Below are 57,671 nucleotides of genomic sequence, written 5' to 3'. Positions count from 1 at the left end.
CGAGCGCTACGTGATTCGCGACACGGCCGCCGCGCGCAACGTGATGGCCGAGTTGCAGCGGCGTGGCATCGAAACGGCGCTTGACGACTTCGGGGCCGAAAACAACTCCATCGGGTATCTGAAGCGCTACGACTTCAACTATCTGAAGATCGACAAGGAATTCCTGCCCGTCACCGAAGACGATGTGGTCACGCGCAACATCTGCGACTCCATCATTCATCTGGCCGAGCGGCTGGATATGACGATCGTGGCGGAGGGTGTGGAGAACGAAATGCAGGCGAATTACCTGCGCGGGCGCAACGTCACTTATGCGCAGGGCTATTTGTTCGCGCGGCCGATTGCGTTCGATGAGCTGGTGCAATACGCGATTGCGCATGCGGGCACGGGACTGACGGCCGTGAAGACCAGCGCGCCGACACGCGCTCCCATGACGTCGCTGACGCCCCGCAAGGCAGGTTGATCTGTCATGCAGTACAAAAACGCCGGACCCGTGAAGATGACGGCTGACGCCGGTCGTCACCGGTCAGGCGTTTCTGCCAGACGGCACCGCAACCGGTCAGAAGACCAACTGCGGCATGTTGCTGCGTGGCGCCGGTGCGGCCGCCGCGCGTGTGCTGTCCCGCATTTCGGCGCGCAACAACCACAATCGCTGCGCGACGAAACGTCTGAAGCGCATTTCACCCGCGGAGAAAGAGATTTGCATCTGATGTCGCTTGCCGTTGGGCAGCGTGCGAACCAGACGATAGTATCGAGCCCCGTCAACCGTTTCCTTGATATTCCTGACGCGCATCATTTCACCCCGTTTCTGTTGTGTCAGGTGAGTGGGCACTTCACTTCGGTAAACGTCGCATTCCCGGTCATACCACTTAAGACTTGTTGAAGACTTGAGTATTTCAGGTCTGAAGCAATACGAACCGGCCTGGGGGGGCATGCGGCAAAAATCAATGTAGTGGAGAAACGTCCCCCATTCGTCCCCCAACGTGGCGTCCGAAGCGAGCTTCGTTGGTGCGCCGCAACAGTTCCTCGTCCAGCCCTCGTACCCGCTGGTTCGCCCACCCTCTACAATGCGGCCACCTGCTGTGTTTGATCAAAAAAATCATTATGGTTTCCGAACCTTCTTCAACGCCGGATAATGTTTTGCGCAACGGAACGGGTGATGCCCTCCAGGTGAGCGGCTCGCTATGGCTGCATCGCGGCAATTCGTCGCTGGGCGGCCAGGCGCGCATTGCGCTGCTCGAACACATTGCGTCGCAAGGCTCGATCACGGCGGCCGCCAAGGCGGCGGGCATGAGCTACAAAGCCGCGTGGGACGCCGTCGACGCCATGAACCAGCTCGCCGGTGAGCCGCTCGTCGAGCGCAGCACCGGCGGACGCGGCGGTGGCGGCACGCGCCTCACCGCCCGTGGCGCAAAGCTGGTCGCGGCATTTCGCGCTGTGGAAGCGGCGCAGCAGCAGTTTCTCGCGCGTGTAGCGAACGATCTCGAACATTTCGACGAGCAATGGCCGGTCATCGCACGGCTCGGACTTCAGACCAGCGCGCGCAATCAGTTGCACGGAACGATCACGGCCATTCGGCACTGCGGTGTGAACGACGAAGTGACGCTAACGCTGCCCGGCGGCGAAGCGATCACGGCGTCGCTCACCCATCACAGTACCCAAACGCTCGGGCTCGCGGTCGGCGGACAAGCGTTCGCGCTGATCAAAGCGCCATGGATCGAGATTGCGCGCGGCGCGGATCTCGCGGGGTTGCCCACGGCGAACCGCTTATCCGGCACCGTGGATACCGTCACCGACGATTCGGGTCAGGCGGAAGTGATCCTGGCGCTACCCGGCGGCAGCCGTCTCGCGGCCGTCATGCCGCAGGAAACGTTCACCGCGCGCGGCCTCACGACAGGTGTCGGTGCGACGGCCGCATTCGCTGCCGTCAGTGTGATCGTTGGCGTGATGGCCTGACGCCGATGGCAAAGGCCCGCCATGCCGGGCCTTCTTCATCATTGCGCGTCCCCCTTACATCGCAGGGGTTTCGCAAACCGGCGTGGGTTGGCGACCCGCATCCCGGCGATCCAGACGCAGGCTCAGCAGCGCGACGCCCACCCCCACCAGCGGCACCAGCGCCGCCACCCAGGGCACGGCCGTCAGTCCGGGGCCATGCTCGATGACGAAGCCGCCGAGCCACGCGCCGATGGCGTTGCCGAGATTGAACGCGGCGATGTTGAAGCTCGATGCGAGGCTCTCGCCAGCCCCCGACGCCTTTTCCATCACCCACAGTTGCAGCGGCGCGACCGTTGCGAACGCCGTTGCCCCGAGCAAGGCCACGAACACGATGGCGAACCACGGCGAGTGCAGTGCGAACGTCATCAGTCCGAGCACGACGGAGAGCGACAGCAGGCTGCCCAGCACCGTGCGCACGACATGACGATCCGCAAGCTTGCCGCCCAGCAGATTGCCGACGACCAGACCACCGCCGAAGATCAGCAGAATCGGCGAGACCGCGCCTTCGGAGAAGCCCGTCACCGTCGTGAGCAACGGCGCGATGTACGTGAACACACCGAACACCCCCACCCATCCCAGCACAGTCGTCAACAACCCGAGCAGCACCGGGCGACGTGCCAGCGCACGCAAGTCCGCACGCCAGTCGCCAGCGTCTGCCGGGGCCGCGATCTTCGGCACGAACCGGGCGATCACGAGCAATGCGAGGGCACCGATGACCGTCACGGCCCAGAAGCTGGCGCGCCAGCCGAAGTGCTGACCCAGCCAGGTGCCGAAGGGCACGCCGAGAATGTTGGCGACGGTCAGGCCCATGAACATCACGGCAATCGCCGACGCACGGCGTTCGCGCGGCACGAGGCCCGTCGCTACGACCGACCCGACGCCGAAGAACGTGCCGTGCGCGAACGACGTCAGCACACGCGCTGCCATCAGCGCACCATAACTCGGCGCGAGCGCACAGGCGGCGTTGCCGATGGTGAAGATGGCCATGAGCACCAGCAGCACGGTCTTGCGAGGCCACCGGGCGGTGGCGGTCGTCATGATGGGCGCGCCGACGACGACACCCAGCGCGTAGCCGGAAATCAAGAGGCCGGCGGCCGCAATCGACACGCCAAAATCGGCGCCGACGTTGAGCAGCAGGCCCATGATCACGAATTCCGTCACGCCAATGCCAAAGGCACCGGCAGTCAGGGCATAGAGGGCGATAGGCACGGAAAACTCCTGTCTGAAAGACTGAATATCGGGGCGGGCTCCGCCGTCGAATCGATGAACCGAATGCCCTGGCTGTCCGACGCGCGTGAACCGATGTGCGGAATATAGACGCCCCCTCATTGATGAAATAGACTGCGCCAAGGAAAATCATTTGTGACTTCAGGTCACAAAACCACGCGAACGCCATAACCTCAAAAATCGAGGACACCTCCGATGGGCCGACAGGACGTCAACCGCTCAGGCGACATGGAAGTTTTTGCGCGAGTGGTGGAGTTGGGCGGTTTCTCGGCAGCGGCGCGTGCGTTGCACATGACACCGTCGGCCGTCAGCAAGCTCGTCGCGCGGCTCGAAGGGCGGCTGGGCGCGCGACTATTCAATCGCTCGACGCGTCGCTTGCAACTCACCCCCGAGGGCACCGCATTTCACGAGCGCGCGTTGCGCGTGCTGGCCGATATCGACGCCGCGGAGCGCGAAGCGGCGGCGGGCGCGGTGCCGCGCGGTTTGTTGCGGGTGAATTCGAGTGTGCCCATCGGCACGCTGTATCTGCTGCCGGTCATCCCCGCGTTCCTTGCGAAGTACCCCGAAATCCGGCTCGACCTGACGCTCACCGACACGGTCGTCGACCTGTTGTCGCAGCGCGCCGATGTGGCCGTGCGTGCTGGCGCATTGCGCGATTCACGGCTGGTGGCGCGCAAGCTCGGCGAGAGCCGCGTGCACGTGGTGGCGTCGCCTGACTATCTGGCGCGCAGCGCGGCGCTGCAAACGCCAGCCGACCTAATCCGTCACAACGTCATGGCGTTCAATTTCGAGCGTCAGATTCAGGGGTTGCCGTTCCTCGACGGCGCGGGCGGCGTCACCTTGTATCCGCCTGCAGGGAACGTGCTGGTGAGTGACGGCGAGACGATGCGCAAACTCGCACTCGAAGGGCTGGGACTCGCGCGTCACTCCCGATATCACGTCGACGCCGATCTGCGCGACGGCCGCCTCGTGACCGTGCTCGAAGACTACAACCCCGGCGATCTGGAGCCGGTGCATGCCGTTTATGTGGGACAGGGCGGCCACTTGCCCGCCCGCGTCCGCGCGTTTCTCGACTTCCTTGTGGAGCACGTGCACCTGCCGTGTTGACCTCTGTGTGGTCGCGCTCGCTCACGTTCTCTTCACGTCACCGTCATGCCGCCTTCACTTCGCGATGCGACCAGACGAACAACGGCCATGCGAGTGCCGCGCAGATCATGCCCCCGGCCCAGACCAGCCCCCATCCGCCCAGCGAGAGCAGCAGCGGAATCGCCAGCGGCGTGAGGAACATCGTCAGGAACACACCGGTGTTGCCGATGCCCAGCGCCGTGCCCGCGCGGGACGCCCCCGCGAGCGTGGCCAGTTCCGTGAAAGCCACGCCATGCCATGCCGAGGCGACCACACCGCCCACAATCAGCAGCGCGATCATCACCGGCGTGCCGTGCGCGAGCCACTCGGGACGCATCGAAAGTAATCCCACCAGCGCGCCCAACATCGCGAACACCACGCCGACCACCAACGTGCAGACGCGCAGATAGGCGGGACGGTTGCGGCGCTTGTCGGTGAAGCGTCCGCTCCACACGCGTGTGATCGCGGCTCCCGCCTGCACAGCCCCCAACGTGAGCGAAATCGTCAGCACGCTCACATGGGCGAAGTCGTGCAGAAAGACCGTGCCGAAGGTGAGCACGGCGATTTGCGGCATGGCGAGCACGGCCATGCCGAGCGCGGTGCTGAGCAGGCGGGCATCACGCAACGGCGAGTAGGCGGCAGCGGGGCGGCCACCGGCGCTGGCCGATACCGGGCGCGGCGCTTCGTGCGGCTCGTCCGGCGGTTCGAGCAACCACAGCCATGCCATGCCCGCTGCGGCCACGCACGCCAATGCCAGGCCGATGAAGACCCCGTTGAAGCCGAAGTGAACCGCCGTCCCCGGCAACAGCAGCGCACCGATCCCACCGCCCATCGGCACCGCGCATTGCCGCACGCTCATCGCGAGACCGCGCTCACTGTCGTGAAACCATCGCATCACGGCGCGCCCGCTCGAACCGTTCACGCTACCGCCCAGCACGCCGATGGCCAGCATCCCGGCCGCGAGCATCGGCATCGACGGAACGAAGTGCGTGGTCGGCACCCCCCACAGGCCGAGGCCGAGCAGCGCCGCCGCCGTCACCAGCAACCCAACGAGCAATACCCGCCGGTCGCCCCATCGATCCGTGAGCATGCCCCATGGCAATTCCGAGATGGCAATGCCCAGACCGATCATGCCGAGCACGAGGCCGAGGTCGCCATTGGCCAAGGCGTAGGCGCTGCGCATCTGCACGGCCGTGGCAGGAATACCGCCCATCGCCGCCGCGAAGCTGGCATTGGCCGCCACGCCGACGCCCAGCACCTTCCAACGATGATTGCGATTGAGTTGTGGGGCGGCGGCATCCGGGGCACGCGGCACAGCGGTGGCCGGAAGACGATTCGCCGCAGCAGAGGCAGAGCAAAGACGTTCGTTCATGAGTGACACGGTGCGCGGGTGGTCAACACGCGGCTCTGAAAGGGGGAAAGGGGGGTAAAGGCGGTATCGCGGGGTCGCGCTTGCGCGTAAATCCGGATGCCATGCTCCGCATCCTACGGAGGTACAATCCATCGGAAAAGCGGGAAAACTCGATGACATATATCGTGTTTTCCGGATTAACTCCGGTGGCCTGCCGACGTGTGGTCCACCTCGGGTCCGTACCTTGTATGTCCCGTGCTACTCCCGGGTCCGTCCCCCGAATTACCGTTTTACCGAGTGCCACTATGAATGCCCGCGCCTTCGATCTGACCCAGCTACGTACGTTTATCGCCATTCACGACGCCGGCAGCATTTCGGCCGCCGCCGAACAGATCTTCCTGTCGCAATCGACGGTCAGCGAGCAACTAAAGAAGCTCGAAGAGCGGGCCGGACAGTCGCTGCTCGTCCGCTCGCGAAAGGGCATGCGCGCCACGCCCGCTGGCACGCGACTGCTCGCTTACGCACGTCAGATCGCGGCGCTGTCGGAAGCCGCGTTCGAGGATCTCCAGGGGGTGTTGCTCGACGGCGAGTTGCGCATCGCGATCACGGACTATTACCGTCCGCACGACGTCGCCCGCGTTCTCAAGCGATTCACGAGCCTCTATCCGCGTCTGCGCCTGCACGTGAGTGCCATGCAGAGTTCGCAGATTGAGCGCTCAGCCATGACGGGCGAGCATTTCGACGTAGGGCTGGCGTTACGGCTGATGAGCGAGGATGTCGCCGATAGCACCGCGACTGATGACGATTTCGGGGGGGCTTCGGCCACGCTGGTACGACGCGAGCGTCTGGTGTGGGCGATGGCGGCGACGCAGACGGCTACCGTCGACATGCCGCTGCCCCTCGTGACTCTCCCCCGCACGTGCGCGTTGCAAACGCTTGTCGCGAGCGTGCTGGAGCGGCACAAGGTGGCGTACCGGGTATCGCATTCGGCGGCTGGGGTCGCGGGCATGCAACTCGCGCTGGCTGCCGGGCTCGGGGTGTCCTGCCTGAATGAGTCAGCGCTCACGCCCGAGCTAATCGTCTGCCCGCCGTCGCTTGGGCTGCCGCCGCTGCCGCGCGCCGAATTCCATCTGCTGCCGGGACGCGCCGATGAAACCGACCTGATCCGCCATGCGCGCAATGCGCTGCTGCGGCTGTTCGCGTGATACCTTTGCCGCTGATCTCGTTCTTGTCCGCAATTTGCGGTTGCCGTCATGCCGGAAGCCACACCCAATCAACCGATTCGTCTGAATTTCAACACCCGCCGAGCGTTGCTGTTCGCGCTGACGGCAGAGCGTCTGTCGGCGTTTTACGAGCATGGGCAATGGATGACGGACAAGCAGGGCGCGACGCTCGCCCAGATGTGGCTATCGCGCTCTAAGTTGCAATTGCCGCTGGATGAGCGCCGTTTGTTGTCGTCGTTGAGCGACGATTTCGCCCGCGAACTGGCGGGCACGCTCTCACGCGAAGCCGGGCTGTACACGGCGCATGAAATGACGGAATCGCTCGACGCGGACTATGCGTACGCGTCGGTGGTGGCGCAGGATCTGCTGGAAGATTGCACGCGACGCCTCGTTGAAGCGGGCATCACGGAATAAGTCCGATCGCCTACGAAAGCGTTGCCATTTGCGCGCAGAATGGCCTGGTGCGTTTGTCAGGTCTTGATGCCGCGCTCTTGCACGAGTACCCACGGCGCGACGACGACGGCCCACAGTTCGGGCGTGCGTGCGGCGAAATCGGCGGCGGTGTCGGCCTGCATGCGTTGCACCATGCCGGACGTCAGCCATTGCGTGACGGTAGGTTTGTCGTCGTTGGCGACGGCTTCGGCGACGGAGACGAGGTCGACGCCTGGCGTGACGAACAGCAGAACGCCGCGCGCGAAGAACGACTCCAGATCTTTCCAGTCGATCTTGGCGGTTTCGCCGAGCAGGCGCAGATAGACCTCGCTGGGCTGCGTGGACGCATCGGAGGACGTGGCGTGGGTCGAATCGGTGGGCTTGGCGGAATCCATTACAGCGGCCGGTGAAGAAAACCCGCATTGTAATGCGCCCCGGCGAGCGCGACGGTGGTAGCATCGGAACCCCGCGTGCGGGCCGGTGTCGCAGTCACATGGCACGGCTGCCGCGAGGTGGCTAACGTTTTACCGAGGACCCCGCATGCCCAAACAAAAAACCGACCCCAAGCTTGAACAGGCCCTGACGCGCGGCGACCTCGCCATGCGCCAGATCAACTCCGCCCGTGCAACCGCGCTGCTGCGCTCGCTTGGCGAGATGATCGTGGCGGCGTCGGCGACGATCGGCGTCGAGGCAACGGTGGATGTGCCGAACGGCGACAAGGTCTACGATCCGGAAGACGGCGTCTGGCCGCAGGCACTCGTGGTGTCGTTCGACGGCCCCATCGAAGAGATGGACGAAGAAGAACTGCGTACGGTGCAATTGATCGCCGACAAGCATCCCGAGACGTTCGTGGCGGTGTGGCACCGTGCGGACGGCAAGATCGGCCGTCAGGAAGCGCGTCCGCTCGCGATGGTCGCATTCCTGACCGACGTCGAAGTGCCCTGGCTCGACGACGACGCTTAAAAGCTGCATCGATGCAACGGAAACCGCCGCCCCTGGCTCACGCCGGGGCGGCGGTTTTGTTTGGGCATTACTGACGCTGTACGGCGTCGCGCGGCCCCGTGCGTGGGTGTCGTTGCCAGACCGCAATCACAAGGCCTGCCGCGATGGCAGCAGCACCGAGTACGCCGGTCTGGCTGAGGCCATCGCCAAAAACGGCGAAACCAAACGCCGTGGCAAACAGCGGATCGCTCGTCTCGATAATCTGTACCTTGCTCGCTTGTCCGCGCGCCACGGCACGCGTCGTGAAATAGAAGCCGCCAATCGTGGGCAGCAGAATCAGTGCACCCAGCGTTAGCCACTGCCCGCCGACGGGCAGCGCGAACCCCTCCTGCATCAGCGGTATCGACAGAAAAACGCTTCCGAACCCGAACAGCCAGACCAGTTGCGGCAGCCCGGCGCCGATGTCGAACCATTTCGAGAAAAAGATGAAGAGGGCGTAGCCGCATCCGCCGGCCAACGCCAGAACGATACCGTCGACGGTCCCTGAAATGCCTCCCTCGGCAAAGCACATCACACCGACGCCCGCCACAATGACCAGAAACGCCGCCCGTTTCTGCCGGGTGATGCGTTCCCCGAGGCAAAGCCCGGAAAGGACGATGGTGGCCCCGCCTGCGGCGTAAGTAAGAAAGGAGACGAGCGGAATCGACGCCTGCGCGAACGCCTTCGTCTCGAAGAAATAAAGACAGAAGATGCCGAGGAACGAGAGACAGGCGAAGCGCGGCCATCGGGAAGCAAGCGCCACCGTCTGCCTGCGCAGCGCGTGCGTACGGCCACACAGGGCGAACGCCAGCACGAACGCCCCGAAGCACTTCCAGAACGCCAGCGACGCCGACGTCGCCCCTTGCTCAAACCCGATGCGCGTCAACACGCCGATCGTCCCATTCAGGCCGGCCGCCGCCAGCGCGCATGCTTCCGAGCCACGACCTTGAATGGCCTGCGACACCCAACGTAAAAACACGTTGAAGACCCTCACGGGACTTTCACGAAGTCGATAAAGGTTACTCGGCTAGACCGATCAGAGGAGAAAATTCCGCCCCACCGCCCATCCCATTCTGCGAACGTAGAGTCTTCTCGGAGAACGTCAGTCGCCGCGGCGAGATTCCAATATGGGACTCCGGGAAGCAAATGATGCGTCAAATGAAATGAGTCACCGTGCATCCCAATGAAAAAACGCTCCAACCGGCCGGCGTATCGATTGCGCGCGCCGAAACGCCACGTGTCCGACTCCCCCATAAAGGGGTAATGCTCGGAAAGCTCGCTGAGCCAGCCGATGACGGGAAATACGACAAGCAGAGGAACCCACCAAAACAATACGAGATTTGCGAGCCAACCTTGCGACGCGGCAATGGTCGCCACAAGGACATGAAAACTCAGGATCGAGCTGGATTCGAGTCTGGCTCTAAAAGAATGTGATGAAAGCGATAGCCGACTGAAAATCAAAGCGTGCAGATAACGAATCGTTAGCCGCCCCCAGAGCGCACTCAAGATGTAGCGTCGGAAAAACGCCGGTCCACGTCGCGTCTCATATATCCCAGCTGCCAGCAGCGTCTTGAAATCAGGATCATGGTTCGGGTTACCCAATCGCGAGTGGTGCGCAATCACATGGGAACCGCGGTAGGCAGACATGGACTGCATGATCGGCCATCCACAGAGCACCCGAGTCGCTCGCCTGTTCAGCACTTTCGATGCGAATAGCGTGCCGTGCGATGCATCGTGGAACAGACTGGCTAACGCGCGTTGCCTCGCGCCAATGATCAGGATCGACAACGGGTATATGGCCGGATGGATACAAAGTGTCATCAAACAAGCCACACCAATCCAAGCGTAGTCAACGCCAATCCCGACAAATCCACGGAAGTCGTTGCGCTTGCAGAGTGACTTGATTTTGCCCCGCTGTTCTGCGGTGAGAGTGAAATTTGAGTACTTGCGTGACATACCTGTCCCCACGAAGCGCATTGATGACGAGGCAGGAAGAAATCCATCGCCATCAATGCTCCACGCGCTCCGGGGGGAAAGCGCATCCGAAATTTGACTCGGCATTCTGCCTGTACAAATTCGTGTGTGCGCCTCGATTAAGGACCAAAAGTCATGTTTAGGAATTTACGTATGACTCAGTCATGCGTGAGTCATACGTCAATATGAGCGACGCAACGTCGCCCCTAAAAACTCAAATCGACGCCAACGCAAACGTACTGCCAGTAGCGATATTCTCGACGGCACCGCCCTGGCGGAAATGCAGCGCGTCGAATTCGCCGAGGACCGTCGCATTGTCGCCGTGCACGTGCAACGCCACGCCTTCCGGAATCGCGACCACGCTTTCGTCCGGATTGATCGCCAGATACTCCGCCAGGCGCTCCTCGCGCGACTCGCCGTTATGTCCCGACGGCTTGCCACTGATGAAGTGCGGGTTCACCTGAAACGGCACCACGCCCAGCGCCTTGAGCGTCGGCGGCTCCACGATCGGCATGTCGTTTGTCGTGCGGATGGTCGGGCACACCACGTTCGCCCCCGCGCTCCATCCCACATACGGCATACCTGCGTTCAGCCGCTCACGCAGCAATCCCACGATGCCCGCGTTGTACATCCGGTCGAGCAACACGAACGTATTGCCACCGCCGACGACGACCGCTTCAGCCTGCTCCACCGCCGCCCGTGCATCCTTGTGATGATGGATCGACGTCAGCTCGTAACCGAATCGCTCGAACGACGGCTTCACGCGCGATTCGTACTCGTCGAAACTGAACGTGATGCCACCCGCGTACGGCACGAACAGCACCCGCTTCGCGCGACCTTTGAGCACCGCGTGCACCTGATCCTCTGCATGTTCCAGATAGCCCGACACGCCCTTGCGCGAGCTGCTCATCATCAAGATCTGTTTCACGACTTCATGCCTCCTGGGCAGATGGTCTTTTTGGGGGAAACATCGAGTGTACCCGTCGCACCAACGATCAAATTCATATCGAAAGGAAACGCTACGCCGCATTCTCGACGTCACCCCTTGATTTCTCATAAAGTGAAACGCCATACCGAATGCTGCAACTGCACACGAAAAATCGGGCATCGTCGGCAAAGCCTTATGGCGTCGATGTCATACGCAAACCCTTATCCCACCTATAAGCCGGGCGGGTGCAAGGACGCGAAATACCGGGTTTCCGAGTGACCAGAGAAGGATTACACTCAGACTCTTATATAAGACTGACCCCGATTGCCCCATAACGTCCGTTCTCCTGACGATGTGACCGTCGCAAAAAGCGGCGGCGCACCGGCAAGCGGCCGGACGGAGTCGCGTCAACCTGGTTTTCAAACTCGAGTACAGCATCATGACTTCCACTTCCAAGCGTGGCGGCCTGACGGTCGCAGACAATCTGATCGCGTTCATCGAAAAGGAAGCCCTGCCGGGCACCGGTGTCGATGTCGACGCGTTCTGGAAAGGCTTCGACGCCATCGTCCATGACCTCGCCCCGAAGAACCGCGCGCTGCTCGCCGAGCGCGACCGCCTGCAAGGCGAACTCGACGGCTGGCACCGCGCCAACCCGGGTCCGATTGCCGACGCTGCCGCCTACCGCGCCTTCCTCGAAAAGATCGGCTATCTGCTGCCCGCCCCGGCAAGCGTGAAGGCCACGACGGCCGAAGTCGACTACGAAATCGCCGAACAAGCTGGCCCGCAGCTCGTGGTGCCTCTCTCCAACGCCCGCTACGCCCTGAATGCCGCCAACGCGCGCTGGGGCAGCCTGTACGACGCGCTGTACGGCACCGACGCCATCCCCGAGACGGGCGGCGCAGAGAAGGGCACCGGCTACAACCCGAAGCGCGGCGAACTCGTGATCGCCTTCGCGCGCGGCTTCCTCGATCAGGCCGCTCCGCTGGCCGAAGGCTCGCATAAGGACGCCACCGGCTACGCTGTCGAGAACGGCAAGCTCGTCGTGACGACCAAGAGCGGCAAGACGACGCTCGCAACGCCGGCGCTGTTTGCCGGTCATCAAGGTGACGCTGCGAAGCCGACCGCCGTGCTGATCAAGCACAACGGCCTGCACTTCGAAATCCAGTTCGACGCGAATCACCCGATCGGCAAGACCGATGCCGCCCATATCAAGGACGTGCTGGTCGAAGCCGCCGTGACGACCATCATCGACTGCGAAGACTCGGTGGCCGCCGTAGACGCCGACGACAAGGTCGACCTCTATCGCAACTGGCTCGGCCTGATGCAAGGCACGCTGACGGAAGAAGTCGCCAAAGGCGGCAAAACCTTCACGCGTCGCCTGAACGCCGACCGCGAGTACACCGGCGCCGACGGCAAGCCGCTCAAGCTGCATGGCCGCTCGCTGCTGTTCATCCGCAACGTCGGCCATCTGATGACGAACCCCGCCATCACCGACCGCGAAGGCCACGAGATTCCGGAAGGCATTCTCGACGGCGTGGTGACCGTGCTCGCCTCGCTGCACGACCGCAAGCATCGCCTGAACTCGCGCACCGGCTCGATCTACATCGTCAAGCCGAAGATGCACGGTCCGGCCGAAGTCGCGTTCGCCGACGAGCTGTTCGGTCGCGTCGAAGACCTGTACAGCCTGCCGCGCAACACGCTCAAGATGGGCATCATGGACGAAGAGCGCCGCACCAGCGTGAACCTCTCGGCCTGTATCGCAGCGGCTGCCGCACGTGTGGCGTTCATCAACACGGGCTTCCTCGATCGCACGGGCGACGAAATGCACACCGCGATGGAAGCCGGTCCGATGATGCGCAAGGGCGACATGAAGTCGTCGGCCTGGATCACTGCGTACGAGAAGAGCAACGTGCTCGTGGGTCTGGCTGCGGGCCTGCGTGGTCGCGCACAGATCGGCAAGGGCATGTGGGCCATGCCGGACCTGATGCACGCCATGCTCGAACAGAAGATCGCGCATCCGAAAGCCGGGGCGAACACCGCCTGGGTACCGTCGCCGACCGCCGCGACGCTGCACGCACTGCATTACCACGTGGTCGACGTGCAAGCTGTTCAGCAAGAACTCGAAAAGATCGATTACGCGAAGGAGCGCGACGCGCTGCTCACCGGTCTGCTGACGGTGCCGGTCGTGGCCAAGGCGGAGTGGAGCGCAGAGGAAATCCGCAAGGAGATCGAGAACAACGCTCAGGGCATTCTCGGTTACGTCGTTCGCTGGATCGATCAGGGCGTGGGTTGCTCGAAGGTGCCGGACATCAACGACGTCGGCCTGATGGAAGACCGCGCAACGCTGCGAATTTCGAGCCAGCATCTGGCGAACTGGCTGCGTCACGGCGTGATCACGCGCGAACAGGTCGAAGAGACGATGAAGCGCATGGCCGCCGTCGTCGACAAACAGAACGCCGGTGATAAGCAGTACGTGCCGATGGCGGGCAACTTCGACAACTCGCTGGCATTCAAGGCCGCAAGCGCGCTGGTGTTCGAAGGTCTGACGCAACCGAACGGCTACACCGAGCCGCTGCTGCACAAGTACCGTCTTGAACTGAAGGCAAAGCAGCGCGGGTAAGCACATAGCGCGGCTCAGGCGCGGGTCCGGGTTTCACCCCATAGGGCGATACCCAGCGAAACGGCACATGACGAATGTGCCGTTTCGCGTTTACGTCGTGATGTCGTGATGTCGTGAGTTACGTCGACGAGGTGTCGGTCGCTGCAAGAACGCGCTCCTGCAGCGGGCGAGAACAAAGGAGGTCTTCTTTCCGAAGGGAGTGGTAGATGAACGCAGAATGACCTGTTCACTCGTGGTAGCGAGAAGTCGGCGGGTCGCCCGGGGCGAACCGATGCAGTGCCCATCGAACGGAAAACCGATATCGCACGGCAGTCATCGTGCACGCAGTGTCGACGCACAGACTTCCACTTTTCGCATCGTATCGAAGTCGATCGCGGAATGAGGTAGTCTTGCCAGGTGTTTGTCAGACATCCCCGTCCACTCGAAAGCTCGCTACGCATGGACCCCGCCATCGCCCTGCAACGCGCCGAACGGCGCGCGCTGTCGTTCCTTCTCGTCGCACTGGCGATTTTCATCGCCACGCTTTTCATGCCGGTGCATTTCCTCACAGGTTGGATTCGCGCGGCGGCCGAAGCGGCGATGGTCGGCGGACTGGCAGACTGGTTCGCGGTCGAAGCGCTGTTCCGGCGCATTCCGATTCCGGGCCTCGCGCGACATACGAACATCCTCATCCGCAAGAAAGACGCCCTCGGCGACGGGCTCGCCCGCTTCGTACGCGAGAAGTTTCTCGACACGCCGTCCGTCGTGCGCCTCATCGAGCAACAGAATCCCGCCGATGCGCTCACGCGCTGGCTCGGTTCCTACGAGAACACGCGTCAATTGAGCGCCGTGCTGGTGAAGGTGACGAGCGGTGTGCTCGACGTGATGGACGAGCGCAACGTGCAGGCCTTCATCCGCCGCGCGCTCGACACAATGATCGATCGCCTCGATCTCTCGCAATCGGCCGCGGCGATTCTCGACACCCTCACGCGCGACGGCCGTCATCAGGCATTGCTCGACGAGACACTCGACTATCTCGTCGAATTGCTCAACGAGCCGCAAACGCGCGAATTCATTTCGGCGCGTATCGTCGACTGGCTCAAATCCGATCATCCGAAAAAGGAAAAGGTGTTGCCTTCGGAGTGGATCGGCAACAAGGGATCCGACATGATCTCGGCGGCCGTGACACGGCTGCTTGCGCAGATGGAAGCTGACGAGTCGCATCAGTTGCGTCAGGCGTTCGACCGCGCAGTGACCGGGCTGATCGAGCGGCTGAAACACGACGCCGAATTTCAGGCGAAGCTCGACGGCTTCAAGACGCAGTTGAAGGGCGATACCGCACTGAATGCCTACGTGGGTGGTCTGTGGAGCGAATGGCGCAGTTGGGTGAAGCAGGATCTCGCGAAAGAAGATTCGGTGATCGGCGCGAAAATCACGGGGGCAGCAGCGTGGATCGGTCAGGAACTCGCGCGCAGTGAGTCATTGCGAAAGGCGCTCGACGCGCAACTCAGAGATGCTGCCGAGCGCATGGCCCCGGGCTTTGCCGACTTTGTAACGGACCACATCCGGGCGACCGTGCATGGCTGGAACGCAGAACACCTGTCACAGCAGATCCGGCTGAGTGTGGGGCAAGACCTTCAGTACATCCGCATCAACGGCACCCTTGTCGGCGGGTTGATCGGCGCCGTGCTGTATCTGATAGCACAGGCGCCTGTGTTGCTAAACCGGTGATGCCGGGATCGTCCGACGCAAGCGATCCGCCTTTGTCTTTGCCCCCTCCGATGAAGACAATCTATCGATTGCCAAAGATGTGCTTCGCAGACAAAACCGCCTGCATTCCTTTAAGCAAATCGCTTTCAGCAACTCTCACTCCGCCATCCCCAAGCACCATGACGACGTCTTTTCCGTGGACGTGACCAGACAGTGCGGATTCCAACGGCTCAAAGCCTGTTTCGGTCTGCGCCGCCGCATAAGAATCAGAATCGATTCCATGTTGATGCGCCTAACGAGATTGGGTTTCGGAGAGCGACCGCGAAGCATCACGAAATCTGTCGAAGTCGCGACGTGGTCGCCGTTCCTTTGAACGCCAACGCACGGGCCTGTCGTGGTCCCCTCGCGCTTGAGAAACTTGCAGGATCCGCTCTTGCCCCGCTGCGTTTTCGCCCTCCTCTTGTACAAACGCCACCGTTAGTTGGTACGGCCCCAGGGCAATTCGTACGAGTGTCTGCCGCACGCAACGCCCGGCGGACGGCCCCGTTTTGGGGCATCCTCCCTGCCCGCCAAGCCCTGGCGCGGCCGCGGCACTAATATCGATTAAATTTATCGATATATAAAAAATCAAAATTATATTTATACAAGACCCTTCCCTATAGTTCGGTCCGAATCGCGCCAACTCTCGCAAGCGCGCGGACTTAGACCTTAGAGAAGCACACCTCATGAAGACCACGATTCTGGCCCGTCTGGGCTTTGCCGCCGCCATCGGCGTCGCCGCCACCGCCGCACACGCACAAAGCAACGTCACGATTTACGGCCTGATCTCGGGCGGCGTGGGGTATGTGAGTAATCAAGGCGGCAGCAAGAACTGGCAGGCACTCTCGGGCACCAACCAGAATCCGCGCTGGGGCTTCCGTGGGTCGGAAGACCTCGGTAACGGCACCAAGGCCATCTTCACGCTCGAAGCCGGTTTCAGCATCGTGAACGGCACGGGTGCGCAGAACGGCCGTGCGTTCGGTCGCCAATCGTTCGTCGGTCTTTCGGACAAGACGTGGGGCACGTTCACGCTGGGCCGCCAGTACGACACCATTCACGACTATGTCGGCCCGATCATCATTTCGAGCAACGGCGTGAACATCGGCGATAACGACAACGGCTACAACGACCTGCGTATGCAGAACTCGGTGAAGTGGGTCAGCCCGACGGTCGGTGGCTTCCACGGCACGGCGCAATACGGCTTCTCGAACTCGGCCACGGGCTTCCGCAACAACAACGCCTACAGCTTCGGTCTCGGCTACAAGTACGGCGACTTCGACTGGAACGCTGCCTACGCGCAGTACAACAATCCGTACAGTGGCACCAACAACGATGGCGCCATTGCCAACGACTACGCCAGCCCGCTGCTGATTTTCTCGAAGAGCGCTACGCCTGCGAACGTCTTCGCGAACCAGCAACGCATCTTCGCCACGGGCGGTTTCTACCGCTGGGGCCCGGCACTCATCGGCGCCATGTTCTCGGACGTGCGCTACACGTACATCGACAACTCGCACCTGCATCTCCAGAACTACAACCTGACGCTGAACTACAACGTCACCCCGGCGCTGGTGCTGGGCGCGGCGTACGGCTTTACGTCCGGCAAGTACGATGTGATCAATACGCGTCCGCAATGGCATCAGGTCAACCTGCAAGCCGACTACTGGCTGTCCAAGCGCACGGACGTCGCACTTACGCTCAACGCACAGCAAGCCGCTGGCGACGCCAAGTACGCGCAGCTCTTCGGCTACGCCGCGTCGAGCACCAAGCGTCAGATGGCCGTGACGCTGGGCATGCGTCACACGTTCTGATTCGCCTGACAAGCGCTACGATCCAATCTCTCTGATTCAAGCGGGTTCGACAACATGACGACAATGACCGAACTGAACGGTGCGGGTAGCACGGGTAACGAGACCATCGAAAGCCACCAGCGCAGCCGCCGCAGCTTCCTGCGCACGTCGCTGGTCGCATCGATGGCGACGGTCGGTGCGACGATGACCGGCAGCGCCTTCGCGCAAATGACGAAGACCGAAGGCGCGTCGCCGCTCACGGCGGAAGGCTCGCCGCGTCGTACGGTGATCATCGACTGCGATCCGGGTCAGGACGACGCCGTCGCGATCCTGATGGCATTGGGCGCAAGTGACCAGATCGATCTCAAGGCGCTGACCGTCGTCGGCGGCAACGTGCCTTTGAGCCTGACCGAGCGCAACGCGCGTATCGTGCGCGACTGGGCTGGCAAGACCAAAACGCTGCCGGTGTACGCCGGTTGTCCGAAGCCGCTCATGCGTGAGCTGGTGACGGTGGCGAACGTGATGGGTCGCTCGGGTCTCGAAGGTGCGCCGTTGCATGACCCGCGTGCGCCGCTCGCACCGCAGCATGCCGTCACTTATCTGATCGACACGCTGCGCGCGGCGGCACCCGGCAGCATCACGCTCGTCGCCATCGGCCCGCTCACCAACATCGCCACGGCACTGACGGCCGCGCCCGAAGGCGCGAAGGCCATCCGTGAAATCGTGTTGATGGGCGGTGCGTGGTTCGAACGCGGCAACTACACGCCGGCAGCAGAGTTCAACATCTTTGTCGACCCGGAAGCCGCGAGCATCGTGCTCGGCGCAGGCGTGCCCGTGACCATCGTGCCGCGCGACGTCAGCCTGAAGACGCTGATTACGCCGGAGCGCGTTGCCCCGTTCCATGCGCTGAAAAATCGCTGCGGCCCGATCGTTGGCGACATTTTCAACGCCGCGCTGGCGTATCAGAAGCGCCGCCGTGGCGTGGACGAAGCTCCGATGTACGACCCGTGCACCATCGGCTATCTGATCGACCCAACGATGTATGGCGGCCGTCGCGTGAACGTGGCCGTGGAGACGACGGGCCAACTCACGCTGGGTGAGACGGTAGTGGACTGGAACGGTCGCACGAAGCGTCCGGTGAATGCGCTGTGGCTCACCGATATCGACGCCGACCGCTTCTACGCTACGCTGCTTGAGCGCATTTCGCGTCTGCCTTGATCGGGCGGCATCGCAAGACGGCGGTAGAAGCAAGCAAACGCGGCGGCCCATCGAACAGATCGGCCGCCGTGTTTGTACGTGTGGCCCGAGGATGGACGCACGTGCAGCGCCGTCGATTCACGTCGCCAGATGTCGCGCAATCCAGTCGCGGCACGCACTCACCTGCGGGCCGCGCTCCTTGCCGACGAGCGACATCAGCGCGACGGTACGCGTCACACGCGGCGCAATGACGTCGAGCGCCACGAGCGCGGGGTCATGCAGATGCAGGGTGTAGAGCTTGGGCAGAATCGCCAGCGCGAGGCCGCTTCGCACCAGCGCATAAAGCGGCTCGGTGTATTCCATGCGGTACTTCGGTTCGAGCCGCAGGTTTTGCGACCCGCCCGTGCGTTGCAGCGAATCGCTGACGTTGCCGCGCACGAACACAGCCAGATCGCGCTCGGTGAGTTGCGACCAGCTGACGGACTCGGCGGACGCGAGCGCATCGTCGCGACGCGCCACGAGCACGATCTCGTCGTCGAACAGATCGTCGCAGCGAAAGCCCTCGGTGTTGGCCGCATGACCGGCCTCGTCGGCTTCGTCGCGAATGCCGACACCGAGGTCGATCTCGCCTCGGGCGAGGGCCGCGACCAGTTCGCTGTTCGGCAGATCGGACAGGGCGAAGCGCACGTTCGGATGGGCGTCCCGCAAGCTGCCAAGCACCGGCAACAGGCGGGCGGCGACCGACGGAATGAAACCGATGCGCACCGTCTGCGCCTGCAGCGTGAAGGTGCTCGTCATGTCGTCGAACGTACCGCGTGCGGCGTTGAGCAGACGCTCCGCGAGCGGCAGGATCGTGGTGCCGGCCTCGGTCAGCGTCAGACGATGTGCCGAGCGCTCGAAGAGACGTCCGCCGAGCAGGAACTCGATCTGCCGGATGGCGGCCGTGAGCGCCGGTTGCGTGACGGAGAGCGCCTGCGCTGCCTGCGTGAAGCTGCGTGAGTGGGCGAGGGCGACGAAGTACTGCACCTGCCGCAGCGTCAGCGCGGGCAATGGCGGCACCTGCGGCGTAGCGGTGGACGACGCCGTGGAGGCGACCGGCGCTTTGGACGTGGGCGTCTCGCCCGCACGGCTTGCAGTGTTTTCGTTACGACGGGACGAAGTCGCCATGGCGCGCTCCAGAGGTGCCAGCAGTGTGTCGGACACAACAGTTTTGCGACGTCAGCCGGCCGGGGTGGGCCCTGGGAAGCCCCGGCATCCGCCAGCGTCGCGAAGAATAGATTCGAATTATCGAATCATAAGTAATTTCATTTTTTATTTATAGTCGCACGCACGTAAAGTGCCACGCAAAGACCTTCTATTCTTGGCTTATGCAGACCTCTTCTCCTGAGCACAACGAGCGCGTAGCGCCAGCCGGGCACGGCCAATCCCATGCGGTCACCGCCCCCGGCGGCTGGCTTGAGCGCCGTTTCGCCATCGGCAAACGTGGCTCCAGCGTGCGCACCGAAGTACTTGCCGGTATCACGACATTTTTGGCGGCCGCCTATCTGCTCGTGGTGATTCCGTCGCTGCTCGCCACGGGGGGCATGGATCGCGGCGCGGCCACCACGTCGGTCATGCTGGTGTTCGTGCTGTTCTCGTTGCTGATGGGTTTCTACGCGAACCTGCCGTTCGTCGTCGGCCCCGGCATCGGCGGCTCGGTCATCGTGGGCGTCACGCTCGCGGCCACCGAACACGTCGCCTGGCAGACGGGCATCGCCATCGCGTTCCTCTCCGGCCTGCTGTTCCTGTTGCTGACGGTGATCGGCGCACGCAGCGTCGTGGCGCGTTTGATTCCGACGGCCATCAAGCTGGGCCTCGGCGCATCCATCGGATTGTTCATCGCGGTGCTGGGCGTGCGCAACGCGGGCATGGTCATCGCCAACGCCAAGACGAATGCGTTCGCGCTGGGCGACTTCAGCAAGCCGGGCACCATCGTTGCGCTGATCGGCCTGGGCGTCGCCGTGCTGCTGCAAGGCCGCAAGGTGCCGGGCGCGATCCTCTGGTCGATTCTGATCGCCGCACTCGCCGGCGTACCGCTCGGCGTGACGAAGGTCCCCGAGTCGTTCATCTCGCTGCCGCACAGCATTGCGCCGGTGGCGTTCCAGCTCGACCTGAAGAGCGCGCTGACGATTTCTGCACTGCCGTATCTGTTCGCCTTCTTCGCGGCGGAATTCTTCTCGACGCTGGGCACCACGCTCGCCGTCGGCGGCAAGGCCGGTTTGCTCGACGAGCACGGCAACATGGAGAACATCAACCGCCCGTTCCTCGTCGATTCGATTGCCGCGACGGGCGGTGCGCTGCTGGGCATTCCCGCGCTGACCGCGCTGGTCGAGTCGGCCGCTGGTGTGGAAGCGGGCGGGCGCACAGGTCTGACGTCGGTTGCCGCCGCTGTGATGTTCGCGCTGGTGTGCTTCTTCGTGCCGGTGGCGCTGGCCATTCCGAAGGAAGCTACGGCCCCCGCACTGATCCTGATCGGTCTGTCGATGTTCAGCACCATCCGTCATGTGCCGTTCGACGATTTCAGCGACGCGTTCCCCGTGCTTGCCATGGTGCTGCTCACGCTGCTCTCGAACAGCTTCGGTACCGGTATCGCCGGTGGCTTGCTGTGCTACGTGCTGGTCAAGGCGCTGATGGGCCGCTTCAAGGAATTGCCGTGGGGCCTCTACGTGCTGGCGCTGCCGCTGGCGTATTACTTCTGGACGGTTGTGGGGCGTCACTGATCGACCTGGCGGCGAACGACATACGTCGCGCCGCCCCCATGCCGATGACTTCACCAAGACAAGACGTTATGACAGAGACACCGGGTCACGTGCCCGCCGCACGCACCGGCGTGCAGATTCAGCAAGCGCATCGCACATTCTTCCATGCGATGCCGAAGGTGGAATTGCATTGCCATTTGCTCGGCGCAGTGCGTCACGACACGTTCGTGGCGCTCGCCGAAAAGTCGAACGCGCCGCTCGATCGCGCCGAGATCGACGGCTTCTACACGCGCGGTGAAAAGCCCGTGGGCGTGCTGCGTGTGTTGCGCGCGCTCGACGAACATCTGCTGACCTCGCCGGACGATCTTCACCGCATCGCTTACGAATATCTGGCGGACGCCGCCGCGTACAACGTGCGCTACAGCGAGTTCTTCTGGAACCCGACCGGCACCGTGCGTACGTCCGGCATTCCCTACGCGAAGGCGCAGGACGCCATCGTCGCCGCCATTCGTGACGCCCAGCGCGATCACGGCATCGTCGGTCGTCTCGTGCCAAGCATCGACCGCGAGGCCGATCCGCGCGAAGCCGTCGAGATGGTCGAGTGGATGCGCGCGCATCGCGCCGACGAAGTCGTCGGCATCGGCATCGACTATCGCGAGAACGACCGTCCGCCCGAACTGTTCTGGAAGGCGTATCGCAACGCGCGGCTCGCAGGCTTCAAGACGACGGCTCACGCTGGCGAATTCGGCATGCCGTGGACCAACGTCGAAACCGCTGTCGAGCTGCTCAAGTGCGACCGCATCGATCACGGCTACACCATCGTCGACGCACCGGACTTCGCACGCGAATGCGCCGAGCGCGGCATCGTCTTCACGGTCGTGCCGACGAATTCGTACTACCTGCGCACGCTCACGCCGGAGCGCTGGGCGAAGGATCACCCGATTCGTCGTATGCCCGGCCTCGGCCTGAAGATCCATCCGAATACGGACGATCCGACCCTGCACAAGGTCAACCCCGCGCAAGCCTGGGAGCTGATGTTCAGCCACTTCGGCTTCTCGCTCGGCGACCTGCGCGAATTCATGCACAACGGCCTCGACGGCGCGTGGATCGACGACGCCACGCGACGCGAGTGGCATCGCAGGTTTGCCGCAGACTTCGATGTCGCGCGAAATGCACTGACTCGGTCGTTGGCGGGCTGATACCGCCGCGACCACGCTTTTCCTTGGTCTCACCCGACCTTCAGCCGCCTTCGGGCGGCTTTTTTTGCGCCGCGATTCGTCCGACGACCGATAGAACGTCGAAAGATTTCAAATCGGATTATGAAAATCCGACAGTCGGGAAATATCAGAATCATTTCGCATGATTCACCCCAAATGCGCGCACTCGTCTATTCGACGTGACAGCAAGAAATTAAAATGCATTCCGGCTACAACATTTACCGGATGACAGCATCATGCAACCCCTTTTCCGCGCGCCGCCACACGGCACGGAGCGCGCTGACGGCTCCCAGTCGTCTTCGGCAATTCTGCGAATGCCTCAACGAAGGCTGAATGGAATCCTCGACACCATTTCCCATCGCTTCAACCTGCATGGCCTTCAGGCACAAGCGCTTCCGGGCGCTGGCGTCACGCTCGAGAACGGCGATGCGCTCTACTTCCGTGCCAACGAAACCGTCGATACGTTCGACGTCTATTTCCGTGTCGATGTGCCACCGGCGATGCTCGGTCGGCAAAACCTGATTCAACTCATAAGAGAAAACTGCTTTTCGGATAACACCCCATCACCGGTGCTTTTCATAGAGGCGGAGGAGGAGATTTTATTGTTCGGGTTCACGGGAATCGAATATGACGATATGCATGCAGATGCAGAACGTCATATCAACTATTTTTTCTCTGAATACCGAAATCTGGTTAAGTTTTTAAGGAACGAGGTTTATTAAGTCATTATGTTGACAGTTCAGTCTGACATTGCGCGCGTGCATTCCAGCGGCAACCTTTTGGAGATGGCGCTGGGTGCGCAGTTTTTGCGCCGGGCCCGCATCGCAAGCGAGTCCGATAATCGCGTGCTGGAACGGCAGGTACAACTGGCACCGGAGCAGCCCATGCCCGCGCTGAAGCTCGGTCATGGGCTGCGCGCACGCACCGACTCGGTCGATTCGCTGCCCGACAGCAAGGCGTTCGACGACTTTAGGCGCAGCGACGCGGGGCGCAATCTCTTCGATTGCGCGCCTTACTACACGAAGGCCTCGGCACGCGTGGAGTTCGAGCGCAAGCTTGGGCAGACGCTGTGCGACGCCCCGGAGATTCGCGACATCGCGCGACGCATCCGTGAGTTGACCGGTGCACCGATGCGGTTCGAGGACTTCGACGCAAATGCGCAGGCGAAGATCATCGACGAGCAGGTCGGGATCGGCGGCGCAGACGAATGTCTGAACTCGCGCGACACGCTCGACGCCCATGTGCTCGCCACGCTGATCAAGGCCGAAGCCTCGCATTACGACGACCCCAACGCACCGGACAAGAAGCGCCGCCGCAATATGTTCAACGCCGCGCCGCATCCCGAGAATCCGATGCATCCTTGGAATCTGCGCGAGTTCGATGTACCGATTGCCGAGATCAAATCGCCCGTCCAATTGCCCGACCGAGTCCGCGACGTCATGCAATCACGTTGGGAGACGCTGCGACACAATCCGGAAGGCGAAGGCACGTTCCTCACGATCCTCGAACACGCCGGCGTAGACCGGGTGATACGCGAAGACGGTTTCGCCGCAGGTGAGGACGTTGTGAACTATATGTTCCGGTGCGATCCGGGCGAGCGCCGCCGTCTGCTGCACGACGTGCTCGACATCACATGGAGCACGGCGGAGTACACCAACGACGAAGACAACGGTCGGTGGCTGAACCCGATTGGCGCGCATGTACGTCAGCATCGCACCGGCGATCGCTCTAACATGGTCAGGACATCGGACCGCAACGATCCGGAGATCGGCAATTTCGCGCTCGGGGCCATCTTGCACGACAAGCCCGTCATCTCTGGTCCGAGCGGACACACACTGCGTTATTTGAATCACTATGCGCAGTGTCGTGAGATGGCCGCCTATTCGGATGACGTTTCAGACTGGCCGTCGCTCGCCGAAGCCCGCATGGTGATGATGGCGAATCTCATGCCGCCCAAAAACCACCACTCGTACCACGAGATCATGTCCGCATCGATCGGTGTTTCGGACGGCACGGAGATGCTTCACTATCGCGACCGCGCCACGTACGCGGACCTGAACGATACGGCGCTCGGTGCCGAATTGCTCGCAAAGTTGAAGGACGAAGCGCGTCATATGCCTGCAGGCGCGCAGGTGCGCGCGTAACGGGCGCTCGGGTAAGGAGGGCGGACGCACTTGCGTCCGTCGGCGTCACGACTCGTCGCCCGAGCTTTCGCTTTCTGTATCGAGCGAGTAATCCAGCACAACCGGTTGACCGTAGGCGCGCAGCGATTGCGGCGCGTCGACGAAGCGATCCGCGATGGCTTGTGCACGACGTGCGGCGGCTGCCGGTGTCGGCGCCAATGTGGATTGTGCGATGTGCTGAACTTCGTTGGGGAATGCCATGCCGATGCGCTGGCTGCTCCGATGGAGCACGAACTTGCCGTTCGCCGGATCGAACAGTCCCCCTTGCGTGCGACTCTCCGCTTCGACTTCTGCACACGCAGTGCACGGCACGAAGCGGCCAGCCATCGGCACGGTGATCAGCGCGTCGGCAGGCAAGTCCAGCCGGTCCACGGCCTCGCGGTGCCAAACGTCGACATGTTTCGCGATGGCCGACTCGATGCACTGCTCGGCGTGCATGGTTTGCGTGGCGTCGTCCGGCAGCGACGCGAGCGTCGGCGTGCCGTCCTGCATTGGTGTGTGCACGACAAGATCGCGGAACGTCGGTGTGGCGCTCGCGGCGTCTTTCAACACACGGCGCAGGGTGTCGAAAGCGTCGTCGAGCTGACGCAATGTACTGTCCACCGGCAACGCGCCCCCCGACGGACGGCCAATGCCCGCCGTCACTTCGGCGCGTGCGGCTGCGCGCATGCGCACCAGCCCGTGACCGTCGACGTAGTGGCTTCGCAACTTGGCGATATCGCGTACGCGCCGGGACATCACCATGGCGTCCCAGTTGCGTCTGTCCTCGCTTGCAGGGCGCCGTGGCGCGCCACTCATCAGACTGTTGTCCGTCAACGCGAGATGGAGCGCTTCGCAAATGCGCCCGGCATGAAAATTCGACGCGATGTGCATACGTCCGCCGAACACACTCACCTGAACTTCCAGCGGATCGATATCGAAGCGCGCGCGCATCGTCATGTTCACGGCGATGGCGATATGTCGCAGCGACTGCGTGACGCGATCAAAGCCGAGATAACGCTTGGCCGCTGGCGGATCGATAGGACGACGCTCAATGCGCGAAACGTCGGTCGGGCTGAGGTAGTAGTAGCGGGCGTCCTTGCCCGGAACTTCCGACGCCTGCGGCGTTGAAGGGGGCGTCCGGCGCGCAATGACGGCGTCGAGCACCGCAGCCTCGTAGGCGGGCAGCGGGCGCGCGTTGCCAAGCAAACGGGCGAGATCGGTGGCGGCGGCAAGGGCGACGGTCTTGGTTGCCGGATTGATCGATTCAGGACGATAGGGCACATCCTGCGAGATTCGCAGGCGGTAAGCGTAGGGCATAGGTCCGGGAAATCAGGGAAGGGGTTTTGTGGGACGCCAGCGACGACAGTTGGAAAGCGATGCGTGGCGCGCTGCTAATGTGCGAGTTTTCGATGTCGGTGTGCACGCACCGGAAGCAGTGACGCGGATTCTACGGAGGCCCATTTGCGCCGCTTCTGTATTTGATGCCGAAGTTGTCGCGGGACGTCCGCAACCAGCGGGCGCTCGATGCGTCGCATATCCCTTGCGCCCTTTCCCGGACGCCATGAAAAAAGCCGCCGACCTAATTCTGGTCGGCGGCTTCGCATCGCTTGGGGTCGATGCGTGGGTGCTGCTGTACTCCTGTACTACAGGGACGGTCAGATTACGAACGGCTGTCCTGCGCGAACACGTTGCGGTCGCTCAGTTGCGCACGGACGTCGGCGCGGGTCAGCGCTGCGGCGACCGGGGCGGCGTCTTGCGTTTGGGCCGCGGCCACCAGCGGTGCGCCGGTTTCGCTTTGCAGCAGTTGACCGATTGCGGCGGCCTGGACCAGTTCGGCGCGGACTTCTGCGCGGCTGAGCTGGCTTTGCGTCGCGGCCGCGACGTCAGGCGTATTGTCGTTATAACGAGCGTCTGCGAAGGCCGAGGCGGAAACGAACGAAGCAGCGGCAACAACGGCAGCAAGGATACGGGTGTTCATGGTGAGACTCCTGTCAATTTGGTTGAATACTTCGGGTTCAGCTAGCGTTCGGGGCATCATCAGCGTCGAGGCCGGGGGGCACTTCGTTTTGCTGCGTTGCGGTGTCCGTCGCGTTGGCATGAGTGAATCTTAGGGAAAACCCGTGGTTTTTTCGCAACTGAGCGTCTACGAAATGCAACCGATCGTCCGATTCGAAAAAACTATTGAAAATCAACCGCTTAATGCCGTTGAACAGGATATGTGAGGTGATTTCGGCGCGTTTTTGAGCCGTTTTCGACCGCCATGCCGCCGTGCGCAACAGGGTCTTTAGCGCAATGGGGTTTATCGCGAAGTGCGTCAGCAGTAGAGTGACAACATGATGAAGTCAGCCGACATCGTGGCTCGCAGGGTGCGCCGCACCGCGGACGATGCCGGTCAGTACAGGAGCATTACCATGGCTGCCCTCGGTTCTTTCCTTTTGCTGGCGAGCGCTTCGCTGCTCACCGCGTCGTATCTTCGCAGCCGTGCCAACCGTTCGCGCCGTCAGCAGGAAGTACGCGTGACGCGTCGCTGATTGGCAGTTGACCGGTCCGTCAGGCACCGATTGCATGGCGGCCGGACCGTATCGGCGTAAATGGCGGTTGATTATTTCGTTTTCAGCAATGCGTCCTTATCCAGGACCGCGTTTTTCTCCTTGTGCCGCGAGCGTAGATTGGCGGCAATGACGGCGCCCATGGTGGACGTCTCGCCAGACAGGAGAAATGAAAATGAAACACGCTCTGTTCGCATCGACCCTTGCCGCCGCCCTGCTGAGCGCAGGCGTCATGACCAGCGCGAGCGCTGCCGAAAACACGCAGCCGCCCGCCCAGCCGCAACAAGTTCAACAGCAAGCTCAGGCACAGACGCAAGTGCAGGCTCAACCGGGCGCAGTCGCTGCGCAAGCCGGTTCGGTCGTCTCGCCAGTGTATGAAGTGCCGGGTCGCGTGAACCGCGCCGGGTCGATCTACTTCGGTCAGTAATCCGCGCGTCACAGAAAAACGGCAAGCCGGGGAGCCATCCACCGGCCTGCCGTGTTCCCGCAAGCGCGGGATCCTTCCTCCCCCAAGCTTGACCCTCTCCCCTCAGTAAGTCCGCTTCATCGCCTTCGCACAGGCAGCCGACAGGCATCCCACCGCTAGCACGTACACCGCAATCCACCACGGCTTATGCCCGCCGTATTCGAGCAGCGTCGCGGCGATCAACGGCGTGATCGAACTCGAAACGATGCCCGAGACCTGATAGACGACCGAGATGCCGGTGTAGCGCACGCGCGTGTCGAACAGTTCGCAGAACAGCGACGCCTCCGGGCCGTACACGAACGCGTACACCACGCCCAACGGTACGATCACGGCGAGCGACACCCACCAGACGTTCGACGAGAAGTGCATCACCGCGAGCGCGGGAATCGACGACACGCCACAAGCCAACGCCCCCCACGCAAACACACGACGCCGTCCGACGCGATCCGATAGCTTCGACGCGTAGGGAATCGTCACGACCAGCACGAGCGCCGCGAGCGTGACGGCCAGCAGAATCGGCGTCTTGGGAAAATGCAACGTGCCGACGAGATACGAAATCGCGAACACCGCGTAGACATTGAACACCACGCCGTCGATATACCGCGCGCCCCAGCCGAGCAGCACGTTGCGGCGATAGTCGCGCACGATCTCCGAGAGCGGCACGTGCGCCACGTGCTGACTGTCCTTGATGCGTGCGAATTCGGGCGTCTCCAGCACGCGCAACCGGATGAACATGCCGACGGCGACGAGCACCAGACTCAGCATGAACGCGAGCCGCCATCCCCATGACATGAACTGTGCGTCCGTCAGTGTCGACGAGAGCAGGGCGACGACGCCCGTCGACAGACACAGTCCGACGGCCAGCCCGATCTGCGGATACGCAGCGAACTGACCGCGCTTGTCGCGTGGCGCGTATTCGAACGCCATCAGCACCGCACCGCCCCATTCGCCGCCAAGTCCGATGCCTTGCAGCAATCGCAGGAACAGCAGGATCAACGGCGCGGCGATACCGATGCTGTCGTAGGTCGGCACGAGTCCGATGAGGAACGTCGACACGCCCATGATGGTGAGGGTGACGATCAGCAGCGGTTTGCGTCCGAGCCGATCCCCGAAATGCCCGAAGAGAATGCCCCCGAGCGGTCGCGTCGCGAATCCCACCGCGTACACGGTGTAGGCGAGTGCTGTGGCGACGAAGGCGTCGCCACTGGGAAAGAAGAGTTTGTTGAACACGAGACCGGTGATGGTCCCGTAGAGAAAGAAGTCATACCACTCGACGGTCGTGCCGATCAGACTGGCCAGCGCGACCGTGCGCACCGCTTTTTCGTCGTTGACGGCGTCCCGCGCGCCAACGCCGCTGAGAACCTGTTCCATTGCGCCTCCTGTTGATGCGCCGCGCCCCGGCGGCGCGCTGCGACGCACCGGTCTTCGCCGGGCGTCTGTCTCCTGGATGTCTCGCGACCCATGCCGGCGACCGGTGGGCGGCTATCGTTTTGATGATGGATGTTGCGGGGACTGCGGGTAAGACGCGAAAACACGCATACGGGAACTACAAGAACAACCACAACGACAACGACAACGTCGAAAACACCGGGCGACGAACGCGACGCCGCCCGTTCGAATGAGGTTCAGGCCGCAGCACCGATGAAGTTGCGCCCGCGCGGACCGTCGAGGGCGGCCGCGATCATCGCCGTCGATTCCGGCTCGCTCACGCCGTACGCAGAGAATTCCGTCGCTACGCCCAGCCCGTTGAGGAACGCCGTCAATCTGTCGGGCGCGCCTGCGATGTCGCCATCGAACACTTGCGCCAGCACAGCGTCGCGATCGGCGCGGCGGCCAATGGCCAGACGCATCACCGTCGGCAGCGTGAACGAGCAGGCGATACCGTGCGGCAGGCCGTGACGAATCGTCATGTCGTACGAGATCGAGTGCGCCAGCGCCGTCTTCGTATTGGAGAACGCCATGCCCGCCTGAAGCGCGGCGAGTGCCGCCTGCGAGCGCAGCGTCATGTCGCCCGGCGATGTCATGAGACTCGGCAGCACGCGCATCATGTCACGCGCAGCCGTCACGGCGAAAGTGTCGGAGACGGGGTTGGCGTTCACGTTCCAGATCGCTTCGAGCGCGTGGGAGAGGGCGTCGAGCCCGCTTTGCAGCGTGACGCTACGCGGCAGGGAGCACGTCAGCGCCGGGTCCACGATGGCCGCTTCGGGCCAAGTCTCGGACAAATGCAGCGAGTACTTCTTGCGCTTCACATGGCGGTCCCACAGCGTGGCCCACGGTGTGACTTCGCTACCGGTGCCTGCCGTCGTCGGAATAGTGATGAGCCGTTTGGTACGCGTCGGGTGGAAGGTGCCACCGGCATCGAGCGCGTCCACAAGTGTGGCGAATCGGTCGTCGTCGCCCGCGACCATCAGCAGCTTGGCCGTGTCGAGCGCACTGCCACCGCCCAGCGCCACGATGACTTCGCATTGGCCGTAGCGCCGCCAGAAGTCGCCGTACATCGGCGCGAGTTCGCGCACATCCGGGTTCGGGCTGACCTGATCGATCACCCCGGCGAGCCGTTGCCCCAGCAAAGCTTCGATGCGTCCGGTGATGCCGAGCGCACGTGCCTCGGGCATTGTGACGAGCACCGCGCGACGGCTGCCGACAAGCTCGGGCAGAGCATCCAGCGCGCCCGGACCGAAATGAACGTCGACCGGATTATGAAAACGCGAACGTACAGTCATGATGAGGTTTGGGCCGCCGCGCCGGATGACGTTGCGATCGATTGGCGAAGATTGAGCTGGATTATGGTGAGCGCCGTCCTATACTTCCAATTCACATTTTTTCGTCAATCTATTGATAAAACCTATACCTCGTCACGGGAGCGACATCGATGCGGATTACCCAGTTGCGTTCGTTTCACGCGGTCGCGCACCACGGCAGCGTCACACGTGCTGCGCAGGCGTTGCACGTCAGTCAGCCAACCATGACGACGCAGATCCGGGCGCTGGAGGAAACGTATGGGGTCGAGTTGTTCTATCGCCACGGCCGCGGGCTGACGCTGACACCGACCGGTAAGGCGCTGTACTCGGTGAGCCTGCGCATCTTCTCGGACGAGGCAGAAGCGCTCAGCCTGCTCAAGGAGCATGGCGGACTGCGTACCGGCGAGTTACGGCTGGGCGCGGTGGGACCGCATCACGCGATGGAGATCGTTGCGGCGTTTCAGCCACGCTTTCCGGGGATTCGCATCTCCGTGCGACCGGGCAATTCGGAGGAGATGATCGAGAGCTTGCTGGCGTATCGCACCGACGTTGCCGTGCTGGCGCGCTATCACGACGACGCGCGTCTGCACGCCGTGCCTTATCGCACGCATCCGGTCGTGCTGCTGGTGCCGCGTACGCATCGCTTCGCGCGACGCCGCAGCGTCAAACTGGCCGATCTGGCGGATGAGCCGATGCTGATGCGAGAACCGGGGTCGACGACGCGTCACGCGCTCGAAGCGGCCATGCAGGCGGCGGGCGTGGTGCCGAGCGTGGCGATGGAGATCGGCAGCCGCGAGGCGATTCGCGAAGCGGTGATCCTCGGGCTGGGGATCGCGGCGGTGTCCGCACGTGAACACACGCCGGACGAGCGGCTGGCGACGGTCGCCATCGGCGACGCACGCGTCGAGACGACCACCGTCATCGTTTGTCTGGCCGAGCGGCGCGAATCGCGCGCCATCGCGGCCTTTCTGGACGTTGTCGCGGGGCTGGTGTGATTACAGATACTGGCTGGCGACGAGCACCACAGCCGACGCCACGAGACAGTAAATGCCGAACAGATACCAGCGACCGTGTTCAAGCCAGCGCGACAGCCAGCGCAACGCAATCAACCCCGCAAGGAAGCTGAACACCATGCCGACGAGGCTCGGCGTGAGCACCGACATGAAGTGACCGGAGAGCGTCTGAGCGCCGCCCGACTTATACAGACGGTAAGCCTCTTTGACGATGACCGGCGGCGTGAGCACAACGGCCAGCGCGAAGCTGAATTCCTCCACGCGCACCTTGTCGAGGCCGCGAAGCATGCCCGTCGAGATGGTCGAACCCGAGCGAGAGAAACCACGGAACGGCAGGCAGACACCCTGCACCGCGCCGATCCATGCGGAGTCGCTGCCGCGCATCGGACGGTCGCCCATCGGCGCACGCTTGCGGCCCGAAATCAGAATCAGAATGCCCGCCATCGCGAGGCCCGCGGAGATGATGTACAGATTGCCGAACAGATGCTCGATCTCGGCATGCTCGGAGCCGCGCATCAGCACCTTCTCGATGAAGAACATCAGCGCCAGACCGATCACACCGGTGAAGGCCGTCGCAATGATGACCTGCTTCGCGTTGTGAATGAAATCGTGCTTCGACGAGAAGTAACGTTCGCGCCACGACTTCCAGAAGTAGACGATGACGGCGAGCATGGTGCCGGTGTGCAGCATCACGAGCAGCAGCGTCATGGCAGGCGTCGACGGATCGAGCCCCATCAGCTTCTCGGCCATGATGACGTGTGCCGAACTCGACACCGGGAGCAACTCCGCCACGCCCTGCACGATGGCGAGCACCAGCACTTGCAAATAGTCCATGCGCAATCCTTGAGAAATGGGCAAGGACAGTACGCCGGCAAAATGACGTTTTCGTGACAGTCATATGACGACGGTGCCGGTCACCTGCCCCCAACCGGCTGCCGCGCATCATACTCCGTCAGAATTGGCCGTAAATGAGGTCGAAGCGAGGCCGTGATTCCGGGCGACAACGCACGGCTTCTTGCGGCATTTCGCGGCATTTCGCAGTGACAGGCGCAACGACATTCGTTACGCCTGACGAAACGGCAGCCCGCTTACTTGCGAAGCGCCAGATCCAGATCGGCGAGCAGGTCGTCGATATGCTCGATGCCGATGGACAGACGCACCGTCTCCTCGCTCACCCCGGCCTTGCGCAGTTCGTCCGGCGACAGCTGACGGTGCGTGGTCGATGCCGGGTGCGTGGCGAGCGACTTGGCGTCGCCGATGTTGACCAGACGGGTGAAAAGTTGCAGGGCGTCCTGGAACGCGGCACCGGCGGCGTGGCCGCCTTTCACCCCGAAAGTGAGGATGCCCGGGCCGCGTCCCGACAGATACTTTTTCACCAGCCCGTGGTCCGGATGCTCCGGCAGGCCCGCATAGTTCACCCACTCCACCTTCGGATGCGTCTTCAGATACTGGGCAATCTTCAGCGCGTTATCGGTGATGCGGTCGAGGCGCAGCGCGAGCGTCTCGATGCCCTGAAGAATCTGGAACGCGTTGAACGGCGAGATGGCCGCGCCGGTATTGCGCAGCGGCACCACGCGCGCACGGCCGATGTAAGCGGCCGGACCGAACGCCTCCGTGTACACCACGCCGTGATAGCTCACGTCCGGTTCGTTGAGTCGCTTGAAGCGGGTCTTGTGTTCCGCCCACGGGAATTTGCCGGAGTCGACGATGGCCCCGCCGAGGCTCGTACCGTGCCCGCCGAGATACTTCGTCAGCGAATGCACGACGATGTCCGCGCCATGCTCGAACGGACGCAGCAGGTAAGGCGACGGCACTGTGTTGTCGATGATGAGCGGAATGCCGTGGCGATGCGCAATCTCGGCGAGCTTCGCGATGTCGGTGATGTTGCCCAGCGGGTTGCCGACCGACTCCGCAAAAATGGCTTTCGTCTTCTCGTCGATCAACGGCTCGAAGGATTCCGGCTCGCGCGGATCGGCAAAGCGCGTGGTGATGCCCGAGAGCGGCAGCGTGTGCGCCAGCAGGTTGTAGGTGCCACCATAGAGCGTGCTGGCCGCGACAATGTTGTCGCCCGCCTCGGCAATCGTCTGAATCGCATAGGTCACAGCCGCCTGACCGGACGCGAGCGCCAGTGCCGCCACGCCGCCTTCGAGCGCCGCAACGCGTTGCTCCAGCACGTCCTGCGTCGGGTTCATGATGCGCGTGTAGATGTTCCCGGGCACCTTGAGGTCGAACAGGTCCGCACCGTGCTGTGTATCGTCGAAGGCATACGCCACCGTCTGATAGATCGGGACGGCCACGGCACGCGTGGTCGGGTCGGGACGATAGCCGCCGTGCACGGCCAGTGTTTCGAGTCGCCATTGCGGCGTTTGTGACGTGGTGTCGCGTTTGTCGTTGTTGTCTGCCATGTCGAAAGTCTCCGGGAAGATAGAACGTTCCATTGACGGAACGGATCGATGCATTGCTTAGGTCTCCGATGGCATTCTAATCTGCGGCACCGCAACGTCTTATCTCCGATGCATGGATGCTTAGTGAGGAACGACCAAAGGGATCGCAACCGTTCGTAATATGGCGGGCGACACGGTGGCGACAACACGCGCTAAAGTTCAGCCGATAGCGGCGGCCGCACGTCCTGGCGAAGACTCCCTATGCCCGCTACGTCGCTACCTTTTACCGCTCGCGCGAGTCACGCCGTCGCATCGCTCGCCATCGCCCTCATGGCGATGTCCGCGTTCTCTCTCGTCTGGACCGGCAACGCCGAGGCGCAAGAAAAGCTCAGCATCCCGTCACTCGACAAGGACGCCAATGGCGCTCCCGTGATGATCGACGCCTATCTGTTCCGCGCGGCCAACGCACAGGAGCCGACCCCGGCCGTGGTCTTCATGCATGGCTGCAACGGCATGTTCTCGCGCAAGGGCACCATCGACCGTCGCGAACTGGACTGGGCGCACCGGTTCAACGCCCAAGGGTATGCGGTGCTCATGGTCGACAGCTTCACGTCGCGGGGGCAGGGCAGCGAATGTGCGAAAGGCGGGCCGGTGCGCCCTTGGGAGGAACGGCCACGCGACGCTTATGGCGCGTTGCGTTACCTGCAATCGATACCGGGCATCCGGCCGGACCGGATCGCGTTGATGGGCTGGTCGCACGGTGGCGGGACCACGCTGTTCGCCATCGGCCCGAAAAGTCCCGGCCGCACGCAGGATGCGATGGCCGCGCCGGACTTCGTAGCCGCCGTTGCCTTCTATCCCGGCTGGTGCAACGCCCGCGCGCAGGGCGCGAACTGGTCGACGAAGATTCCCCTGCTGTTGCTCACGGGCGCGGAGGACGTCTGGACCAAAGCAGCGCCGTGCGACGCGTTCGTGAAAGACGTTACCGCGCAAGGTGCGCCGATTACGTTCCGCATCTATCAGGGTGCGTATCACGACTTCGATTATCCGAATCTGCCGGTCCGCTCGCGTCCCGAGTTCACCAATCCCAAAACCCACGTCGTGCCGATTACAGGTACCCAGCCCGAAGCACGCGACGATGCGATAAAACGCGTTACCGAATTTTTGGCGACAGCTTTTGGGAAGTGAGTTTTGCGGTTTTTCCGACCGTGCGACAGCCATATTGCCGTAGCGGCATACCGGACGGGCCTCTGTGAGAGGCTCGCGCAAATCTATTCACAGGCCATCCACAGCTTAATCACAGAAATTTCACAGATCCCCACAGGAAATCCACAGGATTCTCCCGGGGTCATGCACAGGATATTCACCACATATCCACTGGATACTCACGGGTTATCCACGTCCTTTTGCCGACTTTTCCCTCGCTTTTCCACCGCATATCCCACGGGTATCCACAGGCTTACTCACAACCCTGCCACAGCTTGCTAACACGGTTATCTACAGGTTTTTCCACAGGCGCTGCGCTACCTGACGGAGCGAGTCGAAGTGAAAAGCGAGCGCCCAAAACAAAATCGGCCGCAAACAAAGGCGGCCGATTTGGTATCGGAGACTGCTTTCCCGGAGTCTCATTGCGCCGGGTGGCGCCGGCTCACGGGATTACGGCAAGTACAGCGATTCGCAAGTGCGATTAGTTACCGAAGTAGGTCGTACCGGCTTGTTGCAGGCCGCCCACCGAACCCATCGTGACCGGGGCGCTGGCCGTTGCCGGTTGTGCGCTCGGGACTGCCTTCGGATACACGGTGTCGTGTTGCACCACGAGACCGGCCTTTTGTGCCTGCACGAGTTCTTCACTAACTTGAGCGCGGGTCAGCACGCTGGTTTGCGGAACCCACGAGAATTCCGAGGGACCGTCGAAAGCGTCGCTAGCAAAAGCCGAACCGGCCGAAACAGCCAGCATTGCGGAAACGAGGGCCGAGGTAATAAGAGTGCGCTTCATGGTGTTTCTCCTGTCTGTTTGAAAGAGGCGATGTTCAATTCATCGTCGACAGTTGAAGTGTATTAGTCGCACATATTGCAATAAAGTAGATAATTGTCTATTTTTAATTTCTATTTTTGAAATAATTGAAAACATCCCGAGTGTCGCGATGCATATTATTTCGTATACGATTTACTTCTCGTAAGCCACAAATAAAGTCGGGACGCCTGTATCAGGCGTCCCGTCGGGCCACTGCCAATATCCGGCTGGCCGATTATTTCGCGGTCGCTTCCTCCGGCGTCACGGCCGTGGCGCCGGTTCCGGCCGTCTGGGCGAGCACCGGTTTGAGCGCGATGCCGGTGTGGCTGGCCTTCACCTTCGCCAGTTCGTCGGGCGACGTCGCGGCCACCACAGTGCCGCCGTCCTTGCCGCCTTCCGGTCCCATGTCGACGATCCAGTCGGCTTCGGCAATCACATCGAGGTTGTGCTCGATGACCACGACCGTATGCCCGCCGTTCACCAGCCGGTGCAGCACGTTGATCAGACGTGCCACGTCCGCCATGTGCAACCCGACGGTCGGCTCGTCGAGGACGTACAGTGTGTGCGGCGATTTCTGTCCACGACGCGTAATGTCGTCGCGCACCTTGGTCAGTTCCGTCACCAGCTTGATACGCTGCGCTTCGCCGCCCGACAACGTCGGTGACGGCTGCCCCAGCGTGAGGTATCCCAGCCCGACGTCCTTCATCAGTTGCAGCGGATGCGCAATGCTGGGCATCGACGCGAAGAACTCAACGGCTTCGTCGACTTCCATCGTCAGCACGTCGCCGATGCTCTTGCCGCGCCACGTCACCGCCAATGTTTCGGCGTTGAAGCGCTGCCCGTGGCAGACATCGCACAGCACCTTCACGTCCGCAAGGAAGCTCATGCCGATGGTCCGCACGCCCTGACCTTCGCAGGCCGGGCACCGGCCCTCACCCGTGTTGAACGAGAAGCGCGAAGCCGAGTAACCGCGCGCGCGCGCTTCGAGCGTATCGGCGAACAGACGTCGGATGGTGTCCCAGAACCCGATGTAGGTGGCCGGGCACGAACGCGGTGTCTTGCCGATAGGCGTCTGGTCGACTTCGAGCACGCGGTCGATCGTCTCCCAGCCCGTCACCGATTCGCATCCGTGCCACGCATGCACCACCGGACGACGCGGCTCTGCGGGCGCGTCCGACTTCGCGCGCGGCTTGCCGTCCGCCTTCACCGCATGGCGCACCGTGCCCTTGCGCGCACGACGCTCCGCAGGCGACGACAACACCGAACGCCCCACGGCATCGAGCAGGTTCGTCATCAGCACATCGCGCGCAAGCGTCGACTTGCCGGAACCGGACACGCCAGTGATCGCCGTGAGTCGCGACAGCGGCAACGAGGCCGTCACATTCTTCAGGTTATGAAGCGACGCGCCGTGCACCGTCAGCCAGTTCGACGGTACGGCCTCAGCCCCCTTCGCCGGCGCAACGACTTCCCGACGCGGTTGAATCGGATGCTGCAACGGATGGGCGAGGAACTTGCCGGTCAGCGAATCGGGATGCGATGCGAGATCGGCCACATTGCCCTGCGCGACGAGCGTACCGCCGCGCTTGCCCGCCCCCGGACCGATATCGATGATGTGATCCGCGCGACGAATCGTGTCTTCGTCGTGCTCGACCACGACCAGCGTGTTGCCTTGATCGCCAAGCTTGCGCAGCGCCCCGAGCAGAATGCCGTTGTCGCGCGGGTGCAAGCCGATGGTCGGCTCGTCCAGCACGTAGCACACGCCCTGCAAATTACTGCCGAGTTGCGCCGCGAGACGAATACGTTGCGACTCGCCACCCGAGAGCGTCGGTGCGGCACGATCGAGCGTGAGGTAGCCGAGGCCCACCTCTTCCAGAAACTCCAGACGCCCCTGAATTTCGCTGACCAGATCGCGTGCGATGCTCGCGTCGCGACCTTGCAGTTCGAGGCCCTGGATCCACTGACGTACGTCCGTCACGGTCCATTGCGCGACGTCGGAGATGGCGTGTTCGTCGAACGTCACCGCACGCGCCACACCGTTCAGGCGCGCGCCGTGGCAATCCGGACACGGCTGATCGCCCACATCTTCCGGCTCCTGATCCTGCGACGGCAGCGAGTGCTCGCGGCCGCGATTGTCCTGATTGAGTACGGTGTCGTCGAACGCCTCACGCTGTTCGCGCGTGAGTGCGAGGCCCGTACCGACGCACGTCGTACACCAGCCGTGCTTGCTGTTGAACGAGAACATGCGCGGATCGAGATCCGGGTAGCTCGTGCCGCAAACCGGACATGCGCGCTTAACCGAGAACACCTCGATCTCGCCCACGCCCTCGCCCGGTTGCTCGTCGGTCATCGTGTCGCCCAGACCATCGAGCGGGGCGAGCAGATGCATCACGCCCTTGCCCAGTTCCAGCGCTGCCGCCAGCAACGTGCGCAGCAAGCCTTCGTTCTCAGGCGTCACCACGACATCGCCCACCGGCAACTCGATGGTGTGTTCGCGGAAGCGGTCAAGCTTCGGCCACGGATCGACCGGGAGGAAAACGCCGTCGACCCGCAGATGCGAATGACCGCGCGCCTTGGCCCATTTCGCCAGATCGGTGTAAATCCCTTTACGTCCCACAACGAGCGGTGCGAGCAGCCCCACGTGCTGGCCGCGACGGTCGCGCATGAGTTGCGCGACGATGGAGTCGGGGCTTTGCGCCGTCACCGGCGCGCCGTCGTGGATGCAATGCTGAATGCCGAGCTTCACGTACAGCAGACGCAGGAAGTGCCAGACTTCCGTGGTCGTTGCGACGGTACTCTTGCGTCCACCACGCGACAGACGTTGCTCGATGGCGACCGTCGGCGGAATGCCATACACGGCATCGACTTCCGGACGCCCCGCTGGCTGCACGATGGACCGCGCATACGCGTTGAGCGATTCGAGGTAACGACGCTGCCCTTCGTTGAACAGAATGTCGAACGCGAGCGTCGATTTGCCCGAACCCGAAACACCGGTGATGACGCTGAACTTCCCGCGCGGGATCGCGACGTCGAGCGACTTCAAGTTGTGCTCGCGTGCATTGACGATGCGAATGTCGTCGCCCCCCGCTGGCTTACGATGTGCGCGGGCGGCGCGCAAGGCCGTTTGCAACGGCAGCCCGGCATCGCTTGGCGCCGTGCCCGAGGCCACCGCTTGGGCGGGCGCAACCACCGTGCGTTCGTACTCGGCCAGTGCGCGCCCGGTGTGCGACCCTTCGCACGCCACGACATGCGCGAGCGTCCCTGCACACAACACCTCGCCACCGCCTTCGCCGCCTTCCGGCCCGAGGTCGATGATCCAGTCGGCCGCACGCACCACGTCCAGGTTGTGTTCGATGACGAGCAGCGAATTGCCGCCGTCGAGCAGCTTGCCGAACGCGCGCATGAGCTTCGCGATGTCATCGAAGTGCAGCCCGGTCGTCGGTTCGTCGAAGATGAAGAGACGGCCACGATGCGCGACCTTCTGCCCGCTCGCCGTCTTCTTCTGTGCCGCTTCTGCAAGGAAACCGGCGAGCTTCAGACGTTGCGCTTCACCACCGGAGAGCGTCGGCACCGGCTGCCCGAGCTTCACGTATTCGAGACCGACGTCCACGATCGGCTGCAACACACGCAGCACGTCGCGATCCGACGAGAACAGCTTCACAGCCTCGTTGACGGTCAGTTCCAGCACATCCGACACGCTCAGTTCGCGCATCGCTTCGCCGGGGATGGCGCGCTGGATCTTCACGTCCAGCACTTCGGCGCGGTAGCGCTTGCCATCGCAATCCGGGCAACGCAGATACACGTCGCTCAGGAACTGCATTTCCACGTGTTCGAAACCCGAGCCGCCGCACGTCGGGCAACGGCCATTACCGGAGTTGAAGCTGAACGTGCTGGCGTTATAACCGCGTTGCAGCGCGACTGGTTCGGCAGCGAACAGCTTGCGGATTTCGTCGAATGCGCCGACGTAACTTGCCGGATTCGAGCGCGCCGTCTTACCGATCGGCGATTGGTCGACGAACACGACGCCCGACAGTTGCTCCGCGCCGATCAGTTCGTCGTGTGCCCCCGGGGCTTCGGTCGGGTCACCGAAGTGACGCGCCAGCGCCGGGCTGAGGATGTCCTGCACCAGCGTCGACTTGCCGGAGCCGGAGACGCCGGTCACGCAGACGAGGCGTCCCAGCGGAATGTCGACGTCGACGTGCTTGAGGTTGTGCTCACGAGCGCCGGTCAGCGTCAGACGCGGCGTCGCCTCGTCCACCGGACGCGCCCGCCAGTTCGACGCGTTCGCCACATGTTTGCGGCCGCCGAGATAGCTGCCGGTGAGCGTGTCGGCGTGACGCACTTCGTCGGGCGTACCGTCGAACACAATCTGACCGCCACGCTCGCCCGGCCCCGGTCCCATGTCGATGACACGGTCGGCGGCCAGCATCACGGCCGGATCGTGTTCCACGACGACCAGCGTGTTGCCCGCGTCGCGCAACCGATGCATCGCGGCGACGATGCGGTCCATGTCGCGCGGATGCAAACCGATACTCGGCTCGTCGAGCACAAACAGCGTGTTGACGAGCGACGTACCGAGCGCAGTCGTCAGATTGATACGTTGCACTTCGCCGCCGGAGAGCGTGCGGCTCTGGCGGTCGAGCGTGAGGTAGCCGATGCCGACGTCGCACAGATACTTCAGACGCGTGCCGACTTCCTCTTGCAACAACTTCAGCGCGTCATCGAGCAGGCTCGACGGCAACGTCAGCGAATCGAAGAACTGACGCACGCGCGTGATCGGCATGAGCATCAGATCGTGCATCGTCAAACCGGGCAGCGCTTCGAGTTGCTCGCGCGACCACGACACGCCACGCGGCATGAAGCGCTGCGCGGGCGGCAGCACGGCGTCGGCATTCTCCTTCGAGCCGAGTCGCCACAGCAGGCCTTCGGTCTTCAGACGCGCGCCGCCACACGTGTCGCACGTGGTGTAACTGCGGTACTTCGAGAGCAGCACACGGATGTGCATCTTGTACGCCTTCGACTCCAGATAGCCGAAGAAGCGGCGAATACCGTACCACTGCTTGTTCCACTCGCCTTGCCAGTCGGGGTCGCCTTCGATGACCCATTCGCGATGTTCGGGCGCGAGCTTCGACCAGGGCGTGTCGCGCGGGATGCCCGCTTTGCCTGCGTACTCCAGCAGGTCTTCCTGAATCTCCTTCCACGCGGGCGTCTGAATGGTCTTGACTGCACCTCCGCGCAACGTTTTGCGTTCATCGGGAATGACCAGACCGAGGTCGACGCCGATCACGCGACCGAACCCGCGACATGCTTCGCACGCACCGTATGCGGAGTTGAACGAAAAGAGCGCGGGCTGCGGATCGGCGTAATGCAGATCGCTGTCCGGACAATGCAGGTCCTGCGAATAGCGCCAGATGTCCGGCTCGCCTTCTTCGGCCAGAACATAGACGTTCACCCGGGCGCGGCCGCGCTTGAGCGACGACTCGATGGCTTCCATCGCGCGCGCCTTCTCGGTGTTCTGAAGGCGGAAGCGGTCGGCAACGACGTCGAGCACCTTGCGCGAGCCCTCAGTGGTCGTGACTTCGCGCTCGGCCTGCACGCGCGTGTAGCCGGACGCGGAGAGCCACTGCTCCACTTCGTCGGGCGTGACGCTGCCGGGCAACTCGACCGGGAAGGTGACGACCAGACGCGGGTCGCTCTGCGCGGTGCGCGCCATGAGGTCGGCGTAGATCGTCTCGGGCGTGTCGTGACGCACCGGCTGGGCGGTTTCGCGATCGAACAGCGCCGCCGCGCGGGCGAAGAGGAGCTTGAGGTGATCGTTGAGTTCGGTCATCGTGCCGACCGTCGAGCGCGAGCTGCGCACGGGGTTGGTCTGATCGATGGCGATGGCGGGCGGCACGCCGTCCACATGGTCGACCTGCGGGCGGTCCATGCGGTCGAGGAACTGGCGGGCGTAAGCGCTGAACGTCTCGACATAGCGGCGCTGGCCTTCGGCGAACAGCGTGTCGAAGACCAGACTGGACTTGCCGGAACCGGACGGACCGGTCACGACGGTCATCTCACCGGTCTGGAGATCGACGTCGAGATTCTTGAGGTTGTGCTGGCGGGCGCCACGAATACGAATGGCGTGGCTGGCCGACGGGTCGGGTTTCGAGGAGGACTTGTCCACTGGGTATCAGAGCCGTATCAGTGCGAAAACGACAAAACGACAGAGCGCATACGCGCCTCGGGGGAACTACTGTATCAGGCCGATGCGACAGCCGCTGGCAGCATCCAGGTGTCGCCGGCACGTTGCGATTGTACTGTATATTTGTACAGCATCAATCCAATCCCCCATTCGCGGTGGTCTTAATCCTCCCCCTCCATCCGTCACCGCACGATAGGTCATGATATGATGCGAATGATTATCATTAACCTCAAAAGCTGCTAGATCAGCGACGGTTGCCAGTTCGAGCGGCCAAGCCAACATCATGATGCGTGACGACAACGGGGGACGCAAAGATCACGCACGCGCGGATGCGTCCGGCGTGGCCGCGCTCTATCACGATCATCACGGCTGGCTGCGCAGCTGGCTGCATCGCAAACTCGGCAATCACGGCGACGCCGCCGATCTCGCGCACGACACGTTCGTGCGGCTGCTCAGCAAGGACACGCCCGTCTGCCCGCGCGAACCCCGCGCGTTCCTCACCGTCGTCGCGCAAGGGCTGGTCGCCAATCTGCATCGCCATCGCAAGATCGAGGCCGCCTATCTCGATGCGCTTGCCGCACAGCCCGAAGCCGTCGCCCCCGATCCCGAGACTCGCGCCATCCTGCTCCAGACACTCATCGACATTGACCGTCGCCTCGACGGCCTGCCGCCTGTCGTGCGCCGCGTCTTCCTCATGTCGCAACTCGACGGCCTCGCGCAGCGCGACATCGCCGAGACCGTCGGCATCTCCGTCGCCACCGTGCAACGCCATATCGTCAAAGCCCTGCACGCCTGCTGCTTCGGTGACGCCGCATGAGCCACTCGATGCCCTCCGACCAAAGCGCCGCCAGCCGCTCAGCCGCCACGCCGCTGCCGGAAGCCGTCACGCTTGCGGCCACCGAATGGTTCGTCCGCCTGCACGCCGTCGGCACCAATGACGAAGCGCATGCCGATACGACCGACACGCACGCCGCCTGGCAACGCTGGCACGATGCCGACGCACGACACGCACTCGCGTGGCAGCGTCTGGTCGACTTCGGCGCGCAGCTTCGGACAATTCCACCGCTGGTCGCGCACAACACGCTCGTGCGGGCGAATGCCAATCAGGGCCGACGCCGCGTGCTCGGCCTCATCGCCGTCGCGGGTGTGACGGGCGCGGTCTGGTTGGCCAGCGACTCGAACACCGCGCGCGCCTGGCGTGCCGATCTGAGTACCGGGGTGGGCGAGCGCCGCACGGTGCAGCTTGCCGACGGCACCGTCCTCGCACTCAACACCGATTCCGCCGTTGACGTGCACTTCTCGAAGGACGTGCGCCGTCTGCGGCTTGTGCGCGGGGAAATCGCCATCACCACTGGCGCGGACGCCGATCACGGGCATCGCCCGTTCTTCGTCGACACCGCGCAGGGCAGTCTTCAGGCGCTCGGCACGCGATTCGCCGTCCGCCAGCACGACGACAGCGCCGCCGTGGCCGTGCAGGAAGGCGCGGTGCGCGTTGTCCCGGCCAACGCAGCCGACGCCGCCGTCGTTCTCACGGCCGGGCAGGGCGCCACCTTCGACGCCACGGCCCTGCGCTCACGCTTCGACGATGTTGGCGTCGCCAATGCCGCCGCCGCGTGGACGCAAGGGATGCTCGTGGTGCACGCCATGCCGCTCGGCTCGTTCCTCGCGGAACTGGGTCGCTATCGACGCGGGCATCTCGGCTGCGCACCGGAGATTGCTCGCTTGCCGGTATCGGGCATCTATCCGGTCGACGACACCGATCGCGTGCTCGACATGCTGTCGCGCGCCTTGCCCGTCGACGTCCAGCGCTACACCCGGTGGTTCGTGCGCGTTCAGCCGGGCAACAACGCGAGCGCAAACACTGGCCGTTCCTCCACCGAAGTGCCGACGCGTCGCGCCGTCGGCGGCGACCGCACGCACACCTGAAACGGCCATCGCCAACGCGCAGAAAATTTTTTGACGTCGGATTGAGGGGTTTTCGAATCTCGCGGGGCATAGACAGGAAAGCCCATTTCGATGTTTCGATGCTCCCAGGAAAGGAAACCGCCGTCATGTCTTCTCACGTCAGCTACACGCTCTCGCGTGCCGCACGTGCCCGCACGCCCGCTCATCCTGCACGCAGCGCCGTCACCCTCGCCGCCGCCGCGCTCTTCACCCTGACCGCCCTGTCTGCACTCAGCGTCCTCACGTCGCCGGACGCTCATGCACAAACACCGGCACAGGCGCCCACCGCCGCACGCGCCGCGCAGTCGCTGCACATCCCCGCCGGTTCGCTGCAACAAGGGCTGGTTGCCTTCGCGCAGCAGACGGGCCTGATGATCTCGTACGACGCCGCCCAGATCGCCGACAAGCGCACAGCAGGCGTCTCCGGCACGTACACGCCGTCGCTCGCCCTCGCGATCCTGATCGAAGGCACGGGCCTGCAGGCGACCGGTCAGCCCAACGGCGGCTACATCGTCGCGCCCGGCCCGAACGCCACGGCGGGAACAGTCACCGGGGCGGCCGTCGCCCTGCCCCAGACCAACGTAACCGCCCGCGCCGAACGCGACGTCGCACGCGGTCCGGTGGTCGGCTACGTGGCCACGCGCAGCGATACGGCGACCAAGTCGGATACCTCGATCATGCAGACGTCGCAGTCGATCAGCGTGATCCCGCGCGATCAGATGAACGATCAGGCCGTCCAGACGGTGACGGACGCGCTGAAGTACGCCGCTGGCGTGAACGCCGACCCGTACGGCAACGACACCCGCGCCGACTGGTTCTACATTCGCGGCTTCAATGCCGACGTCTACTGGGACGGCCTGCGCGTGCCGCAGATCGCGAACCGCCCCGGCAGCTACGCCGCCGTTCGCGTCGATCCGTACACGCTTGAGCGCGTGGAAGTGCTGCGCGGCCCCAGCTCGATCCTCTATGGCGCAGGCAACCTCGGCGGTCTCGTCAATCTGGTAAGCAAGGCACCGAGCGCGGAAGCCTACCGCGAGATCGGCGTCGACTACGGCACGTTCGACCGTCGTCAACTGCGCGTGGACATGACCGGCCCGGCCAACGAAGACGGCACGCTGCTCTATCGCATCACCGGTCTTGGCCGGATGTCGAACGCGCAGACCGACAACGTGAGCGACGACCGTCTGATGATTCAGCCGTCGATCACGTGGCGTCCGAACGCGCAGACGAGCTTCACCTGGTTCGTCAACTATATGCAGGACAACATGGGCTCGTCGGTCAGCTACGGCCCGGCGCTGGGCATGGTGAAGGACTCCCGCTGGGGACGCATCGACCGCGATCTGCTCACCGGCGATCCGTCGTTCGACCGCTATCGCAAGACGCAGGTCGCCACCGGCTACCGCTTTGAACACCGCGTGAACGACGCGTTGCAGTTCCGCTCGACGGCGCGCTTCACGCACATGGATCTCGACTACAAGTCGATCTACGGCACCGCGCTGCTGGCTGATCAACGCACGCTGCAACGCACGGCCTATCAGGCCGCGCCGATTCTGAACGGCTGGCAGCTCGACAACAACGTGCAGTACGACACGACGACCGGCCCCGTCGCGCACAAAGTGGTCGGCGGTGTGGACTTTCAGACGCAGCGCTTCCTGAACCGTGTGTGGTCGGGTTCCGCGCCGTCGCTCGATCTCTACGCACCGGTTTATGGCGTCAAGGGTGTACTGCCCGCCAATCCGACGACCAGCACCGACCAGACGCAAACACAGCTCGGCCTGTACCTGCAAGACCAGATGCGCTGGGACCGCTGGTATCTGACGCTGGGCGGCCGCGAAGACTTCACGTGGTCGACGACCGACAACAACCTCAACAATTCGTCGGTCAGGCAAACGCCGAACAAGTTCACGTGGCGCGCGGGCCTGCTGTACGAATCGGCCATCGGTCTGTCGCCGTACTTCAGCTATTCGACGTCATTCCTGCCCACGCTCTCGACCAACCTCGCGGGCACGCCGCTTGAGCCGACGACGGGTCAGCAGTACGAAATCGGCGTGAAGTACCAGCCGGTGAACACCGATGCCATCTTCACGGCGTCGCTGTTCAATCTGACGCAACAAAACGTCTCGACCGCCGATCCGGCCAACACGCGCAACACGATTCAGACGGGTGAAGTGCGCTCGCGTGGCGTGGAAATCGAAGCCCGCATGAGCCTCACATCGAAGCTCAACATGGTGGCGAGCTACACGTATCAGGACGTGGAGGTCACGCGTAGCAACAACACCGACCTGGGCAAGCGTCCGTATGGCGTGCCGCGCAACATGGCTTCGCTGTGGGCCGACTACAACTTCGGTAGCGTGGGCGACGCCAAGCTCGGCGCAGGGGCTGGCATCCGTTATCTCGGCCAGACGGCGGGTGACTCGGTGAACTCGTTCTCGGTGCCCAGCGTGACACTCGTCGATGCGTCGCTGCACGCCGACATCGGCTGGCGCTGGCGTCTGCAACTGAACGCGACCAACCTGTTCGACCGCACCTATGTGGCGGGCTGCAACACCACCGTGCAGTGTTACTACGGCACCGGCCGTACGGTGATCGGCAGCGTGACGGCGCGCTGGTAAGAGGTCGATGCGTTGGGGACGAGGCGTCACACAAGCCGCTTCCCCAACGCGCAGTCGTCTCGTGAGTTGCCTCGCGTCGATGGAGTAGCATGGCGGCATCCGGGCTCTCCTTTGCACGACATGGGCGCAATTCTCGCGGCGCGCGGCACCTTGCAGCGCGCTCTCTCGTCCCGCACTGTCTTCTCGCCAGACAGCCAGCACCGTGTCATTCCGACAAGGCATGCGCTGCGTCGCTTCACATGGCTGGCCGCCGTCCTGCCGCTCATCATGCTCGCGGCGTGCGCCAGCGCTCCCGCCCCCGAATCGCCGCCTGCGACCGGGCACACGGCATCAGCACCGCCCCCCGCGCGGTACAACATCAGCCGCTTCCCCATCGAGCATTACGATCAGGACGTCGATCACTGGATCCGGCCTGACGCCCCAGGTTACGATCAACCGCTACTTTCCGCGCAGGAACAGACCCGGCGCTTCGACGCGTTGCGCGCACGCTACTTCGGCACGGCACCGCGCGATCCGTCGCCTTGGAACGGTACGTGGCTCGCTACATCGCTCCTGAACGCGGGCGGTGCAGCCCAGCTCGCCGATTCGCAGGCCCGCCGCGTCAGCCGCTTCGACAACAGCCGCCCCGGCATTCGCAAGACCTACGGCGAGAACTTTCAGCCCCATACGCAGGCGTGGATCCGCGCGATCGAGTCCAACATGGCACTCGCGCAACTCGACGCCGATCACGCCAGTTGGCAATACGACCCGCACCGCCGTGGCATCACTGTCGAAAACGCACTCGTGCGCCTGCTGCCGACGAACGATCCCGCGTTCTACGATTTCCGTGAAGCGGGCGAAGGCTATCCGTTCGACGCCTTGCAGGACTCCGCGCTGCGCCCCGGCACGCCGGTCTACACGCTTGCACGCAGTCAGGACGGTGCGTGGCTGCTCGTGTATTCGCCCGACCTCGTCGGCTGGATCGATGCGCGCACGGTGGCATCCGTCGACGCGCACTTCGTCACCACCTGGCGCGACGCCGCACAACGCAGCCTCGGTGCCATCGTGCGTGGCGATGCGACGTTGAGCGACACGGTGCCGGGCACCACCACCGCCCTCTACCGGACGTTTGCCCCCATCGGCACCGTGCTACCGCTCGTGCAGTCGCGAGACGGTCGTCAGATGGCGATGTTCCCCATCGCCGACGCGCAGCGCCAAGCGCAAGTCCGGACGACGGCACTCGACGCATCGGGCTTCGTGCGGATGCCGTGGACGCTGACGCCACGTCATATGGCACAGGTGATGAAGCAACAGATCGGACGTCCGTACGGCTGGGGCAACACGCTCTTCTACAACGATTGCTCGGCCGAGACGCGCAGTCTGTTCGCGCCGTTCGGCGTGTGGCTACAGCGACATTCGTCCGATCAGTTGCGTGCCGGTCGGCGCACCGATCTGCGCAATGCCGACATCGACACACGCCTGCGCACGCTCGCCGAGCGCGGTCGGCCGCTGATGACGCTGATCCACATCAACGGTCACATCATGTTGTATCTCGGCAATGCCGAGCGAGACGGCGTGAGCGTGCCGATGACGTATCAGAACGTGTGGGGGTTATCGCCTGCGGATAACAGCCGTCGCAATGTGATTGGCGGGTCGGTGATCCTGCCGCTGCTCAAGACCTATCCGGAAGACCCCGCAGTGCGGTCGCTCGCTGGCAAGTCGCTGTTCGAAATCAGCGTGATCGGCGGTGACGAATCGAACGAGTCGACGCCATCGCCCGGCGTCGACTCCACGGAAGAAATGCCGCAGTGATCAGAAGCGTTCGGCCCTGAATGGCGCGGGATCGACTACCGGCGTGCCGCCCGTCATCATCTCGGCGACGAGGCGTCCCGTCACCGGCCCGAGCGTGAGGCCATGATGCGCATGACCGAAGGCGAACCACAGGTCGCGATGCGCCGGCGCGGGGCCGATGATCGGCTTCATGTCCGGTGTGCAGGGGCGGCGTCCGAGCCACGGCACCGGGTCAACGCGCTCGCCGAGCGGGAACGTCTCGCGCGCCAGCGGTTCGACGGCCGCCAGTTGCACCGGCGTGGGCGGCGTGTCGCGCAGGCCGAGTTCGACGCCTGTCGTCAGACGAATACCACCCGTCATCGGCGCGATGAGGAAACCGTACTCCGCATCGAGCACCGGTTGATTCAGCTTCGCGTCCGGCTGCGCACGATAGTGCATGTGGTAGCCGCGTTTGACGGCGAGCGGGAAGCGGTAGCCGAGCGCCCGGGTCACGGTGTCCGCCCACGGCCCCAGCGCAACGACCGCGCGACGGCCTTCGATGCGACCGACTTCGGTCTGCACCGACCAGTGCGGCTGCAATGTGGTCGCGTCACCGGTAAAAATGCGGCCGCCGAGCGATTCGAAGTAACGGGCATAGGCGGCGACAAGCGCGCCGGGATCGCTCACCGAATCGGACGCCGTGTAGCGCAATCCCCCCACCAGCGAGTGCGTGAGCGATGGCTCGTCCATACGCAATTGCTCGGCATCGAGACGCTCGAACGGCACGTCGTATTCGTGGCGCCAGCGCTCGGCGTCACGTTGTGCAGCGTCCATCGCAGACGTTGTGCGAAACACTTTCACCCAACCGCCTTCACGCAACAATGCCCCGGCGCGTGACGCCGCGATCAGGTCGCGATGCTCCGTCACGCAGTGCGCAATCAGCGTGCTGTAGTCGCGCGCGATGGCGGCATGACGCGTGGGTTCCGAGTGATACCAGTAGCGCGCGAGAAAGGGCCCGACAGTCCCCATGGCGGACGGGTGATAGCGCACGTCTGTGGAGCGATTGCGTGCGTAGCGCAGCAGCGTGCCGAGGTCGCGCGGAAACGCGTACGGATAGACGCCTTCGCGTTGAATCAGCCCGGCGTTGCCGAACGAGGTTTCATTGCCTGGCGACTTGCGGTCGATGAGCGCGACCGACATGCCGCGTCGCTGCAAATGCACAGCCACGGAAACACCAACGATACCGGCACCGAGCACTAGGGCGTCGTACGTCATGAGCGGGTGTCCGACGAGCTGTCAGACCATCAGAGAAGGAGGGGGAGCGGGCTCATACGCGTCACAGATCGCACGCGATTAAGCCCGACGTCCATGCGCGGTGGGCGCACGGACAGGTGACGAACGGCGGAATTACGCCAGTGCGGTCACGGCGATTTCGACTTCCAGGCCAGCGCGCATGAGCGGCGACTGCACACAGGCACGCGTCGGGGCGTGACCTTCGGGCACCCAGGCGTCCCACACGGCGTTGAATTCGGCGAAGTGTTTGGCGTCCGAGAGCCAGATGTTCGCGGTCAGCAGACGCGACTTGTTCACGCCCGCTTCGGCGAGCAGGGAATCGATGCGCGAGAGAATCTGGGTGGTTTGCTCTGTGACGGACACGTTGGCGGTGTCGGGGACCTGACCGGCCAGATACACGACGCCGTTGGCGATCACGATCTGGCTCATGCGAGCGTTGGTGTGCAGACGCTTGATTTCGTTCGACATAGGGGGGCACCGTAAAGAAAAAGGCGGGCCGGGAGTCGGCCCGGGTGCCGCTATCTTATACGACGCTTGCGGACTTCCCGCGTTGGGACGCCCATCCTCTCAGCGTTGCCTCACTGCCGAATCAGCGCCATCGCGCAATCGAGCACCGTGCGCTTGAGATCGGCCATGCCTTCCGGGGGCAGGAACGGCCCCATCATGTGGCGGTAGGAAACGGTCTTGCTGATGGCCGACGTGAGCATGAAGAACATCACGTCGGCGTCGGATACCGGACGGTTCTGCGCTTTGAGCCAGTCGGCAACGAGCGGCACCATCGCATCGCGATACGGACGCACGAGCCGCTGCGTGATGATGTCGAGTCGCTCGCCTTCTTCGGTCGCGGCCGTCGAAAAGAACATGCCGACGTCCGGGTTATCGAAAACGGCTTCCACGAATACGCGCACGGCCTTTTCGATGCGCTCGGATGCGTCGCCCGGCGCGTTGCGCAGGGCATGCGTTTCTTCAACCATCGAATGCGTGAGTGCCGCAATCTGATCGACAACCGCGACCCAAAGCGCTTCCTTCGAGCCGAAATGGTGCGAGATCAACGCAGCATCGACCCCGGACGCCTCGGCAATCTGCCGCACGCTACTCGCATAGAACCCCCGTTGCGCGAAGATGCGACGGGCGTTCAGTAGCAACGCGTCGGCACCATGCGTGCAGTCGCACGTAGGACGCCCACGCGTGCGTTTGCGGGGTGGTTCGGCTTGCGAGAGAGCTTTATCAGGAGTCATTGAGCGATGGGTGGGTCGGATTTCGCGACGGCAATACGCCAAGTCTACCCGACCCGAACGTACCTGCCTCCCCAGACACGTCCTATTTGACATGCTGGGTACACGGTCGCTATTATGCGCTTATTCATCACTTGTTGAATTGGACATTTCCCCCCCAAATGTCTCGCGCAAACCGAATCGTGATTGTCGGTGGCGGTATCGCCGGCCTGATGCTGGCAACTCGTCTGGGCAGAACGCTCGGCCGTGCCGGTGCTGCGCGCGTGACACTCGTCGACAGTCATCCCACTCATCTCTGGAAGCCGATGCTGCACACCGTGGCGGCAGGCACTTGCGACGTCGCGCATACTCAAGTGGCGTATCTCTCGCATGCGTGCAGCAACGGTTTCACCTATCAGGCGGGACGCATGAGCGGTCTGGACCGCGAGCGCCGGGAGATTGTGCTGGAGGAAATGGCAGGGCACGACGGCAAGCGCTTGCTCAACGAGCGTCGTGTGCCTTACGACGCGCTGGTGCTCGCGCTGGGCTCGCAAGCCGACGACGCCTCGCTACCCGGTGTGCGTGACGTTTGTCACTTCATCGACAGCCAGCCGCAGGCAGCTGCATTCAACGCGGCATTGCATTGCGAATCGCTGCGCAGCGCCGTGAACGACGACGCGTTGCGCATTGTCATTGCCGGTGGCGGCACCACAGGCGTTGCGCTGGCGGCGGAACTCAGCCGCACATTCGCGATGGCCGCCGGTTACGGCGATCCGCAGATTTGCGAACGACTGAAGCTCACGCTGATCGAGTGCGGACCGCGTCTGCTCGGCGCGTTTCCGCCCGACGTCTCCGCTTCGACACAAGATCAACTCGAACAACTCGGCTTTCGTGTCCTGACGGATACGCGCGTCGTGTGCGCCGACCGTGACGGCTTTTACCGCGACGATGGCCAGCTCATTCCTGGCGATTTGCTGGTATGGGCGGCAGGCGTGAAAGCGCCGGATTGTCTGCGTGGCATCGGCGGACTGACGACCAACGCAGCGAATCAGGTTGTAGTGCGCGCCACGTTGCAGACGGCGCAGGACGAACGCATTTTCGCGCTGGGCGATTGCGCGTCGTTCACGTCGTCGGGCGTGGGGCAGGACGAGTGTGCATTGCCGCCGACGGCACAGGTGGCAACGCAACAGGCGGCGCATCTCGGCCGTCATCTGGGCGCGTGGCTTGAAGGCCGCGCAATTCCGCCGTTCGCTTATCGCGACCCTGGCGCGTCGTTGTCGCTGTCTGGCTACAACGCGTTCGGCGCCCTCGGGCGATTCGGCTTTTTCAAAGGTGGCATCGTGCGCGGACGCTTTGCGCAGTGGAGCCACGCCATGTTGTACCGGCGTCATCAGCACGCGCTGCACGGGTTCGCCCGCGCAACCGTGTTGCTGGGCGCGGAAAAACTCGGCGGCCTTCGCGGGCCGCGCATCCGGCTGGCCTGAACATGCGAAGCGATCGAACCAATTGCCCGAACCGAAGCGGCAGCAGCCGCGCCTCCGGGACCGCAGCGTCCTCTTCTTCGTCGGTGTCCGCACCGACGTCCCGTACGTCCCATACGTCGCGCTCGTCACGTGCATCGCGTGATCAGGGCGTGTGGCAGCACACCGTTGCCATGCTCGACGCCGAGCCGGTCGTCTGCCGACCGGTGATCCCGTACACGCGACGCGCGCCTATCGTGCGCGTGCTGGAGATTTCCAGCGAGTTGACGATCACGGTGTCGTGGAACGACGCCACGGGTGGCAACTACGGCGCGCAGATCTGGCGCATCCGCAAGGCCCACCATCCGGGCGTGTGTGCGTTGACGAACGAGACCATCGACGTAGGCGATTTCGTTTATCGCCCGTTGGTCGGCGACATCCCGCCGCTCAACGCCGATGCGATGATCTCCGCCGAAGCAATCCGCGTCATGCGCGAGGCCGAGAACCGCGAACCCGAACCGGCGCTGTAATCGCACGCCACACGTTCCACCGTTCATACCCGCGCGCTGAAAAGTAGTTCCCCCCTCCCCCTGTTTGATTTCAGCGTGTTGCCGCCCCTTGAGGGCGGTTTTTTTTCGTCTCAAGGCTTCGCGGCACGTTCGGACCGAGTTGCTCTCCATCGCAGCCATCGCCGGCGTCATCCGCATCGTCCCGACACTCAATGTATCTGGACTCCGAAGCATTGAGCCATATCAAGAAGTTGAATTAGCACAAACGCCGTAGATTTTTCGGCTGTTTCCGCGCTTGGCGCGTCGTCGCTCATTCAACTTTTGCAATGCCAACAACGAAAACAAGAACGCTTTTGCTGGCGTGTTCGCTGTACGTCTCGGGGACGCAAGCTCAGCAAGTCCAACACTCCCAACACCTATTAACGCCACCGTCGCACGCCGACAAAGCCGCAGCCCGTCTGCGAGCGGAGCAGGATCAGCAGCGTCAGCAACAACAGGATGCGCGGGAGCGTGAAGCGAACGTCAACGCACCGCACGTACGATCGATGCATGAAGACGCATCAGGATGGCCGACGCTGACGGACGAAACCCCGTGCTTCCGCATCGACACGTTCGAACTCGATACACCGCAGGCGCTCTCCGAACCAGCACAGGGTGAGGGCGCTGCTTCGTCCACGTCGAACAAATTCGCGTTCGCCCGTGAGTGGACGAGTCACTACGCAGGCAAGTGCGTAGGAAAACAAGGATTGGAGACGATCGTCAAGGGGTTGCAACGCGAGATATTGCGGCGCGGCTACATCACGACACGTGTTCTGCTGCCAGAACAAGACCTCTCGACCGGGACGTTACGCATCGCGCTGATTCCCGGCGTCATCGGTCAGATCCGCTTCGACGATCCAACACTGCGCGGCACCTGGAAAAACGCATTTCCCACGCGAAGTGGCGACGTACTGGACCTGCGAGACCTGGAGCAAGGTCTGGAGCAAATGAAGCGCGTGCCGAATCAGGACGTCTCGATGCAAATCATCCCCTCGGCATCCAACGCGCCCGGACAAAGCGACATAGCGCTTGACGTTAACCGCACCCGCCCCTGGACGTTGATCGCCTCCGTCGACAACGCCGGGACGCGGGCGACAGGCAAGTTACAGGGCAGCCTCTCCGCTGGTGTCTTCAATCCGCTCGGCCTGAACGACATGTTCAATGTCGGCGTCACGCATGACTTGCTTCTGAGGGACCGAACCTTTGGATCCCGGGGTTGGAACGGCAGCTATTCGATACCGTGGGGCTACACAACGGCGACGCTTGCTGCGTACGCCAGTACGTACTACCAGCAGATCGCAGGTGTGAATCAGACGTTCGTCGCGAGCGGGAACGCGCAAACCGTCGATTTCAAACTCCATCGTGTGCTGTCCCGCAGTCAGCGCCACGTCACCGGCGCGCAAGTTCGTCTGTCGCGGCGCTTCGGACAGAGCTTCATCGAAGACATCGAAATCACGCACCAGCGACGCAACAACACCCTCCTTGAGCTAGGCCTGACGCAACGGCACTACCTGGGCAGCGCGCAACTCGACGGGTTCATTGCCTACCGGCAGGGTCTCGGCGCATTCGGCGCTCAGGCGGATCGTCTCGGCAGTCGCGGCGGGCCGACGTATCGCTTTCGCATGGCCGTCGTCGACGCCAACGTTAACGTGCCTTTCGCGCTCTCGCAGAAGCGGTTCAGGTTTGTCACCACGTTTCACGGTCAGTACACCGCGAACCACCTCTACTACATAGACAGCCTTTCGATCGGCAGTCGTTACACCGTACGTGGCTTCGACGGCGAAACCATGCTCGCCACCGCTCGCGGCTTCTATTGGCGCAACGAACTTCAGATCCCTATCGGGCAGACGGCCCAGTCCCTTTATGCGGGCGTCGACTTCGGACAGGTCTGGGGGCCACAGCCCGTGGCGCTGAACGGTACGCGGCTCACCGGGGCTGTCATGGGCGTCAAGGGCAGCGTCGTGACGCGCTTCGGGAGCTACGGCTACGACCTCTTCGCGGGCACGCCGCTTCACAAACCCTCCGGATTTCCCACAGCGAAGTGGACGGTCGGATTTCAGCTAACCGCCCACCTTTGATGCCGAAGCACGCGCGCTGCGCATGCGCCTGTCACGTTTCCGGTCCCGCCTTTCCTCGCTCGCCTTCCTTGCGCTAGGGCACTCACCCTCTCTGGTCATCACGTCAATGAACAAGAACCTCTTTCGATTAGTGCACAACCCGGCACGAAGCATGCTGATGGCCGTTGCGGAGACGGTCAGCACGGCGAGCAAAGCAGGGGCGAGTCGCATGCGTGCGGGTTCCGTCGCACGGCACATCGCACGTCTCACGCTGAGACCTATGGCGTTTGCGGCCCTCGTGGCCCTCGCCGCCCTCGGCACAACGCCAGCTCATGCGCAAGTGGCCGCCGCAGGCAATCTGCCGCCGTCCGTGATTCAGACAGCCAACGGCCTTCAGCAAGTCGATATCAATACGCCAAGCGCCGCCGGTGTTTCGCAAAACACGTATTCCCAGTTCGACGTTCCGCAAGCCGGTGTGATTCTGAACAATGCATCGACCATGACGCAGACTCAGCAGGCGGGCATGATCAACGGGAATCCGCACCTTGCGCCCGGCCAATCGGCTCGCATCATTCTGAATCAGGTGGATAGCAATGCGCCGAGTCAGTTGCGAGGCCACCTCGAAGTCGCGGGGAACCGGGCCGAAGTCATCGTGGCGAACGGTGCGGGCATCGTGGTTGACGGCGGTGGCTTCATCAACACCACACGCGGCATTCTCACGACCGGGACACCCATCTTCGACGCGAATGGCGGAATTCAGGGTTTCGACGTTACGCGCGGCGGCATCGCCATTCAAGGGGCCGGGCTCAACGCAGCCAACGTCGATCAAGTCGATCTTCTTGCGCGCGCCGTGCAGGCCAATGCCGTCATTTACGGCAAGACGTTGAATGTCATTACCGGCGCGAATCGAATCGATCACGACACCCTGGGAACGACGGTCACGACGGGAGATGGGTCCGCCCCGGCGGTCTCTGTCGACGTAAGTGCGCTCGGCGGCATGTACGCGAATCGCATCACGCTGGTCGGCACTGAAAACGGCGTCGGCGTGACGAATGGCGGCACGATTGCCGCACAACTGGGCGATCTGACGCTGACCAGCGCCGGGCATCTCGTGCAGACGGGAAAACTCAATGCCTCCGGCGATATCGCGATCGATGCTCAGGGCATCGCCAATAGCGGGACCGTCTACGCGCAACGGGACGCATTCATCCGCGCTAACGACACCCTCGCCAACAGCGGCACACTCGCCGCCCAGCGGCATCTGGCGTCCACGGCCGCAGACATGGACTCGACCGGTACGCTCGGTGCGGGTATCCACCGTGACGGGTCCGTTGATACCAGCGGCAATCTGACAGTCACCACTTCCGGGCGTCTGCGTGCGAGCGGTCTGAGTACTTCCGGCGGGAACGTCAGATTGGAAGGCAGCACGCTGGATCTCGCGGACGGCAAGACATCGTCACAAGGGGATCTGACGCTACTCGCCACGCGAGGTGACATGGATCTGTCGCGCGCCTCCACGAGTGCGCAAAGGCGGCTCGTCGCGAATGCCAAGGGCACGCTGATCAACGACCACGGCGCACTGGCCGGACGTCGGGAAGTAACACTTGACGCCGCTCGCCTGTCCAACGTCGACGGCAAAGTCTCGTCACAGGCAGCTCTGGTCGCCCGGATCGCTGAAGGGCTGACGAATCGGCGCGGGATATTCGTCTCGGACGGTGCGATAGATATCCGAAGCGGGTCCGTCGCCAATCATCACGGGCAGTTGCAAAGCGGTGGCAGCCTCTCGTTGACGACAACGTCACTCGACAACACTGCTGGGCGCATCGTCGCCCTTGGCACCGATGCGATGACGGTTGTGGCTTCTGAGACACTGACGAACGCAGAAGGCGGTGCAATCGGTGGCAATGGTGCCGTCATGATTCGCGGAGGACACATCGAGAATCTCGGTGTGTTCAGCAGCCAGTCGGACCTCGATATCGCCGCCCGGTCGCTCGACAATAGCGAAGGCACGCTGCGTGCGTCGAATCTCACGTCGGTCCGCGTCACAGGGGAATTAACCAATCGGGGCGGCAGCATCGCTGCTGGCAAGTCCGTAACGCTGGATGCCGAGACCCTCGCCAACAGCGACGGCGCAGTGCAAGCCGAACAACTGTCGCTTCGTGTTGCGGATCTCGTCAATCGCGGCGGCACGATCACGCAGACGGGCGCGGGGCCGATGTCGCTCCTTATCTCGGGCGAGTTCGACAATTCTTCTGGCGGCACGCTGCAAACGAACAGCACGAACCTGGCGTTATCGCCCGTCCGAATCAACAACAACGGCGGAACGATCACTCACGCAGGCAACGGCACGCTCACGCTGGATGCCAATAGCGGAGACGGCGAGATTCTGAACGTCGGTGGCACCGTGCGCAGCAACGGCATCGCAATCATCCGCGCAGACCATCTCGACAACTCTGCGGGTTCGATCAGCAGCAAAGGTGGACTCAGCGCAACGCTTCAGGGCGCATTGATCAACGCGGGTGGCAAGTTGCTCACGAACGGCGACATCACGCTTGCCAGCCAGACACTGACGAACGCAGACGGTATCGTCAACGGTGGGGCGAAATCGACGGTACGCGTCGACGCGTTGACCAATCGCGGCGGCACCATCGTCTCGCCCGATCTTGACGTGACAAGCCGCACCACACTCGACAACGACCACGGCACGCTCAAAGCGAACCAACTGTCGTTGAAGGCGACCGACCTTCTAAACCGAAGCGGG

Annotated in this window: 44 protein-coding genes (2 of these 44 cut by a window edge); 25 read left to right on the top strand and 19 right to left on the bottom strand. The window is 63.1% G+C overall.

Features of this window, described 5'->3' with window-relative positions; translation table 11 throughout:
- On the top strand, positions 1-460 hold the 3' portion of the coding sequence (locus PAN31117_RS16875; protein WP_174991003.1) for an EAL domain-containing protein. Its footprint begins 1,154 nt before the window's first position; 460 of the gene's 1,614 nt are visible here — the last part of the coding sequence; its start codon lies beyond the left edge, outside the window; the stop codon is at positions 458-460.
- Positions 461-556: 96 nt separating this feature from the next.
- Here PAN31117_RS16875 and PAN31117_RS16870 read toward each other — a convergent pair whose 3' ends face one another.
- The gene (locus PAN31117_RS16870) at positions 557-979 is read right to left on the bottom strand and encodes a hypothetical protein (RefSeq protein WP_150739215.1); all 423 of its coding nucleotides are present in this window, start codon (positions 977-979) and stop codon (positions 557-559) included.
- Between the two features lie 122 nt (positions 980-1,101).
- Here PAN31117_RS16870 and PAN31117_RS16865 point away from each other — a divergent pair, with 122 nt between their 5' ends.
- A complete protein-coding gene (locus PAN31117_RS16865) occupies positions 1,102-1,953 on the top strand; it encodes a TOBE domain-containing protein (RefSeq protein WP_150739214.1) in 852 nt (283 codons plus the stop codon).
- Between the two features lie 54 nt (positions 1,954-2,007).
- Here PAN31117_RS16865 and PAN31117_RS16860 read toward each other — a convergent pair whose 3' ends face one another.
- Positions 2,008-3,201, bottom strand: coding sequence for an MFS transporter (locus PAN31117_RS16860; protein ID WP_150739213.1), 1,194 nt, complete (start codon positions 3,199-3,201; stop codon positions 2,008-2,010).
- Positions 3,202-3,414: 213 nt separating this feature from the next.
- Here PAN31117_RS16860 and PAN31117_RS16855 point away from each other — a divergent pair, with 213 nt between their 5' ends.
- Positions 3,415-4,326 carry a LysR family transcriptional regulator gene (locus PAN31117_RS16855; protein WP_150739212.1) on the top strand — a complete coding sequence of 304 codons (912 nt, stop codon included), beginning with the start codon at positions 3,415-3,417 and terminating at the stop codon, positions 4,324-4,326.
- A 43-nt stretch (positions 4,327-4,369) separates the two neighbouring features.
- On the opposite strand, the gene PAN31117_RS16850 is transcribed toward PAN31117_RS16855, so the two are convergent.
- Positions 4,370-5,716 carry an MFS transporter gene (locus PAN31117_RS16850; RefSeq protein WP_150739211.1) on the bottom strand — a complete coding sequence of 449 codons (1,347 nt, stop codon included), beginning with the start codon at positions 5,714-5,716 and terminating at the stop codon, positions 4,370-4,372.
- Positions 5,717-6,000: 284 nt separating this feature from the next.
- Here PAN31117_RS16850 and PAN31117_RS16845 point away from each other — a divergent pair, with 284 nt between their 5' ends.
- Both PAN31117_RS16845 and PAN31117_RS16840 read left to right on the top strand, forming a co-directional pair.
- Positions 6,001-6,900 carry a LysR family transcriptional regulator gene (locus PAN31117_RS16845; protein WP_150739210.1) on the top strand — a complete coding sequence of 300 codons (900 nt, stop codon included), beginning with the start codon at positions 6,001-6,003 and terminating at the stop codon, positions 6,898-6,900.
- Positions 6,901-6,948: 48 nt separating this feature from the next.
- Positions 6,949-7,332 (top strand): hypothetical protein, encoded by a 384-nt coding sequence (locus tag PAN31117_RS16840; protein ID WP_039394469.1) that lies wholly within the window; start codon positions 6,949-6,951, stop codon positions 7,330-7,332.
- Positions 7,333-7,388: 56 nt separating this feature from the next.
- Here PAN31117_RS16840 and PAN31117_RS16835 read toward each other — a convergent pair whose 3' ends face one another.
- Positions 7,389-7,745, bottom strand: coding sequence for a DUF2288 domain-containing protein (locus PAN31117_RS16835; RefSeq protein WP_150739209.1), 357 nt, complete (start codon positions 7,743-7,745; stop codon positions 7,389-7,391).
- Between the two features lie 145 nt (positions 7,746-7,890).
- Here PAN31117_RS16835 and PAN31117_RS16830 point away from each other — a divergent pair, with 145 nt between their 5' ends.
- On the top strand, positions 7,891-8,313 hold the full coding sequence (locus PAN31117_RS16830) for a hypothetical protein (protein ID WP_039394462.1): 423 nt from the start codon (positions 7,891-7,893) through the stop codon (positions 8,311-8,313).
- Positions 8,314-8,380: 67 nt separating this feature from the next.
- On the opposite strand, the gene PAN31117_RS16825 is transcribed toward PAN31117_RS16830, so the two are convergent.
- The 3 genes from PAN31117_RS16825 to pepE form a co-directional block, all read right to left on the bottom strand.
- The gene (locus PAN31117_RS16825) at positions 8,381-9,310 is read right to left on the bottom strand and encodes a DMT family transporter (protein ID WP_246189139.1); all 930 of its coding nucleotides are present in this window, start codon (positions 9,308-9,310) and stop codon (positions 8,381-8,383) included.
- A gap of 11 nt (positions 9,311-9,321) precedes the next feature.
- Positions 9,322-10,287 carry a fatty acid desaturase family protein gene (locus PAN31117_RS16820; protein WP_174991002.1) on the bottom strand — a complete coding sequence of 322 codons (966 nt, stop codon included), beginning with the start codon at positions 10,285-10,287 and terminating at the stop codon, positions 9,322-9,324.
- Between the two features lie 232 nt (positions 10,288-10,519).
- Positions 10,520-11,233, bottom strand: a complete 714-nt coding sequence (pepE, locus tag PAN31117_RS16815; RefSeq protein WP_246189138.1) for a dipeptidase PepE — start codon at positions 11,231-11,233, stop codon at positions 10,520-10,522.
- A 439-nt stretch (positions 11,234-11,672) separates the two neighbouring features.
- Between pepE and PAN31117_RS16810 the strand changes: the two genes are divergently transcribed.
- The 4 genes from PAN31117_RS16810 to PAN31117_RS16795 all read left to right on the top strand — a co-directional run bounded on the left by PAN31117_RS16810 (position 11,673) and on the right by PAN31117_RS16795 (position 18,586).
- Positions 11,673-13,853, top strand: coding sequence for a malate synthase G (locus tag PAN31117_RS16810; protein ID WP_150739207.1), 2,181 nt, complete (start codon positions 11,673-11,675; stop codon positions 13,851-13,853).
- A 438-nt stretch (positions 13,854-14,291) separates the two neighbouring features.
- Positions 14,292-15,563 carry a DUF445 domain-containing protein gene (locus tag PAN31117_RS16805; protein ID WP_150739206.1) on the top strand — a complete coding sequence of 424 codons (1,272 nt, stop codon included), beginning with the start codon at positions 14,292-14,294 and terminating at the stop codon, positions 15,561-15,563.
- A 704-nt stretch (positions 15,564-16,267) separates the two neighbouring features.
- On the top strand, positions 16,268-17,389 hold the full coding sequence (locus PAN31117_RS16800) for a porin (protein WP_150739205.1): 1,122 nt from the start codon (positions 16,268-16,270) through the stop codon (positions 17,387-17,389).
- A 207-nt stretch (positions 17,390-17,596) separates the two neighbouring features.
- Positions 17,597-18,586, top strand: a complete 990-nt coding sequence (locus PAN31117_RS16795; protein ID WP_246189150.1) for a nucleoside hydrolase — start codon at positions 17,597-17,599, stop codon at positions 18,584-18,586.
- Between the two features lie 117 nt (positions 18,587-18,703).
- Here PAN31117_RS16795 and PAN31117_RS16790 read toward each other — a convergent pair whose 3' ends face one another.
- Positions 18,704-19,732 carry a LysR family transcriptional regulator gene (locus PAN31117_RS16790; RefSeq protein WP_150739204.1) on the bottom strand — a complete coding sequence of 343 codons (1,029 nt, stop codon included), beginning with the start codon at positions 19,730-19,732 and terminating at the stop codon, positions 18,704-18,706.
- 200 nt (positions 19,733-19,932) lie between these two features.
- On the opposite strand from PAN31117_RS16790, the gene PAN31117_RS16785 reads away from it, so the two are divergent.
- The 4 genes from PAN31117_RS16785 (at position 19,933) to PAN31117_RS16770 (ending at position 24,664) form a co-directional block, all read left to right on the top strand.
- A complete protein-coding gene (locus PAN31117_RS16785) occupies positions 19,933-21,324 on the top strand; it encodes an NCS2 family permease (protein WP_150739203.1) in 1,392 nt (463 codons plus the stop codon).
- Between the two features lie 68 nt (positions 21,325-21,392).
- Entirely contained in the window at positions 21,393-22,502 is a 1,110-nt protein-coding gene (locus PAN31117_RS16780) for an adenosine deaminase family protein (protein ID WP_150739202.1), read from the top strand.
- A gap of 254 nt (positions 22,503-22,756) precedes the next feature.
- Positions 22,757-23,242 (top strand): hypothetical protein, encoded by a 486-nt coding sequence (locus PAN31117_RS16775; protein ID WP_150739201.1) that lies wholly within the window; start codon positions 22,757-22,759, stop codon positions 23,240-23,242.
- Positions 23,243-23,248: 6 nt separating this feature from the next.
- Positions 23,249-24,664 carry a hypothetical protein gene (locus PAN31117_RS16770; protein ID WP_150739200.1) on the top strand — a complete coding sequence of 472 codons (1,416 nt, stop codon included), beginning with the start codon at positions 23,249-23,251 and terminating at the stop codon, positions 24,662-24,664.
- 45 nt (positions 24,665-24,709) lie between these two features.
- Here the strand turns inward: PAN31117_RS16770 and PAN31117_RS16765 are convergent, their stop codons facing one another.
- On the bottom strand, positions 24,710-26,002 hold the full coding sequence (locus tag PAN31117_RS16765; RefSeq protein WP_150739199.1) for a hypothetical protein: 1,293 nt from the start codon (positions 26,000-26,002) through the stop codon (positions 24,710-24,712).
- Between the two features lie 343 nt (positions 26,003-26,345).
- Positions 26,346-26,663, bottom strand: a complete 318-nt coding sequence (locus tag PAN31117_RS16760; protein ID WP_174991001.1) for a DUF4148 domain-containing protein — start codon at positions 26,661-26,663, stop codon at positions 26,346-26,348.
- Positions 26,664-27,409: 746 nt separating this feature from the next.
- On the opposite strand from PAN31117_RS16760, the gene PAN31117_RS16755 reads away from it, so the two are divergent.
- Positions 27,410-27,661 carry a hypothetical protein gene (locus PAN31117_RS16755; RefSeq protein ID WP_039394429.1) on the top strand — a complete coding sequence of 84 codons (252 nt, stop codon included), beginning with the start codon at positions 27,410-27,412 and terminating at the stop codon, positions 27,659-27,661.
- A gap of 102 nt (positions 27,662-27,763) precedes the next feature.
- Here the strand turns inward: PAN31117_RS16755 and PAN31117_RS16750 are convergent, their stop codons facing one another.
- Together PAN31117_RS16750 and psrA are read right to left on the bottom strand one after the other, a co-directional pair.
- The gene (locus PAN31117_RS16750; protein ID WP_150739197.1) at positions 27,764-29,071 is read right to left on the bottom strand and encodes an MFS transporter; all 1,308 of its coding nucleotides are present in this window, start codon (positions 29,069-29,071) and stop codon (positions 27,764-27,766) included.
- 254 nt (positions 29,072-29,325) lie between these two features.
- Positions 29,326-30,423: an iron-containing alcohol dehydrogenase PsrA gene (gene psrA, locus PAN31117_RS16745; RefSeq protein WP_150739196.1), complete on the bottom strand. Its 1,098-nt coding sequence runs from the start codon at positions 30,421-30,423 to the stop codon at positions 29,326-29,328.
- 149 nt (positions 30,424-30,572) lie between these two features.
- Here psrA and PAN31117_RS16740 point away from each other — a divergent pair, with 149 nt between their 5' ends.
- Positions 30,573-31,436 carry a LysR substrate-binding domain-containing protein gene (locus PAN31117_RS16740; protein WP_150739195.1) on the top strand — a complete coding sequence of 288 codons (864 nt, stop codon included), beginning with the start codon at positions 30,573-30,575 and terminating at the stop codon, positions 31,434-31,436.
- Here PAN31117_RS16740 and PAN31117_RS16735 read toward each other — a convergent pair whose 3' ends face one another.
- Together PAN31117_RS16735 and PAN31117_RS16730 are read right to left on the bottom strand one after the other, a co-directional pair.
- Positions 31,437-32,288, bottom strand: a complete 852-nt coding sequence (locus PAN31117_RS16735) for an undecaprenyl-diphosphate phosphatase (RefSeq protein WP_150660832.1) — start codon at positions 32,286-32,288, stop codon at positions 31,437-31,439.
- Positions 32,289-32,542: 254 nt separating this feature from the next.
- Positions 32,543-33,859, bottom strand: a complete 1,317-nt coding sequence (locus PAN31117_RS16730; protein WP_150739194.1) for an O-acetylhomoserine aminocarboxypropyltransferase/cysteine synthase family protein — start codon at positions 33,857-33,859, stop codon at positions 32,543-32,545.
- Between the two features lie 240 nt (positions 33,860-34,099).
- Here PAN31117_RS16730 and PAN31117_RS16725 point away from each other — a divergent pair, with 240 nt between their 5' ends.
- A complete protein-coding gene (locus tag PAN31117_RS16725; protein ID WP_150739193.1) occupies positions 34,100-35,026 on the top strand; it encodes a dienelactone hydrolase family protein in 927 nt (308 codons plus the stop codon).
- A 499-nt stretch (positions 35,027-35,525) separates the two neighbouring features.
- Here PAN31117_RS16725 and PAN31117_RS16720 read toward each other — a convergent pair whose 3' ends face one another.
- Together PAN31117_RS16720 and uvrA are read right to left on the bottom strand one after the other, a co-directional pair.
- Entirely contained in the window at positions 35,526-35,834 is a 309-nt protein-coding gene (locus PAN31117_RS16720) for a DUF4148 domain-containing protein (protein ID WP_150739192.1), read from the bottom strand.
- Between the two features lie 253 nt (positions 35,835-36,087).
- Positions 36,088-42,015, bottom strand: a complete 5,928-nt coding sequence (gene uvrA / locus PAN31117_RS16715) for an excinuclease ABC subunit UvrA (RefSeq protein ID WP_150739191.1) — start codon at positions 42,013-42,015, stop codon at positions 36,088-36,090.
- Between the two features lie 301 nt (positions 42,016-42,316).
- On the opposite strand from uvrA, the gene PAN31117_RS16710 reads away from it, so the two are divergent.
- The 4 genes from PAN31117_RS16710 to PAN31117_RS16695 all read left to right on the top strand — a co-directional run bounded on the left by PAN31117_RS16710 (position 42,317) and on the right by PAN31117_RS16695 (position 48,380).
- Complete coding sequence (locus tag PAN31117_RS16710) at positions 42,317-42,850, top strand: sigma-70 family RNA polymerase sigma factor (RefSeq protein ID WP_246189137.1); 534 nt, start codon at positions 42,317-42,319, stop codon at positions 42,848-42,850.
- Positions 42,851-42,858: 8 nt separating this feature from the next.
- The gene (locus tag PAN31117_RS16705; protein WP_217429666.1) at positions 42,859-43,959 is read left to right on the top strand and encodes a FecR domain-containing protein; all 1,101 of its coding nucleotides are present in this window, start codon (positions 42,859-42,861) and stop codon (positions 43,957-43,959) included.
- A gap of 125 nt (positions 43,960-44,084) precedes the next feature.
- Positions 44,085-46,589, top strand: coding sequence for a TonB-dependent siderophore receptor (locus PAN31117_RS16700; protein WP_174991000.1), 2,505 nt, complete (start codon positions 44,085-44,087; stop codon positions 46,587-46,589).
- Between the two features lie 120 nt (positions 46,590-46,709).
- Positions 46,710-48,380 (top strand): C40 family peptidase, encoded by a 1,671-nt coding sequence (locus PAN31117_RS16695; RefSeq protein ID WP_150739188.1) that lies wholly within the window; start codon positions 46,710-46,712, stop codon positions 48,378-48,380.
- On the opposite strand, the gene PAN31117_RS16690 is transcribed toward PAN31117_RS16695, so the two are convergent.
- From PAN31117_RS16690 to PAN31117_RS16680, 3 genes are all read right to left on the bottom strand, one after another.
- Positions 48,381-49,613, bottom strand: a complete 1,233-nt coding sequence (locus PAN31117_RS16690) for an NAD(P)/FAD-dependent oxidoreductase (RefSeq protein WP_150739187.1) — start codon at positions 49,611-49,613, stop codon at positions 48,381-48,383.
- A gap of 132 nt (positions 49,614-49,745) precedes the next feature.
- Positions 49,746-50,099, bottom strand: a complete 354-nt coding sequence (locus PAN31117_RS16685; protein ID WP_150739186.1) for a RidA family protein — start codon at positions 50,097-50,099, stop codon at positions 49,746-49,748.
- Between the two features lie 110 nt (positions 50,100-50,209).
- Positions 50,210-50,869 carry a TetR/AcrR family transcriptional regulator gene (locus PAN31117_RS16680; protein WP_150739185.1) on the bottom strand — a complete coding sequence of 220 codons (660 nt, stop codon included), beginning with the start codon at positions 50,867-50,869 and terminating at the stop codon, positions 50,210-50,212.
- A 158-nt stretch (positions 50,870-51,027) separates the two neighbouring features.
- Between PAN31117_RS16680 and PAN31117_RS16675 the strand changes: the two genes are divergently transcribed.
- The 4 genes from PAN31117_RS16675 to PAN31117_RS16660 all read left to right on the top strand — a co-directional run.
- A complete protein-coding gene (locus PAN31117_RS16675; RefSeq protein ID WP_150739184.1) occupies positions 51,028-52,329 on the top strand; it encodes an NAD(P)/FAD-dependent oxidoreductase in 1,302 nt (433 codons plus the stop codon).
- Between the two features lie 2 nt (positions 52,330-52,331).
- Positions 52,332-52,835, top strand: a complete 504-nt coding sequence (locus PAN31117_RS16670) for a DUF3331 domain-containing protein (RefSeq protein ID WP_150739183.1) — start codon at positions 52,332-52,334, stop codon at positions 52,833-52,835.
- Between the two features lie 305 nt (positions 52,836-53,140).
- Positions 53,141-54,931 carry a ShlB/FhaC/HecB family hemolysin secretion/activation protein gene (locus PAN31117_RS16665; protein ID WP_150739182.1) on the top strand — a complete coding sequence of 597 codons (1,791 nt, stop codon included), beginning with the start codon at positions 53,141-53,143 and terminating at the stop codon, positions 54,929-54,931.
- Positions 54,932-54,953: 22 nt separating this feature from the next.
- Positions 54,954-57,671: the beginning of a hemagglutinin repeat-containing protein gene (locus PAN31117_RS16660; RefSeq protein WP_150739181.1), read on the top strand. It continues 6,441 nt past the right edge of the window; only the first 2,718 of its 9,159 coding nucleotides appear in the window; its start codon is at positions 54,954-54,956; its stop codon lies off the right edge, out of view.

This window comes from Pandoraea anapnoica, assembly GCF_902459765.1.
GTDB lineage: Bacteria > Pseudomonadota > Gammaproteobacteria > Burkholderiales > Burkholderiaceae > Pandoraea > Pandoraea anapnoica.
This window is presented reverse-complemented; position numbering and strand designations above follow the sequence as displayed.

What these genes read in the sequence shown, in the direction of transcription:
- PAN31117_RS16865 (WP_150739214.1), top strand. Translation starts at nt 1,102, where the DNA reads ATGGTTTCCGAACCTTCTTCAACGCCGGATAATGTTTTGCGCAACGGA.
- PAN31117_RS16855 (WP_150739212.1), top strand. Translation starts at nt 3,415, where the DNA reads ATGGGCCGACAGGACGTCAACCGCTCAGGCGACATGGAAGTTTTTGCG.
- PAN31117_RS16850 (WP_150739211.1), bottom strand. Translation starts at nt 5,716, where the DNA reads ATGAACGAACGTCTTTGCTCTGCCTCTGCTGCGGCGAATCGTCTTCCG.
- PAN31117_RS16845 (WP_150739210.1), top strand. Translation starts at nt 6,001, where the DNA reads ATGAATGCCCGCGCCTTCGATCTGACCCAGCTACGTACGTTTATCGCC.
- PAN31117_RS16840 (WP_039394469.1), top strand. Translation starts at nt 6,949, where the DNA reads ATGCCGGAAGCCACACCCAATCAACCGATTCGTCTGAATTTCAACACC.
- PAN31117_RS16835 (WP_150739209.1), bottom strand. Translation starts at nt 7,745, where the DNA reads ATGGATTCCGCCAAGCCCACCGATTCGACCCACGCCACGTCCTCCGAT.
- PAN31117_RS16830 (WP_039394462.1), top strand. Translation starts at nt 7,891, where the DNA reads ATGCCCAAACAAAAAACCGACCCCAAGCTTGAACAGGCCCTGACGCGC.
- PAN31117_RS16820 (WP_174991002.1), bottom strand. Translation starts at nt 10,287, where the DNA reads ATGTCACGCAAGTACTCAAATTTCACTCTCACCGCAGAACAGCGGGGC.
- PAN31117_RS16810 (WP_150739207.1), top strand. Translation starts at nt 11,673, where the DNA reads ATGACTTCCACTTCCAAGCGTGGCGGCCTGACGGTCGCAGACAATCTG.
- PAN31117_RS16805 (WP_150739206.1), top strand. Translation starts at nt 14,292, where the DNA reads ATGGACCCCGCCATCGCCCTGCAACGCGCCGAACGGCGCGCGCTGTCG.
- PAN31117_RS16800 (WP_150739205.1), top strand. Translation starts at nt 16,268, where the DNA reads ATGAAGACCACGATTCTGGCCCGTCTGGGCTTTGCCGCCGCCATCGGC.
- PAN31117_RS16795 (WP_246189150.1), top strand. Translation starts at nt 17,597, where the DNA reads ATGACGAAGACCGAAGGCGCGTCGCCGCTCACGGCGGAAGGCTCGCCG.
- PAN31117_RS16790 (WP_150739204.1), bottom strand. Translation starts at nt 19,732, where the DNA reads ATGGCGACTTCGTCCCGTCGTAACGAAAACACTGCAAGCCGTGCGGGC.
- PAN31117_RS16785 (WP_150739203.1), top strand. Translation starts at nt 19,933, where the DNA reads ATGCAGACCTCTTCTCCTGAGCACAACGAGCGCGTAGCGCCAGCCGGG.
- PAN31117_RS16780 (WP_150739202.1), top strand. Translation starts at nt 21,393, where the DNA reads ATGACAGAGACACCGGGTCACGTGCCCGCCGCACGCACCGGCGTGCAG.
- PAN31117_RS16775 (WP_150739201.1), top strand. Translation starts at nt 22,757, where the DNA reads ATGCAACCCCTTTTCCGCGCGCCGCCACACGGCACGGAGCGCGCTGAC.
- PAN31117_RS16770 (WP_150739200.1), top strand. Translation starts at nt 23,249, where the DNA reads ATGTTGACAGTTCAGTCTGACATTGCGCGCGTGCATTCCAGCGGCAAC.
- PAN31117_RS16765 (WP_150739199.1), bottom strand. Translation starts at nt 26,002, where the DNA reads ATGCCCTACGCTTACCGCCTGCGAATCTCGCAGGATGTGCCCTATCGT.
- PAN31117_RS16760 (WP_174991001.1), bottom strand. Translation starts at nt 26,663, where the DNA reads ATGAACACCCGTATCCTTGCTGCCGTTGTTGCCGCTGCTTCGTTCGTT.
- PAN31117_RS16755 (WP_039394429.1), top strand. Translation starts at nt 27,410, where the DNA reads ATGAAACACGCTCTGTTCGCATCGACCCTTGCCGCCGCCCTGCTGAGC.
- PAN31117_RS16750 (WP_150739197.1), bottom strand. Translation starts at nt 29,071, where the DNA reads ATGGAACAGGTTCTCAGCGGCGTTGGCGCGCGGGACGCCGTCAACGAC.
- psrA (WP_150739196.1), bottom strand. Translation starts at nt 30,423, where the DNA reads ATGACTGTACGTTCGCGTTTTCATAATCCGGTCGACGTTCATTTCGGT.
- PAN31117_RS16740 (WP_150739195.1), top strand. Translation starts at nt 30,573, where the DNA reads ATGCGGATTACCCAGTTGCGTTCGTTTCACGCGGTCGCGCACCACGGC.
- PAN31117_RS16735 (WP_150660832.1), bottom strand. Translation starts at nt 32,288, where the DNA reads ATGGACTATTTGCAAGTGCTGGTGCTCGCCATCGTGCAGGGCGTGGCG.
- PAN31117_RS16730 (WP_150739194.1), bottom strand. Translation starts at nt 33,859, where the DNA reads ATGGCAGACAACAACGACAAACGCGACACCACGTCACAAACGCCGCAA.
- PAN31117_RS16725 (WP_150739193.1), top strand. Translation starts at nt 34,100, where the DNA reads ATGCCCGCTACGTCGCTACCTTTTACCGCTCGCGCGAGTCACGCCGTC.
- PAN31117_RS16720 (WP_150739192.1), bottom strand. Translation starts at nt 35,834, where the DNA reads ATGAAGCGCACTCTTATTACCTCGGCCCTCGTTTCCGCAATGCTGGCT.
- PAN31117_RS16710 (WP_246189137.1), top strand. Translation starts at nt 42,317, where the DNA reads ATGATGCGTGACGACAACGGGGGACGCAAAGATCACGCACGCGCGGAT.
- PAN31117_RS16705 (WP_217429666.1), top strand. Translation starts at nt 42,859, where the DNA reads ATGCCCTCCGACCAAAGCGCCGCCAGCCGCTCAGCCGCCACGCCGCTG.
- PAN31117_RS16700 (WP_174991000.1), top strand. Translation starts at nt 44,085, where the DNA reads ATGTCTTCTCACGTCAGCTACACGCTCTCGCGTGCCGCACGTGCCCGC.
- PAN31117_RS16695 (WP_150739188.1), top strand. Translation starts at nt 46,710, where the DNA reads ATGGGCGCAATTCTCGCGGCGCGCGGCACCTTGCAGCGCGCTCTCTCG.
- PAN31117_RS16690 (WP_150739187.1), bottom strand. Translation starts at nt 49,613, where the DNA reads ATGACGTACGACGCCCTAGTGCTCGGTGCCGGTATCGTTGGTGTTTCC.
- PAN31117_RS16685 (WP_150739186.1), bottom strand. Translation starts at nt 50,099, where the DNA reads ATGTCGAACGAAATCAAGCGTCTGCACACCAACGCTCGCATGAGCCAG.
- PAN31117_RS16680 (WP_150739185.1), bottom strand. Translation starts at nt 50,869, where the DNA reads ATGACTCCTGATAAAGCTCTCTCGCAAGCCGAACCACCCCGCAAACGC.
- PAN31117_RS16675 (WP_150739184.1), top strand. Translation starts at nt 51,028, where the DNA reads ATGTCTCGCGCAAACCGAATCGTGATTGTCGGTGGCGGTATCGCCGGC.
- PAN31117_RS16670 (WP_150739183.1), top strand. Translation starts at nt 52,332, where the DNA reads ATGCGAAGCGATCGAACCAATTGCCCGAACCGAAGCGGCAGCAGCCGC.
- PAN31117_RS16665 (WP_150739182.1), top strand. Translation starts at nt 53,141, where the DNA reads ATGCCAACAACGAAAACAAGAACGCTTTTGCTGGCGTGTTCGCTGTAC.